Raw genomic sequence first — 48786 nt, 5'->3', positions numbered from 1 at the left:
CGAACGACGACAGCTGCTCCACCATCGTGTTCACCGTGTGGGCAAGGCCGGCGACCTCACCGCGGGCGTCCACGGTGATCTGGCGGGTGAGGTCACCGCGGGCAACCGCGGCCGCGACCTCGGCGATGCTACGAACCTGCGTGGTGAGGTTGCCGGCCATGACGTTCACCGAGTCGGTGAGGTCCCGCCACACCCCGGACACGCCCTTGACCTGGGCCTGCCCGCCCAGTTTGCCCTCGGTACCGACCTCCTTGGCCATCCGGGTGACCTCGTCGGCAAATGCCGAGAGCTGGTCGACCATCGTGTTCACGGTCGACTTCAGCTCGTAGATCTCGCCTCGCGCATCCACGGTGATCTTCTGGGACAGGTCACCCTGCGCCACCGCCGTCGTGACCTGGGCGATGTTGCGAACCTGGCTGGTGAGGTTGCCCGCCATCGAGTTGACCGACTCGGTCAGGTCCCGCCACACCCCGGACACGCCCTTGACCCGCGCCTGGCCGCCCAGATTGCCCTCGGTACCGACCTCCTTGGCCACCCGGGTGACCTCGTCGGCGAACGAGGAGAGCTGGTCCACCATCGTGTTCACGGTCGTGCCGATCGTGAGGAACTCACCTCGCACCGGCTGCCCGGCGATCTCCAGCGCCATGTGCTGCGAAAGATCGCCCTCCGCGACCGCCGCGATCACACGCGCAACCTCGTGCGTCGGACGCGCAAGGTCGTCGATAAGCGAGTTGACCGCATGGTTCGACAGTGCCCAGCCACCCTCGAAGCCGAGGTCAGCCATCCGCTCGGTCAGCCGGCCGTCCCGCCGGATCACCTTGCTGACCCGTTCCAGCTCGCCGGAGTGCCGCTGCTGCAGGGCGGCCAGCTCGTCGAAACGCTGGGCGATCAGCGCACCGCCACCGGCCCGCTCCCCCAGACGCACGGAGAAGTCACCTGTGCACAACGTCGTCAGCGCCCCGAGCAAATCCTCGATGAAGTGGTCGTCCACGGGCGCGGATTCCGACACCATCGTCATGGTGGAGCCCTCCAAACCCGCGTATGCGGGAATCTCTCGCGTCTGGCAGACCATCGGAACGGACCAGCGTCCGTTCATCAAGCATCCAGCAGTGCTCGGCGACAGTATCCGTCAGGGCTTGCTGTACGGATATAGCGGACCCATCCGCCCGCAAGCGGCATGCGCAGGCACGGACGGATCCGGGAAGCACCGCGGAAGATCCGCCGGCCACGCCCCATGACGCGGCCAATCCCTCACGGCTGGACAACACAGGAGACACTGACCGGCATGCTTCACGTGCTCGGAGAAGAGGGGCTCCGCCGCACCCTCACACTTCCGCCGGTCACCGATTCACCGCGGTCGGCCCGCCGGTTCGTTATCGACACGCTGCACGGCCGTCTCCACCCCGATGTCGTCGATACCGCTCTGCTGCTGGTAACCGAGCTTGTGACCAACGTCATCGTGCACGCCGGTACCGACGCGACGGTCGACATCCGGCACAACGCCGGACGCCTCGTCGTCGTAGTCAGTGACCGGCACCCCGTACCGTTGGGCGGAGTGCCGACCACCGGTACGCCCAGACGGCCCGGACGCGCACCGGGCACATCCGGCGATCCCCGCCGGGCGGCCGTTGACGGCCCGGAGAGCCTGCCGGCGCCTACGGATCCGGGCGCGATCTGGCGGGCGCCCGGCACCGTCGACGGCGGTGGCGTCAGGGACGGCGGCATCGAGAACCTGCGCGAGGACGGCCGCGGCCTGTCGCTGGTGGATGCCCTCAGCACGGCATGGGGTACCGAACACGACCGAGCGGGCAAGCGGGTGTGGTTCCGACTCGACGCCCCCAACAGCCGTCACTCCGATGCCATGGACGCCGGCGGCACGGATGCCTGCAGCGCAGATGCCGGCAGCACGGATGTCGACGCCGCCCGCGCCGGCATCCGGACAGCGTCCCCCGACCTGCCGCCCACCGGGCTGCCGGCCCACGAGAGCGGGTCCGGCTCCGGGGCCCTGCCGGTAGGGGCGGCAGGCCTGCGCCGGCCGGCGCGGCTGCTCTCACCCGCCCTCACCCACCTCCTGTCGGCCGAGGAGGAGGTCGGCGAGCTGCTGGCACAGCTCGTCGACGCGCTGCCGTCATCCGGCGCGGGTCTCGTGCGGCGGCCGGGACGCAGCCGGGAAGGAGCACCGGAGGTGGTGGCGGCGTTCGGCCCGACCGGTTCGAACCGCAGCGCCCGCCGCATCCCACTGGACTCCCGTGACGGGATCGTCGGGGAACTGCTGCTGTGGTCACCGGGCCTGCCGGTGACCACCGGTGCGGCGTCGATCGGCGTGACATCCGCCGATGCGGCGTCCACCGACATCGAGGAACGGATCCAGCTGGTCGCCCGCTGGATGGCGCTGGCCCTCGGCGGCGCCCACCTGCGACGCGTCGAGGAACGCCGGATCGGCATGTTGTCGTTCCTGGCCGAGGCGTCCGACCTGCTCGCGGGCAGTCTCGACACCGACCGGAGCCTGGCCCTGCTCGCGCGCCTGCCGCTGCCGCGGCTGGCGCGCTGGTGCACGGTCCACCTGCTGCGGGAGGATGGCGCGATGAAACTCGCCGCCGTCGGCCATGTCAACGAGGCCGAAGCCGGCGAGCTGTCGGACTGGGCGGACGACCCGGCCGGGTCGCTGGCCGCCCATGTGCAGGCGGCACTCACCGAGACCGTGCACGTGGCCACCGTCAACGGCTCGCCCACCGTCATCGCCGCGATGCGCGCCCGCCGCCGGGTACTGGGCGTGGTGGCCCTCGGTCGTGATGCCGGGGACAACTTCGAGGCCGACGAGATCGAGCTGTTCACCGACCTCGCCCGCCGCGCGGCCTTCGCCGTCGACAACGCCCGGCTGTTCCGCCAGCAGGTGGAGGTGGCCGGTGAGTTGCAGGCTGGGCTGCTGCCACCCGAACTGCCACGCATCGACGGGATCGAGCTCGGCTCGTCCTACCGCGCGGCGCGAGCCGGTCTGGAAGTCGGCGGTGACTTCTTCGACCTCGTCCCGAACCCGGACGGCGGCTGGACGATCATTATCGGGGACGTCTGCGGCAAGGGCGCGGAAGCCGCCAACGTCACCGGGGTCGCACGGGCCGTCCTGCGGCTGCTGGCGGGCCAGCGCCACAATCTGCCCGACATCATGATGGATCTCAACCGTGCGTTGCGGGACACCAACTACCCGAACCCGGCGGGTCAGGGGCGTTTCTGCACGCTCGCAGCGGCCCAGCTGCGTCCACCGGACGAACTGGGCCCACGGAGCAGGCCGGGGCCACCGGGCAGGTCGGATCCACCGGGCAGGCTGGGTCCATCGCAGGAGCGCGGGCCCGCCGGCCCGGGGGGAACGGCCACCCCGTCCGGACGGCAGCCGACCGAACGGATGGTCTCGATCTGCATGGCCGGGCATCCGCTGCCGGTCCTCGTGCGGGCGGACGGGACGGCCGTGTTCGTCGCGCAGCCGGGAACGCTGCTGGGGGTCCTCGACGACGAGGACGCGACCTTTCCCGAGGTGCGGGTGTCGCTCGGGGCCGGGGATGCGCTCATCCTGTACACCGACGGAGTGGTCGAGGCGCGCCACGGCAGGGAGCTGTTCGGCGAGGAACGGCTGCTGGAGACCTTGCGCGGCTGCGCCGGAATGTCCGCCCAGGGAATCGCGGAACGGCTGCGGGCGGCTGCCGAGCGGTTTGCCGGCGGCCGGCTGCGCGACGATGTCGCCGTACTCGCGGCCCGCATACCGACATGACACTCCGCGATCCATCGGAAACTTTCAGCCGATGATCGTGACGGATGCAAGCGATACAGTTACCGTACGTCATAAAGAGCTACCCGGCATTCACCCGTTGACCGCGAAAGACCGGAAGCGCTTCGAATAGCCGGCCTGTGGGTAGACGTACAGGGATGTCATCACTGAAACTCGGTGATCAATGAACACACAAACAGGGTGGAAACGGACATGATGACCCACGCGTCGTCGTTGCGCCCCTCGGCCACGCACCTGCTGGTCGAGCTGCCCTACGTGCCCAGCGCCGTTCCACAGGCACGCCGCGCTCTCAGAGAGCAACTCGCCGCCACGAACCTGCCCGAGGAAGCCGTCGGGACGGCGGAGCTCCTGGTCAGTGAGTTGGTCACGAATGCGGTCAAGTACGGCAAGCCACCCGTGTGGCTGCTACTTGAACTACGGCCCGGGCTCGTACACGCCTCCGTCTCGGACACTTCTGTCGTGCTACCGCACAGACAACAGGTGGATCTCGGCAGTGAGGGCGGTCGCGGGCTGCTCGTCCTGGACGCTCTCGCCGGCAGCTGGGGCGCGGTGGCGGTGGATTCGGGCAAGTACCTCTGGTTCGACCTACCCGTCCAGCCGTGAGCTGAACGCGCGTGCAGCTGCCACCGTCCGCCGACCCGCTGCACGCCCTGCCCACCGACCGTTTACCTACGGCAACGCTGCTGTGGCTTCACGACACGCTCGGGACACGCGGCGACGCCCACAGCCGGTCCGCGTTCCCCCCGGCGTCTGCCTCCGCGGTGCGGTCTCCCTCCGCGGTGCGCTCCGATCCGGTCAGCGCGTACGTCTATGACCTTGACGTCGCGGCCGGTAACGCCGCCCGCCTGAAGGCCGCGTTACCGTCGTGGGCCGCGGTGTTCTACGCGGTGAAAGCAAACGGCTACCCTCCGGTCCTGGACGCCCTGGCAGCCGGCCACACCATCGGCGCTGGTCACGCCGTCGGAACTGGTCACGCCGTCGCCACCGGCCAGGGGGTGGACGGTTTCGAGGTCGCCTCCGTCCACGAGATCACGCTCGCCCTGGACACCGCCCGGCGTGCCGGTCGGCGTGCGCGCATCGTCGCCTCCGGCCCGGGGAAGTCGACCCCGGTGCTGGCGGCGCTCGTCGAGACCGCCGGGACTGCCGGCAGCGAGGTGACCGTCAACGTCGAAAGCCCCGGCGAGCTGCGACGTCTGAACCATGTGGCGGGCCGGGCGAGACGCCGGATTCCGGTCACCCTGCGGGTCAACCCGTCACGGGTGGCACTCGCCGGCTCGGTGCGCATGGGTGGGGTGGCTAGCGCCTTCGGGATACCCGAGGCGGACGTCCCCGACGTCCTGGACATCGCGCGGTCGCTGCTCTGGGTCGACGTGGTCGGCTTCCACGTCCATGCCGTGTCCGGAAACCTCGACACCACCGCGCACCTGGACTACGTGCGCTGGTGTCTGGGGTACTCGGTCTCCACGGCCGCCATGCACGGCGTCGACCTGCGGATCGTCAACGTCGGCGGTGGGCTGGGGGTGGCGTTCGAGCCGGACCGGCGCGGCGAACGTCCCTTCGACCTGGACGCCTTCGCCGCCGGGCTGCGGGCGACACCGGTCCCGGCCGGGGTGCAGGTGCTGTTCGAACCGGGACGCTGGCTGGTCGCCGACTGCGGCGCGTACGCGGCCGAGGTCACCGACGTCAAACACTCCCACGGCACCGACTTCGTGGTGCTGCGGGGCGGCATCCACCACTTCCAGCTGCCGACGTCCTGGGAGATCGTGCACAACTTCGGGGTCGTCGGGGTGGACGCCTGGCCGTACGACTTTCCGCGTCCCGGTGTCGTCGGACGGCCGGTGACCGTGGTCGGCGAACTGTGCACGCCCGAGGACACCCTCGCCCGTGACATCACCGTGGACGCGATACGCGCGGGCGACATGGTGGTCTTCCCGATGGCCGGCGCCTACGGATACGAGTTCGCCATGCAGGGGTTCCTGGGACATCCACCGCCGGCAAGGGTCGCGATATCGCAGGGCCCCGGCGGCGGGTTCACCCACGTCCACACCAGCTCGACACACACCAGCTCGACGCACACGAGTTCGACGCACACGAGTTCGACGCACACCGGCTCGACACACACGAGCTCGACACACACCGGGAGCTCCCACACCACCTCGACCCGCTCGACGCAGTGACAGACGCACCGGCAGTCCGTGTGTGTGGCGCCCCGCGGCTTCCGGTTCGGATACGTCCGGACCGGGCGCGGCAGTCCGCGCGTGGCAGCCCATGCGCGCATGACAGCCTGCGCGCGACAGCGTCCCGACGTCGATCACGACCCCTGCGATCTCCGCGACCTGTGCGATCTCCGCGACACGGTGCGCGGCTTGGCCTGCGGCAGGCGCTTTGCCTGCGTAGGCTGTGACCTCGGCGGCGAAGGTGAGGGCGGCGCATGCGTGTCTACGAGAACCTGGCCGCGGTGGTCGGCGGCACCCCGCTGGTCAGGCTGAACACGGTCACCGCGGGCATCACCGCGCCGGTGTTCGCCAAGCTGGAGTACCTCAATCCGGGCGGGTCGGTGAAGGACCGGATCGCCCTGGCGATGGTGAGCGCCGCGGAGGAATCCGGGCAGCTGCGGCCGGGCGGGACGATCGTCGAACCGACCAGCGGCAACACCGGGGTGGGGCTTGCGATCGTGGCCGCGACCCACGGCTACCGCTGCGTGTTCACCATGCCCGACAAGATCAGCGAAGAGAAACAGGCGGTGCTACGGGCCTACGGCGCCGAAGTACTGGTCTGCCCGACCGCGGTCGCCCCGGACGACCCCCGCTCCTACTATTCGGTCGCCCGCCGTGTCGTCGCCGAGACGCCCAATGCGTGGAGCCCGGACCAGTACTCCAACCCGCACAACCCCGCCGCGCACCACGCCACCACCGGCCCGGAGATCTGGGCGGACACCGACGGGCGCATCACCCACTTCGTCGCCGGTATCGGCACCGGTGGGACGATCAGCGGCACCGGCCGCTACCTCAAGGAAGTCAGCGACAGCCGGGTACAGGTCGTGGGTGCGGACCCGGAGGGGTCGGTGTACTCCGGCGGCAGCGGGCGGCCATACCTCGTGGAGGGAGTCGGCGAGGACATCTGGCCGACGACCTACGACAAGACGGTGGTCGATCGGGTGGAGGCGGTCAGCGACCGTGACTCGTTCCTGATGACCCGGGAGCTGGCCCGCCGCGAGGGCATGCTGGTTGGCGGCTCCTGCGGGCTCGCGGTGGTCGCGGCGCTGCGGGTCGCCCGGGAGCTGGACGCCGACGGCTGCGTCGTGGTGCTGCTCCCGGACTCCGGCCGCGGCTACCTGTCAAAGATCTTCAACGACGAGTGGATGTACGACTACGGTTTTCTCGACCGTCCGTCGGACGAGCCGACGGTCGCCGAAGTGCTGGCCCGCAAGTCCTCCGACGCGACCAGCCCACCCGACCTGGTACACGTGCATCCTGACGAAACCGTCGGCGCGGCCATCTCCTATCTGCGCGAGTACAACGTGTCCCAGATGCCGGTGGTCAGACAGGAACCACCGCTGCGTTCGGCCGAGGTGGCTGGCGCCGTCATCGAGCTGGAACTGCTCGCAGCCGTGTTCGCCGACCGGACCGCCGTCGACGCCACGGTGGCCGCGCACATGTCACCCCCACTGCCCACGGTCGGCGCCGGCGAGCCGCTGTCGGTGCTGGTCAGCGTCCTCGGCGCCGCGCCGGCCGTGCTCGTGCTGGAGGACGGGAACCCCGTCGGCATCCTCACGCGGTCCGATCTGCTCAGCTTCCTGGCCACCCCGTGACCCGCGCCGACGACCCCGTGACCAGCGTGGACGACTCCGTGGCCCGCGCCGACGACCCGCAGCACCCAGCGGCCACGGCTGCGTGGGCCGGCGACGGGTTCGAGACGCTGGCGATCCACGCTGGGCAGGAGCCCGACGCCGTCACCGGTGCGGTGGTCGTCCCCATCCACCCGTCGTCGACGTTCGTGCAGGACGCCGTCGGGGTTCCGCGCGGGGCGTACGAGTACGCCCGGTCGGCCAACCCGACCCGCACCGCGCTGGAGACCTGTCTGGCCGCGCTGGAAGCGGGCACCGTGGGACTCGCGTTCGCCTCCGGCCTTGCCGCCGTGGACGCGGTGCTGCGCACGGCGTGCCGGCCGGGTGATCACGCAGTGATCCCGTCGGACGCCTACGGCGGCACCTACCGGCTGTTCGCGCGGGTGTTCGCCGAGTGGGGCGTGGAGTACACCCCGGTGCCCCTGGACGATCTCGAGGCGGTGCGGGCGGCGGTACGCCCGGGGCATACCCGGCTGCTGTGGTGCGAGACGCCGACGAACCCACTGCTGAGCATCTCCGACATCGCCGCACTCGCCGATCTCGTCCACTCCGTCGGCGGGCTGCTCGCCGTCGACAACACCTTTGCCACCCCATACCTGCAGCAGCCGCTGACACTCGGCGCCGACGTGTCGGTCCACTCGACCACGAAGTACCTCGGCGGGCACAGCGACGTCATCGGCGGTGCCGTGGTCGTGTCCGATCCGGGGCTGGGGGAACGGCTGCGGTTCATCCAGAACGCCACCGGAGCGGTTCCCGGCCCGTTCGACGCCTGGCTGGTGCTGCGGGGGGCGAAGACCCTGGCGGTCCGGATGGACCGGCACTGCGCGAACGCCCGCCACATCGCGGATCTGCTGGTGAGGCATCCCGCGGTGGCAGTCGTGCACTACCCGGGCCTGCCGGGCAACCCGGGCCACCCGGTGGCGGCGAAGCAGATGCGTGACTTCGGTGGGATGGTGTCGTTCACCCTGCGTGGGGGTCAGGACGCGGCGGTCGAGGTGTGCCGGCGGACCCGGGTGTTCACCCTCGCCGAGTCCCTGGGCGGGGTCGAGTCGCTGATCGAGCACCCGGGGCGGATGACGCACGCCTCGGTCGCCGGTTCACCGCTGGAAGTGCCCGCGGACCTCGTCCGGCTGTCGGTCGGCATCGAATCGATCGACGACCTGGTCGACGATCTCACCAAAGCCCTCGACGACCACCAGGATCTGTAGGTAGCTTCAGTCATCCTGACAGCTCTTTCCACCTACGCCTCCTTCCGCTGTAGATCGTTTCTGCAGGGTGGATGGCGGTTTTCACCTACGGCTGCGGGTAGCCAGCTGCGGCTGGCGAGTGAGAGCTTTGTCCGGATGGATGCGGGGCTGACGGTTCGCCATCGGTCCGCGCCCACCGAGAGGATGATTACACTCGCGGTTCGGACCCTCCCTGCCGGTAGCAGCTTAGGTTAGGCTTCCCTGAACCCAATAAAAGGTCAAAGGTGGCATGATCGGGCGGGTACACCTTCTACGCCCGCCCGGGCTTCCTCGCCGGATCGGCTTCGCCGACCGGAGAAGTCCGGGAGGCCCGAGTCCCTGGGCCACCGGGTCACGCACCCAAGTCCCCGGGTCGCTCAAGGAGCCCAGGCCACCGGACGGGAGTCGCTTTCTTGACGATATCCGCCGTCACCCCCGGATCCACCGTCACCCCCGGCCCCGCGGCCGGGCAGAGCGCACACGACGCCGACGGCCGGGTACGCGCCGACGGGATCCTCGCCCGGCAACGCCGGCGGGAATCGTCCGCGCGAACATACGCACGGAATCTGCCGATCGTCCCCGTCCATGCCGAGGGCATGACGGTCGTCGGCGCGGACGGCCGCCGCTACCTGGACTGCCTGTCCGGCGCCGGCACCCTCGCGCTCGGCCACAACCATCCCGTCGTCCACGAGGCGCTCTCCGGACTGCTCCGCTCCGGCGCTCCGCTGCACGTGCTCGACCTGGCCACCCCCGAGAAGGACGCGTTCACCGCCGAACTGCTCTCCTGCCTTCCGGACGGCTTCGCGGCTTCGGTGAAGCTGCACTTCTGCGGCCCCACCGGCGCGGACGCGGTCGAGGCCGCACTCAAGCTGACCCAGACCGTCACCGGGCACGAGACGCTGCTGGCGTTCACCGGCGGCTACCACGGCATGACAGCCGGAGCACTCGCCGTCACCGGGAACGTCACGGTCAAGGAGCGCCTCCGGTCGGCGGGCGCCGTCGTCCGGCTGCCCTACCCGTACCCCTACCGCTGCCCGTTCGGCGTCGGCGCCACCGGCGGGGACCGTCCGGACTGCGCGCAGCTGTCCGTCCGGTACATCGAACGGCTCCTGGACGACCCGTGCGGCGGTGTGGTGCGGCCCGCCGCAATGATCGTCGAAGCCGTGCAGGGAGAGGGTGGGGTGGTACCCGCGCCGGACAACTGGCTGCGGGCCATACGCCGGATCACTGCTGAACGGGGCATCCCCTTGATCCTCGACGAGGTCCAGACCGGCGTGGGACGTACGGGCACGTTCTGGGCCGGCGAGCACAGCGGCATCACACCGGACGTCATGGTCATGTCGAAGGCGATCGGCGGCGGCCTGCCACTGGCCGTCATCGCCTACCGGGAGGATCTGGACGGCTGGGCCCCCGGTGCACACACCGGCACGTTCCGCGGCAACCAGCTCGCGATGGTCGCCGGCACTGCCACGTTGCGTTTCGTCCGCTCCGAGGCCCTGGAGCTGCGCGCCGCCGAGGTCGGCGCCCGGATGCTGGCCGGTCTGCGGACGATCGCCGCGAGCCATCCCTGCGTAGGTGACGTCCGTGGGCGCGGGCTCATGCTCGGCCTGGAACTGGTCGATCCCGACGCCGACCCGGACGTCGTCGGCGCCCGACCGGCAAACCCCCACCTGGCCGCCCTCGTCCGGACCGAGTGCCTGGGCCGGGGCCTGATCGTCGAACTGGGCGGGCGCCACGACTCGGTGGTGCGGCTGCTCCCGCCGCTGATCATCACCGACGCCGAGGCCGATCGGGTACTGGCCATCCTCGCCGATGCCTTCGAGGCAGCGGCCTCCCCGTCCCGGTGAAACCCATCCCCGCATCGTCACCGGGCGGCACGCCCCCATGGACACCGGGCGGGCAAGCGGCGGGCCCGGCGGGTTCAGCCGCGGCAACGGCCGCGGACACGCGGGTCACCGAAACGCTGCTGCGCTGCTGGGTCCGGGAGAACGGGATCACCATGGGCCACCACGGCAGCTTGCTGCGGATCGACCTGCCCGCCTCCGGCCTGGTCCTGGACACGCCCGTCCGCTACCGCTCGGCCTGTGGCTGGCACCGCTTCGGACCTCTGACAACGGGAGGTCTGACCGTGGACGCCGGGCTGCTGGCAGCCCTGCTCGTCCGTGAGGTCACCAACCAGCGGGGACTGCCGCCGTCGGCGGGCACGGACTGTCTCGGCCGCATCATCGACTCGCTGCGGCACACCGCCGTGTACGTCGAAACCCGCGCCGCCACCCCCCGGACGCCGGCCACTCCGTCCGAACCAGCCACACCGTCCGGACCAGCCACACCGTCCGGACCAGCCGCACCGTCCGGACCAGCCGCACCGACAACGCCGTCCGAAGCAGCCACACCGGTCGGACCGGACGATGCCGCGTGCCTACCGCCGTTCCTCGCCGCCGAACAGGCGCTGATAACCGGGCATCCTTTCCATCCGGCGGCTAAGAGCCGCGAGGGCGCCTCGGCAGCAGAACTGGCTACCTACTCTCCGGAGCTACGCGGTTCCTTTCCGCTGCACTGGTTTGCCGCCCACCCATCGGTGGCAGCCTCGGGCGGAACGATCGGTGGGCACAGCCCGGTGGAGCTCCTGCGCTCCCTGCTGCCCAGTCGTGACCTGCCCGAGGCTTACGCCTCCTACCTGCCCCTGCCGGCGCACCCCTGGCAGGCCCACGACCTGCGTGCCCGGACAGACGTCACCGCCATGATCGCCGATGGCCTGCTCGTGGATCTCGGCCCGGTCGGGCCACCCTGGTATCCGACGGCGTCGCTGCGCACCGTGTGGCGGCCGGACGCGCCGGTCATGCTTAAGCTCTCCCTGGGTATGCGGATCACCAACTCCCGCCGGGTCAACCTGCGCGGCGAGCTGGAACTGGGCACCCAGATCAGCGTGCTGCTCGACGCGGGCCTGCGGGACTGGCTGGTAGCCGCCCATCCTGGCTTCCACCTGCTCGAGGATCCGGCGTGGGTCGGCCTCGACGCACCGGACACCGCCGGATCCGCCCGTGGGAGCACCCCCGAAGGCCGGGCAGGCACAGCCGGCCCAGGCCTGGAGAGCGCGATCCGGGTGAACCCGTTCGGCGTGGGTGATCGGGTGGTGTGCGTGGCCGGACTGGTCGCCGACCGTCCGGACCGGACCATGCGCACCGATCCCACCTCCCCCGGACCGTCCATGCTCGCCGAGATCGTCGACAAGCTCGCGGGACGGGTCGGGGAGCCCCCTGCCGAGGTCGCCGCCGACTGGTTCGCCCGTTACCTACGGGTCGTCGCCGTACCAGCCCTCGACCTGTACGCCCGCCACGGGGTCGGTCTGGAGGCCCACCAGCAGAACTGCCTGGTCACGTTGGACGACCACGGCCGGCCCGCTGCCGGCTGGTACCGCGACAGCCAGGGCTACTATGTCGCCGCGTCCCACGCGGACGCCGCCCGCCGTGCCGTGCCCGGATTCGGCGACGGACTCGCCGCGATCTTCGACAACGTCCTCGTGGACGAACGGGTGCTCTACTACCTTATGATCAACAATGTGTTCGGGGTGATCGGTGCCTTGGGCGCCGCCGGGAAGGCGGACGAGGCCCGGCTGCTGGCCGGTGTGCGCGCATTGCTTATGCGCATGCGTGCCGACCTCACCGCCGACGGTGTGACCGTGCCGGGCCTGTTCGGCCTGCTGCTGGACTCCGCCGTCCTGCGATGCAAGGCGAACCTCGCGACGGCGGTCGACGGGCGCGACGAACTGGCCGGCCCGGTCGCAACCCAGTCACTGTACGTCGACATCCCCAACCCGCTCGTCACGGAGCTCGGATCGTGAACACCCGGCCGGACGATCGGGATCGGCAGGATGAACAGCCCAGGCGGGACGAGCAGGACGAGCGCGGTGAGCAGAGCAAACGGGACGGCTGGGGTGAACAGGGCGAACCGTTCGACCTGGTGGGCGTCGGGCTCGGGCCGTTCAACCTGTCGCTGGCCGCACTCGCCGACGGGCTGCCCGGACTGCGCACCCGGTTCTTCGAGGCCAGGCCCGGATTCTCCTGGCATCCCGGCCTGCTGCTACCGGGCACACGGCTGCAGGTGCCGTTCCTCGCCGATCTGGTCACCCTGGCCGACCCGACCAGCCGCTGGTCGTTCCTGTCCTATCTGCACGCGCACGACCGGTTGTTCCGGTTCTACTTCCACGAACGTTTCCACGTGCTGCGGCAGGAGTACGACGACTACTGCCGCTGGGTGGCCTGCGGCCTGGACTCCACGTGTTTCGGTACCCGGGTGGACGCGCTGCGCTGGCATCCGGACACCGGGCTGTTCGGGGTCGAGGTGAGCGTCCATGCCAATGGTTCGACGCGGACCCGGACGGTGCCGGCCCGCAACATCGTCCTGGGGGTGGGGACCGAACCGTCGGTGCCGGCGGTGCTTGCCGGACTGCTCGGACCGGAGGTGTTCCATTCCGCCGAGTACCGGATGCGGCGAGCCACGCTTGCCGGCGCCGCACACGTGACCGTCGTCGGCTCGGGCCAGTCCGGCGCGGAGGTCTTCACCGACCTGCTGCGCGCCCAGCCGGAAACCGGCCAGGCCCTGCACTGGATCACGCGGACGCCGGCCTTCGCCCCGATGGAGTACTCCAAGCTGGGCCTGGAGCAGTTCACCCCCGACTACGTCCGGTACTTCCACACTCTGGACCAGCCGACCAAGGACGCGCTCCTGCCCACCCAGTGGCAGCTGTACAAGGGCATCGACGCCGAGACGATCGCGGAGATCTACGATCTGCTGTACGAGCGGACCGTCGCCGGCGCATCCGTGAACGCGGCCCTGCTGCCCCATGTCACGATCGAATCGGGGATCCGGGCGGCGAACGGGCGGATCAGGCTGATCTGCCGGCACGTGCCGCAGGACCGTACGTTCACGGTCGAGACCGACCGGGTCGTGCTCGCGACCGGATACGCGGCCCGCCGGCCCGCCCTGCTCGATCCGGTCGCGGACCTGCTCGACCTTGACGACACCGGCCGGTACCAGGTGGACGCGGCCTACCAGCTCGCGACCGCACCGCAGGTCAGTGGACGGATCTACGTCCAGAACGCCGAACTGCACACCCACGGGGTCGGCACGCCAGACCTCGGCCTGGGCGCCTGGCGGGCCGCGGTGATCCTCGACGACCTGACCGGGGGATCGGCCTACCGCGTCCCAGAAAGATCGGCTTTCACGACCTTCGGGGTGCCTCCCGGTGTGCCGATGTCCAGCTCCGGTGAGCGTCCACCAGCTGCCGATTCGGCTGCCGATTCAGCTGCTGGCTCGGCAGCCGAATCGGCTGTGCGCCCGCGGCGCGGTAACGTGCCCACGCCGGCTGGCAGAGGTGTGCAGTGGACGGACGAGGGTGGATCATGAGCCGGCTGCGTGCAGTCGTGTCCACGACCGTTGCGATCGTTGCCGCGACGGCTGGACCGGGAACGTTCAGGCAGGGGGTGCCCGAACCACCGGACCCCCCGACCGATCCGGGGTCCTGGCCACAGCCGCGCCTGTGGCGGGCGGCCGGACGAGCTCTGCTGGCAAAGCTGATCGCGGAGTTCTCCTACGAGGAGCTCCTGCGTCCGGAACCCGCCGCGGACACCACGAACCCCGCGGACACCGCAAACTCCGCGGACCTGCCTTCGGTCGCGCCCACGGTGGCGCGCGTCGGGCGCGGCGAACCGTCCAACTACCGGCTGACCTGCGGTGAGGTCGCCTACACGTTCACCGCCAGGCGCGGCACGTTCGGCACCTGGTGGCTGGACGCATCCTCGCTGCGTCGCGAGGGTGAGCCGAGCCGGACAGGCGACCGCCCGGCACCCGCGGATGATCCGGTGCGCTTCGTCCTGGACGCCGCGGACCTGCTCGGCTGGCCGGACGACGTCACCGCGGATGTCGTCCGCGAGCTGACCGCGACCCACGCCGCGGACGTACGCCTGCTCGCCGGCGCCCGGTCGGCCACCAGCCTCGCGGATGCGGCCTACACCGAGCTGGAGGGCTTCGCCACCGGGCATCCGTGCATGGTCGCGAACAAGGGACGGCTGGGCTTCGGCCTCGCCGACGTGGACCGCTACGCCCCGGAGGCACGTAACCCGCTGAGGCTACTGTGGGTAGCAGTACATCCGGATCTGGCTACGTTCACGGCCGCCGGCTTCACGACCGCCGGACCATCCGGGCCCTCCGGTGGTTCGGCTGCCGGGCCGTCCGGTGGGCGTGACCCGGACACGCCCGGCGACGGCGTCCTGACCTCGCAGCGGCTGCTGGCAGCCGAACTCGACACGTTCACCCAGGTGGCGTTCGCGGCGACGCTGGCAACCCGGCTCGCCTTCACGGACGCCGACGCCGCCGACATCTACCCGGGCACAGGCAGTGACACAGGCACCGGCATGGACCACAACAGTGACGGCGATCAGGTAGGCGGGCCGAACACCGCTTCGACCCAACCATCCCTGCCCGCCAGGGACTACGTCTGGCTGCCGGTGCATCCCTGGCAGTGGGAGCACGTGATCGCGCCGCTGTTCGCCGCCGAGATCGCGACCGGCCGGCTGATACTGCTCGGCGAGGCACCCGACCGCTACCTTCCGCTGCAGTCCGTGCGCACCCTGGTGAACATCGACCGCCCGTCACAGCTCAACGTCAAGCTCGCCCTGATGATCCGCAACACGCTGGTGTGGCGGGGGATGTCAGCGGACGACGCCCACGCCGGCCCGGACACCTCCGCGTGGCTGGTCGGCATCCGGGACGCCGACGCGTTCCTGCGGGACGTCACACGGGTGCTTCCGCTGCCGGAAGTCGCCGGGGTCACCGTCACCCACGGTGCGTACGAGTCGCTGGCACGCGCGCCGTACCGCCTCCACGAACTGCTGGGCGCGCTGTGGCGGCAGCCGGTCGAGGCTCTGATCTCCCCCGGCGAGCGGGCCCGGACGTTCGCCTCGTTGCTGCTCGTCGGCTCCGAGGGCCGGGCACTGGTCAGCGAGCTGGTAGCCCGCTCGGGCCAGACGCCGCGGGAATGGCTGCGGGCGCTGTTGTCCTGCCTGCTGCCACCGCTGCTGCACTACCTGTACGTCTACGGTGTCGCCTTCACCCCACACGGCGAGAACGTCATCGTCGTTTTCGACGGCGGCGACGTCCCAACCCGGATCGCGCTCAAGGACTTCGGAGCCGACGTAGAGCTGGTCGACGTCGCCCACAGCGACACCGCCCGTACCGGCGCCGAACCCCCCGATGCCGAATCCGCCGACGCGGAATCCGCCGGTATCGACCGGCCCGGCCGGCCCGAACACGCGGATCCGCCGGAGGCCGTCGGGCGGTACCTGCGGCGCTGGCCCGCCTCCGACCTCGCCCATTCGATCCTGTCAGCGCTGTGCACGGGACACTTCCGGTTTTTCTCGGTTCTCGTCGAGGACCATCTCGGCGTCCGCGAGAAGGAATTCTGGACGCTGGTCCGTGCCGAGATCGAAAATTATCACCGCGGTTTTCCCGAATACGCCGACCGGTTCGTCCTGTTCAACCTGCTGGCTCCCACCTTCGACCGGGTCTGCCTCAACCGGGAGCAGCTCGCCGGAACCGGCTTTCACGACCGGCCCGACCGTGACGGCGGGTTCGACATCATGTACGGCCAGGTCGCCAATCCCCTGCACCTGGTGACAACTGACACCGAGACCCCCGACACCGCGACTCTGGAGGCCGAGACCATGGAGACCGAGACCATGGACATGAACCTCAGCGCCGAGACAGCGGACACCCAGGCGACGGGCGCGGGAGCACCCGCCCAGGCGCACGAAACCACCCTTCCGGCTTGAGCCTGCCAGCGCAGCGGCATCCGGGCGTCATCGGCATCGACGAACTGCGACGGCTCGCGGCGTCCCCGCAGTCTCCGGACGGCATCGACGAGGTGCTCGTGGGCCTTCCCGACCTGCAGGGACGCCTGCAGGGCAGCGGGACGTCGGTGGAGTACTTCACCGAGGACGTCCTCGCACGCGGCCTGCACACCTGTGCCTATCTGCTTGCCGTGGACGTCGAGATGGACACCGACTCCGGCTACGCCTTCGCGCCCTGGGACAGCGGCTTCGGGGACTTCCGGCTCGTACCGGATCTCGCGACCCTGCGCCGCGCTCCATGGAACTCCCGGTCGGCCGTTGTGCTCGCGGACGCCTGGTGGCCGGACGGCACCATGGTCCGCCTCGCCCCCCGGGCCATCCTGCGCGCGCAGCTCGATCGGCTTTCCGCCCGGGGACTGGCCGCGCTTGCCGGTACCGAGCTGGAGTTCCTGATGTTCACCGAGTCCTACCAGGAGGCGGCCGGGCGCTCGTACGGCGGTCTGACCCCGGCGTCCCGTTACAACGTCGACTACTCCCTGATCGGGACGTCCGGGATGGACGGACTGGCCCAAACGATCAGGCGGGCCATGGCGGGCGCGGGCGTGCGGGTCGAGTCGGCCCGGGCGGAGGTCCATCCGGGCCAGTACGAGATCGTGTTCCGCTACGACGACGCGATACGCACCTGCGACAACCACGTCCTCTACAAGACAACAGCGAAAAATCTTGCGGCGCAGGCAGGGCAGGCCGTGACCTTTATGGCGAAATACGATCAAGGAGAGGGAAACTCCTGCCATGTTCACCTGTCGCTGCGGGGGCGGGACGGCACGACAGTGTTCGCCTCCGGCCCGGCAGCCGGCGAGCGGGCACCGGGCGACCAAGCGCCAGGTGAACGGACGCCGGCCGGGAGGGCGGATCTCGCCGGCATGTCGGAACTGATGCGGTCGTTCGTGGCCGGGCAGCTCGCCTGCATGGCCGAGTTCACCCTGCTGTTCGCACCGACCGTCAACTCCTACAAGCGGCTCGCCCCGGGCTCGTTCGCGCCGACCGGTATCGCCTGGGGACGGGACAACCGCACCTGCCCGGTGCGGGTCATCGGCTCCGGCCAGTCGCTGCGGATCGAACACCGGGTGCCCGGCGGTGACGCCAACCCATACCTGGCGGTCGCCGGGATCGTCGCGGCCGGCCTGTACGGGATCGACAACGACCTTGCCCTGCCCGTGGCAACGGCCGGGAACGCGTTCACGGCGTCCGGGGTGCCGCGCCTGCCGACGACGTTACGGCAGGCGCAACAGCTGTGGCGTTCCAGCGACATCGCGCGGGCGGCGTTCGGCGACGATGTCGTCGACCATCTCGCGCACGCCGCCGAGGTCGAGCTCGCCTCCTACGAGACGACCGTCACCGACTGGGAACGCCGCCGAGCCTTCGAGCGCCTGTGAACCGCTCAGGTCTCCGGGTCGCTTCGTGGGGGCGGCCGATCCGTCCACGGCCGCCCCCACGAGCCGCGCGGCAGCATCGTCCAACCACTTCTGCCGCAAGATTCAGTTGGGTACCAGCCTCACCGCCGCACCCGGCGCCCCTGTATCAGCGGGTCGTCACCAACGAGCGCGGGCAACCGTATCTGCGGGAGAGCTGCTCACGATCGTCGCCAATCGTGTGTCCGGTTACGGTCCAGCGGGCCTCCGACGGCATTAAGGCTAGGACGTGAAACGAGGTCGTGACAAGGGCCGGCGATGCCCTCTCGATGGTTTTTTTCGCATTGCGACCGGTAACAGAAAACACCATGATGAGTATACCGATTTATTTTTCGGATTGTTTTACCAGTGCATGTCCGGCTGGTTCCCATATTCTCGGCAAGTGCACTATACGTAGCTTTCCGGCCGGGTCATCCGTCCACCAGGCCGATCCGGGCGTGCAGGGCCCGCAACGGCCGCGGCGCCCACCAGTTGGCGTTACCGGCCAACCGCATGAACGCCGGCACCAGCACCCCGCGGATCAGCGTGGCGTCCAGGACGATCGCCAGGGCCGTACCGATGCCGAACATCTGTATGAACGTGACCGACGACGTCCCGAAGGCCACGAAGGTCACCGCAAGCAGTGCCGCGGCGGTGGTCACGATCCGCCCGGTGCGGGCGAGGCCGGTGGCAACAGCCTCGGCGTTCGGGACGCCACGGTCATGCTCCTCCTTGATCCGGGAAAGCAGGAACACCTCGTAGTCCATGGACAGGCCGAACGCGATGCAGAACAGCAGCACCGGCATGGAGGTGTCCAACGGCCCCGGCAGGAAGCCCAGCGCCCCGGACAGGTGACCGTCCTGGAAGATCCAGACTGCGGCACCGAGCACGGCGGTCAGGGACAGCACGTTGAGCACCAGAGCTTTCAGCGGCATGACGACACTGCCCGTGAACAGGAAGAGCAGCACGAACGTGGTCAGTGCGATCAGCCCGGCGGCCAGTGGTAACCGCTGGGAGATGGTCTCCTTGCCGTCGACCAGCACCGCGGACGGGCCGCCGACGACCACGGACGTCCCGGCCGGAACGGGCCGCTCACGGACGGCCCTGGCGAGATCCTGCCCGGCCTGCGATGCCGGGTCGACCGAGGGGATCACCTCGAGATAGGTCGAGGTGGCGGCGGAGAACCGGGCGTCCGCGGCTGCGGCGGGCGCCGTCTGGCGACCCGCGGCATAGGTGCCGGCAGCGCTGTTCACCCGGGCCACGTTCGCCAGCGAGGACAGGTCGCGCGCGTATGCGTCCAGTGCGGGCCCGACCGAGCCGGCCGCACCCCCAGCGCCTGCGGCCACACCCCCGCTGCCTCCGCCGGAAGCACCGGTCAGCCCCTCCACGACGACGGTCGTGGCGGCAGCGGTGTCCGCGGAGAAGTCCGCCCGGATGGCGTCGCCGACCCGCCGGCTGGAGGCGCTGTCGTGCAGCACCCGGTCGTCCGGGGTGCCGAAGGAGACGTGCAGGAAGGGGATGCCCAGCGCCAGCAGCAGGGCGATGGCGGGTACACCGACGAGCACCGGCCGGCGCATGACACCGGATGCGACAGCACGCCAGGCGGGTGATTCGGACGTCTCCTGGGGGCCGGTCGCCCCGCCGACGGCCCGCCGGCGGCGGATCAGCCCGATTATCCCGCTAGCCCTGAGCGCGTTGACCCGCGGACCGAGAAGCATGAGCACGGCGGGCAGGGCCACGGCAGCGGTGAGGACCGCGAAGATCGTCACGGCGATACCGGCGTAGGCCATCGACTTCAGGAAGAACGGCGGGAAGACCAGCATCACAGCAAGTGCCGCCACGACGGTTGCGCCGCTGAAAACGATCGTCCGACCGGCGGTCCGCAAGGTGGCCGCGACCGCGTCGGCGCGCTCCCGCCCCGCGGCGAGCTCCTCACGGAACCGGCTCACCATCAGCAGGGAGTAGTCGATACCCAAGCCCAGGCCCAGGGCCGTGGTGAGATTGACCGCGAAGATCGAGACGTCCGTGAGGCTGCCGAGGACGGACAGGATCGCAAGCCCGCCGAAGATACCGACCACACCGACGACAAGCGGCAGTAATGCGGCGACCACACCGCCGAAGGCCACCACGAGCAGCACCATCGTGATCGGGATGGCCAGCGACTCGGCTACGGCGAGGTCGGAGGTGACCTGGTCGTTGATGTTCTCGCCGATGGTGGCGAAACCCCCGGGAGTCACCGTCACCGGTCCGGGCGCATCGGCGGCCCGCTCGTACCGGCTGACGAGTTTCGCGGCCACGTCGTCGTCGTCCACGGAGGCGAGCACGAGGGCGTGTTTACCGCTCTCGGAGCGAAGGGGCGGGCCTCCGACGTCCCAGTACGAGACCACCCTGCCCACACCCGGCTCGGCCGCGAGCGTGCGGGCGACCTCCTTCCCGGCGGCCGTGACGTCGGGGGCGTCCACTGCCCCGGCGCGGGCCGTGACGAGGAGGACCAGGTTTGGCTGGCCGCCGAAACGTTCCTCCACCGCATGGTCGGCACGGGTGGAGTCCGACCGGGGATCATCGAATCCCCCGGTCTGCAGCTTGCCGAACGCGCCGACGCCGACCACGGCTGCCGCACCCACAAGCAGCAGGGTTACCAGTAGGACGAGCCTGGGACGGCGTGTGACCAGGCGCGCGAGGCTTGCGAACACCCGAACCTCCGGAGAGTTGTCATCGTTCTAGAGAACAGTGTTCGCATACACTAGACGCAGTCAAGACACCACATCGAAAAAGTTGACAGTGTTCACCTGACGAATCAGCATGGCCCACGTGACCCAGCCGGCCTCCAGACGCGAGCGCCTCCGCCTCGCCACCATCGACGAGATCAAACAGATCGCCCGTGGCCAGCTTGATGAGCACGGCGCGGCCGGGGTCTCGTTGCGGGCAGTCGCTCGGGCGATGGGGCTCACCCCGTCCGCCCTCTATCGCTACTTCACCAGCCGCGACGAACTGATCGCCGCGCTGATAGCCGACGGGCTCGACTCACTGGCCGACGCGTTGGAGGACGCCTTCGAGCTCGCGCCCACAGACGATCATGCCAGGCGGTGGCTTGACGTCACCCGCACCTACCGCCGGTGGTCACACGAACACGTGACCGAGTACATACTCATCTTCGGGACACTGGGGCTCGACTACACCCCGCCGGGGGATCAGCCGTGTGACGGTTGTGACGGCACGGAACGCTCGGTCACAGTGCTGTTCCGGTGCATGGCCGACGCGATCGACGCCGGGCTGATCGATCTGTCCCGGTTCGTTCGCGAACTCACGCCCGCACTGCGCGCCCAGCTTGAGGCATGGCGAGCCGATACCCACAACACGATCCCGCCGGCAGGGCTCGCCGCCTGCCTGATCGTCTGGACGCAGCTGCACGGGTTCCTGTCCCTGGAGCTGTTCGGCCATCTCCCATCCGCGATCAGTGACGCGAGCACACTGTTCGACCAGCAGATGCTCGACGTCCTGCTCCGGTGCGGCTACCAGGGCCCGGTCGACTTCACGACCGGGTAAGCAGGACCGCGATCAGCGAGATTGACATCCTCTCCGCTCTGAAGAGCGGAGATTCCCGCCTGCTACGCCGCTGTGGGCGTGGGCTTCGGGTGGGTTCCCGCTTCGCCGCGCGGCGCCGGCACGGGTGCCGGTCTTACCTGCGCTCCACGGACAGACACCGCCAGTCCGGCGGCCAGCGCGACGTTGACCGCCGCGTTCACATCCCGATCGTGCACCGTCCCGCAGACCGCGCACGTCCACTCCCGAACCGCGAGCGGTTTCGGCCCGTCCTTCACCCCGCAGGCCGAACACACCTGCGAGGTGGGTTCGAACCGGCCGATCCGGACGAACGTCCGGCCGTACCGGACCGCCTTGTACTCCAACATGGCGACGAACGCCGACCAGCCGGCGTCGTGGACCGACTTCGCCAGCCGGGTGCGGGCGAGTCCTTTGACCGCCAGGTCTTCCACGGCGACCGCTTGGTTCTCGCGGATCAGCCGTGTGGAGAGCTGGTGGTGAAACTCGCGCCGCGCGTCGGCCACCCGCGCATGCGCGCGTGCGACCTTGACCCGCGCTTTCGCCCGGTTCGCTGAGCCCTTCTTCTTGCGAGACAGATCCCGCTGCGCCTTCTTGAGCCGCTTCTCGGCCCGGCGAAGAAACCGAGGAGAACCGATCTTCGTGCCGTCCGACAGCACCGCGAAATGCGTCAGCCCAAGGTCGATGCCGATCTCGGCGGGCGTCTCCGGAAACGGGCTCTCCTCGCCGGTCTCGACGATGAAGCTCGCGAAGTACCGCCCCGCGCTGTCCCGGACCACTGTCACCGTGGATGGTGCCGAGGGCAGCCTGCGGGACCAGCGCACCTCGACGTCCCCGATCTTCGGTAATCGAAGCTTCCCGCCCGGGGTGAGCGACCAGCGGGCGTTCGCGGTGAACCTGACAGCCTGCCGGGTGTCCCGCTTCGACTTGTATCGGGGCGCGCCCATCCGGGGCCGCTTTCCCTTCAGCCCATCGAAGAAGTTTCGGTAGGCCGTGTCGAGGTCGCGCAGCGACTGCTGCACCACCACCGCCGACACGTCGGCAAGCCACGCCCGTTCCGGGGTCTTCTTCGCCTCGGTGATCAACAGCTTGGACAGGTCCCCGGTCTTCGGGAACGGCAGCCCCTGCGCCCGCGCGGTCTCCCGCATCCAAAGCGCGTCGTTGTAGACGACCCGAGCGCACCCGAACGCCCGCGCCAACGCTGTCCGCTGACCAGCACTCGGGTACAGGCGGAAGCCGTACCGAAGCTGCACGATCACAGCCTACCATTGGCTTATGGCTACCGATCCGGGCATCCGTACTGGCAGACACTGTGTTTTCGCGCTGCACGCCCACTTGGTTTTCGTCACCAAGTACCGGCACCGTGTGTTCGACGACCGGCACCTGACCCGCCTGGAAGAGATCATGCGGGCGGTCTGCGCCGACTTCGAGGCCGAGATGATGGAGTTCAACGGCGAACGCGACCACGTCCACCTTCTGATCAACTTCCCGCCCAAGGTCGCCCTGTCCCGACTGGTCAACAGCCTCAAGGGCGTCTCGTCCCGGCGGATGCGCCAGGAGTTCCCCGACCTGGCCCGCCACTACTGGCGGGCGAACCGGCTGTGGTCGGGTTCCTACTTCGCCGGGTCTGTTGGCGGCGCGCCGCTGGACGTGCTCCGCCGGTACATCGCCGAGCAGACCCGTCCGGTTTAGAGCACGCTCGGGCCTGGGGGCCCTCCCGCGCGGGCCTTCACCCCCGGCCTGAAGGCCGGAGCACCGGCCCGCAACCCGGTAGCAGCCAGGAGCCACGCGGGGTGACGGCCAGGAGTCGACCGGCCCCGGACGGCCGTCCGGGGCCGGTCGACCCTCACGCGGACGCCCGCATCCGGCGTTCGAGCGTCTTCAGCGCCGCGTGGCGTGCAGCTTTGATCTCGGGAATGCGCGCCTGGTAGGCCCGTGAGTTCGCCAGCGGCTGGTAGAAGCCGAGCCGGGGAACGAACGCCGTGTCGTCGTAACCGGTCGGACGGTGCAGCGCGTACGTACGCCCGGGGTAAAGCAGGTCGTAATTCTCGGCGATCTCCCAGACCGCCACCTGCGAGTCGATCCGGCGGCGGGCGAAGTAGGCCTCCAGCACGTCGACGGTAAAGCTTATCTCGTGGAACTGCTTGACAAGGTCGCGGTAGTCCTGCCCAACCTGGTATTTAACCGGCAACGCGACCTGAACGCATTCCAAACCGCCCAGGAAGTCCAGTGCGAGCACCTTCAGGGAGGTCTCCACCCCGTACCCGCGCGAAAAGGCCAGCGAGCTGAAGAGATCCGCGTCGATCACGAACTCGCCGATGAGCGGCTGCTGGGTGGCCGTGACGGCGGGGACGTAATGGGCCAACTGCTTGGAGAGCAGGGAGCGCAGCATCTCGGTGGTACGCCCCCCGGGCCGGCCGTCACCAGTCACCCGCTGAGAGCTGCCATTAACGAAGAGTGGCACGTCGCCGGTCGTCGCAGCCGCCGCAAGTAGGCCCACGGTATGCGGGTCGTAGTACTCCAGATCGGCGTCATGAAATACAAGCCGATCACCGAACGCCAGATAGGCGAGACTGCGCATTGCACCGGCTTTGCCGCCGTAGGAGGGCGATTCACGTTTCGCGTGACGTTCGATGACCGACCGCCCCCGGACGACCCAGCTTGCCCCCGCTTCCGTCGCTATACGCACCAAGTCGTGTTCGTCACCATCGGACGACGGATCGACGACGACACCGATTTCGTCCAGAACCCGACGTTCCCGCATCCAGTGCTGACGATTCAGGGCAACAATGTTACCCAGCGTCCGGGCCGCTTCCGGGCCACGTGCGGGGATGAGCAGGCTCAGGGTAATGCCTTTGCTGAGTTTACCGGCCTCGATGGCGTCGAGGTCGAAGGTGGTGGGGTCGAGCGTACGCACGGACGCCCCTCTCTCGTGAGCTTTCCATGAGAACTCCCCCCTTTACCCAATAGGCCGGAGACGACGCGATCATCGGTTCGGCACGCTGCCGGAGGCCCCAAGGAAGCCACACCGCCCCCACCGCAGCCGGGCCCGCCTTCCCCCGTCGCGCTATCCGTCCGGCCGGCACGGACAGCAGGTCATGACCTGCATTGACTTAAGACCTCTTCCGCGCCCCCTTGCCTCCGAACCGTGGATTCCGGCCAGGTGGCACATCCCGGCTCGCGTATTCCGCCAGCAGCCTTCAACATGGACGTAACAACGAGTTAGGGTAGTACCCTAACGTACGTTTACCAAGGCCTGTCAGGAAAAATCGTGACTATGGATACTATATGTGTGCGTAGTAGTACCTAACGTACCGCAGCGTCACGGAAGGCGACGATGGTGATTGCCTCCCACGAGGATGAGGGCACACGCGGCATCTCTGCCGGTGTGCGGCCGACCGGGTCCATCTGCCGGAGAGCTCCGTCTTGCGGACAGGAGCGAGCACATACGTCATCCTGACAACGTGTCGAGACAGCGGTGGTGGTGACAGGCTCAGGTAAAGACTGCCACGCCGCGGCACGCGCTCCTGGCAGGCACCGCCCCGACACGCACGACCGGGACACACAGCCGAGACGCACCGCGCGTCGCTCCCGGTACTCCTCGCAGCGCTCCTCGTCCTGGCCGGCGGTGCCTGCGGTGCCGGCTACGCCTCAAGCGACGGCTTCGTCTCGGCACCAACCCGCGCGACACCCCCGGGACGGCTTCACCCGGCCGTACGGCCGCGACCGGCACGTTGCCGAACTGGTCCGGCAACGGTCTGCAGTATGCCCAGGACACCGCGCAGGCAGCCGGCTTCACGAACCTGACCTCCCACGACGCGCTCGGGCGTGGCCGCAACCAGATCCTCGACTGATCGGAGATCCTGTCAGGGTGAGCGATGCACCGCGTCCTCGGCCGACAGCAAGGTTGCGGCCGACCAGCACGAATCGCCGCCGTGATTTCAGCGAAACACGCACGGGACGCCGTGAGGATCCTTACGCTGTGAGTGAACTGTTGGACAGGTTGACCATGCCGACGGATTGACCATGCAGGTGGGTGAGGACAGTGAGTGACGAAACTCCAGCAGGCACAGTGCCGGATGCCGGCGGGACGGCCCGGCAACACCTGGTGACCTTCTGCGGAAAGTGCAGTTGTGGATGTCCGCAGCTGTTCGTCGACCACGACGCCCCGGCCGAACGCCGGATCGTACTCGTGGACGACTTCGGCCAGCAGGTGCAGATGAGCGTCGATCAGCTGCATGCGATAATTGATCAGGCACAATCCGGAGAGTTGGAACGTATCCTCGATTCTGCCCTGACTGTGGCACCCGGTATCTAGCACCGGTATCAGATACCGGTATCAGATACCGGTAGCTGACCAGGACGCGTCCAACAGCCCCCGCGCGGGGGTTTTCCCGCGTGAACGTGAACCTCGGCATGACCAGGCGGCGCCGCATGCACCATTTACCGGGGGTCGCGGGATCAGTCAACACGGCCGCCGGCTCTCTTCGACTCGTCGCGTCGCTGGTGTTCACCGCCCTCGTGGGATTCCACGCCTGGATGTCGGCGCGGACAGCACGAACCGACGGAAGCCGGATTGCCGTACTGACCGAGACCGGCCACCTTCTCGTGGCAGCCGGCATGGCGTACATGTTCAGCCCGCCGGACTGGCAGGCCCACACCGCCCGGGTCATTGCCGGGTCCACGTTGGCCTGGGGTTATCTGGCCCTTTCGTCGGTGTTCCTGACCGCTAACGCGATCTGGGGAGGTGATCCGGGGCGCCCACGGCACCCGGCCACGCCCGAACACCACGACGCCGGTTCGGCCGGAGCCTGCTGCTGCGCGTTGCTCGCGATCGAGGGCCTGGCGATGGCGTACATGAACGCGCTGCAATGGTGGTCGGCGGACGACCTCACCATCGGCTTCTTCCTGCTTTTCGTGGCGGTGACCGTCCTCACGACGGCCACCCTGGTACTGCGCCTGGTGGCAGGGTCGTTCCCCGCCGGTGGGCCGGCCACCCGGATGGCCGGCCCAATCATGGTCAGCGCGCGTGGCGCATCCGTCCGCATCCACGGGTGCCGTCTGATCATGAGCGTCGGCATGGTCGCCATGTTCGCGACGGTCCTGACCTCCTGAGGCCTCGTGCTGATCCCTCATTAACCGCGCACGTCAGTTAGCCGCGCGCGTCAGCCGATACCGCCAGGATGTCGGGGTCGGCCGTTGCGTCGCCGGCAGGGACGACATCGTGGTCCGCGTACATCCCCACGGGCGGGCAGGTGCAGACCGGGTTGCGGTCACCGTAGGCGCCGTCGATCCGGCGTACCGGTGACCAGTACTTCGACTCCCGCAGGGAGGCGACCGGATAAGCCGCCACCGTGCGGGCGTACGGGTGCGCCCACTCGTCCGCCACCAGCATGGACGCCGTGTGCGGGGCGTTACGCAGGGGGTTGTCATGCACCGGCCAGGTGCCCGCGCCGACCAGGTCGGCTTCCCGCCGGATCGAGATCATCGCCCGGCAGAACCGGTCGATCTCGGTGAGGTCCTCGCTCTCGGTCGGCTCGACCATCAACGTCCCGGGTACGGGGAACGACATCGTCGGTGCATGAAAACCGTAGTCGATAAGCCGCTTGGCCACGTCGTCCACGGTCACCCCGGTCAGCTTCGTCAACGGACGCAGATCGAGGATGCACTCGTGCGCGACCAGGCCATCACGTCCGGTGTAGAGAACCGGGTAGTAGGATGACAGCCGCCAGGCGATGTAGTTGGCGTTGAGGACCGCCACCGAGGTGGCCCGGCGCAGTCCCCGCGCACCCATCAGCCGGATGTACGCCCAGGGGATCATCAGGATGCCCGCCGACCCCCACGGCGCCCCGGATATCGGTCCGACGCCGGTGGACGGCCCCGCCTCGGGCTGTAGCGGATGGTTGGGCAGGTAGGGCGCGAGCCGTTCGACCACCGCGACCGGGCCGACGCCCGGCCCGCCACCGCCATGCGGGATACAGAACGTCTTGTGCAGGTTCAGGTGACTCACATCCGCCCCGAATGCTCCCGGTTTGGCCAGCCCCACCAGGGCGTTCAGGTTCGCGCCGTCCACGTAGACCAGGCCGCCGCAGGAGTGCACCAGATCGCACGCCCGCCCGATGCCCTCCTCGTAGACACCATGCGTCGACGGGTAGGTCACCATGAGCGCGGCAAGCCGGTCGGAGTACGCGGACGCCTTCGCCGCCAGATCCTCCAGATCCACGTTGCCGTCGCTGTCGCAGGCGACCACCACGACCCGCATACCGGCCATGACCGCGCTCGCCGCGTTCGTCCCGTGCGCCGACGACGGGATCAGGCAGACGTCCCGGACCGGCCTGCCCTCCGAGGCATGATCGTGATGGTAGGCACGGATGGCCAGGAGCCCGGCCAGCTCCCCCTGACTGCCCGCGTTCGGCTGCAGCGACACCGCCGCGTATCCGGTGATCGCCGCCAGCCATCTTTCGAGATCGCGGATCAGCTCCAGGTAACCGGCGGCCTGATCCAGCGGTGCGAACGGGTGGATGTCGGCAAAGTCCGGCCAGGTCACCGCGGCCATCTCGGTCGTGGCGTTCAGCTTCATCGTGCAGGAGCCCAGCGGAATCATGCCGCGATCGAGGGCCAGGTCCTTGTCCGCGAGGCGGCGCAGGTAACGCAGCATCGCCGTCTCGGACCGGTGCAGGTGGAACACCGGATGATCCAGATAACGACTCGTCCGGGCCAGCTCCGCGGGGATCGCCCTGCCGCCACTGGTACCGACGCCGGTACCAGTGGCTTGGGTGGCCGCCATGGCCCGGCCGGAGCCACCGATACCGGAGCCGGAGCCCGGCGGCGTCGCGTTCCTCGTCCCGTTCCTCGCCGGACCTGCCGGCAGCGCAACCACCGGCAGCGGCAGCGGCGGGACCCCGAAGGCCGCCCACACCGCGTGCAGGTCGGCGTCCAGTGTCGTCTCGTTGCAGGAGACGCCGACGTGGTCGGCGTCGACCAGGCGAAGGTTCAGCCCGCCCGCGAGCGCCGCGGCGACCACCCGGGCCGCCTGGGACGGCACATGCGCAAGCACCGTGTCGAAGAAGCGGTCGTGGACGACCCGCACACCGCCGGCGCGAAGCCCCTCGGCGAGACGTACCGCATGGTCGTGCACCCGCTCGGCGATCCCCGCCAGACCCTGCGGACCGTGGTAGACGGCATACATCGAGGCCAGCACGGCCGGCAGCACCTGCGCCGTGCAGATGTTGCTGGTGGCCTTCTCCCTGCGGATGTGCTGCTCACGGGTCTGCAAGGCCAGCCGGTAGGCACGCTCGCCGTCGGCGTCCACCGACACGCCGACCAGCCGGCCCGGCAGCGACCGCTCAAGGCCTGCCCGCACCGCGATGAAACCCGCATGCGGACCGCCGAAACTCAGGCCCAGCCCGAACCGCTGCGTGCTGCCGACCGCGATATCCGCCCCAAGCTCACCCGGCGAGGTCAGCAACGTGAGCGCCAACGGATCGACCGCCACCGTCACGACGATCCCATGACCGTGGGCCCGCTCGATCATGTTGCGCGGGTCCCGCAGTGCGCCGTCGGCACCCGGGTATGCCAGCAGGACGCCGAACGCCGATTCGGCCAGGTGCTCCGGAAGGCCGGTCGACAGGTTCACGACCACCACGTCGACCCCCAGGGCCTCGGCGCGCGTGCGGACCACCGCGATCGTCTGCGGCAGCGTCCCGGCGTCCACGACAAACCTTGTCTGGGGCTTCTTGGCGGCCCGCCGGGCAAGCTGCATGGCCTCGGCCGCGGCGGTCGACTCGTCCAGCAGCGAAGCCCCGGCCGTCGCCAGACCGGTCAGATCCGCAATCATGGTCTGGAAGTTGAGCAGCGCCTCGAGACGTCCCTGGGAGATCTCCGGCTGGTACGGGGTGTATGCGGTGTACCAGGCCGGGTTCTCCAGGACGTTGCGCTGGATCACACCGGGCATCACCGCCGGGTGGTAGCCAAGACCGATCATCGAAGGCACCGGGCGGTTACGGCTGCCCAGCCGCCGGAGCTCGGCCAGCACCTCCGGCTCGCTCACCGCGGATGGCAGGTCAAGAGCATCGTCGCGGATCACTTCCGGCACCGCGGCTGCGACGAGCGCATCGAGGTTGGTATAACCGAGCCCGTCAAGCATCTTCCGGCGCTCACCCGCGTTCGGCCCGACATGCCGATCGACGAAGGTCACCGTCTCGACGATCACCGGCTCGCCGGCCACCGGCCCGGTTCTGCGCACCGCCGCCCCGGCCGGAGGCGATCCGGCATCCCCCGCGCGTGACCGGGCCGATGCGGGCTCGGTCTGCCGGGGCTGCGACGACGGCACAGTCACCGACCGGTCGGCCGTGGCGGGCCTCCCACTGCTTCCGTTCGTACGGCTGGTACCACCAAGACCACCTGCATCACCCGATGAGGACATTGCACCAGCAGCGGAGGAAGTGGGTATGTGCACGGTCGATGCGCTCCAGAGATCGGGCGACTCGGCGTGCGCGCCGGCCGCGACTGACCTCCCCCTCTGTACATGTGCCTGAGAGCTTCACCCGTTGCACCGGCCCGCAGGCCCGTTCGCGTGGGCTTTCACCGTCGGCGGGACGCTGCGGGCGTCCGCTTTCCAGAGCTGCCTGACCCGGCGGTTTCTCCAGCCTGAGAGTGTATGGGGAGGTCTTGCTCCTTCGGCGCCACGGGCTGAGGTGCCGTGGACTCTCCCGCGCGGGCGTGAGCGGCATCGATGTTTAGTTGTCCATCTGAACTGAATCCTAGGGTCGGCGGTCGCCAACCGCCAACCCCCGGGCCCGGGCGTGGACCCGTTCCACCGCAACGACGGCCGCCGTGCGCTCTCGGAGAGCATGCTCTGACATCCAGGCAGGTCGGGGCAGGCCGGCGCGGCTACCGAATCAGGCGGCGGTTGAGCTCCGCGACGGTCGGGACGAGGTCGCCGATGGTGGCGAAGTCCACCGCCACGAACGTCGGCATCCGCCCCTGCCTGCGCTGGCACGCTCTGACCTGGTCGAGCACGGATGCCCGGCGGTTCACCACGGCCGCGTCCGCGCGGCTGCTCGCCGTCCGGGTGATCCAGTGGTTGATCAGTACCGGCGCGGGCTGGCCCGGACCACGGCCGAGCCGGCAGTCGAAGCCGTCGGGCGAGGACACGTCCAGGGCCGTGTCAGCCGCGTACCGGAAGAACCTCCGGTAGAAGGTGCCCGGGACGTCGGCGTTCTCCGCGAACACCACCAGTCTGCGGTTCTTCTCGACCATCGAGCCGAGTGACGGCCAGTCACCGCCGGTCTCCTTGGGTGGGGTGAACACGTAACGCCCGAGCCCGGCCCGGCCGAAGGCCCTCATCACCTCGGACGCGGGCGCCGCGTCCTGGACGATCAGGGTCACCACCTCGGTCGGGTTCGCGTCGAGCCAGGCTCGCAACCGGGCCAGCTCGGTCTCCAGGTCGAGCGCGCCGAGCTGGCAGATGTTGTGGCAGAGCCACAGTCCCGGACGGCTGGAACGAGCACCGCGGGTGAACGGCTCGAGGGTGGCGCGCTGGTCCGGCGGCAGACCGCGCAGGAACGCCTCCACGTCCTGCGGCGGCGTCCAGTGATGGACGTCGACGAGCAACGCGCGGATGCCTGCGTTCAGCTGGCCGATCAGGTCCGGATCCTGCGCCGCGCCCAGGAAACGCGCGTCGCTGGAGGCCATCGAGTTATGCGTCGCGGGGTACACGACGTCGGTGTAGTGGCGGTCGCAGAGCAGGTCCGAGCCGTTGCAGTACCTGGCGGCCGGGGTGACCGGCAGGGGCATGACGATCCACAACAAGACGATGATCGTCGTCGAGGTGACCGCCAGCGTCCACCAGCGCTGCCGGCGCGCGTTCACCCGGACCAGCGTCCGCGCCACGGACGCGACCACTGTGGCACCGGCGGCGGCCACCAGCGGCATCGCCGCGAACCCGAGCCAGTGGCTGCGGACCTGGCCGACCATCGCCGAGGATATATCACCGATCATCGCTCGTACGCTTACCGGCAGCGACGAAGACGGGCCGGTAAGCGCCGCGAACGGGTCACCGACCAGTGCTGTGAGCACACCCCCGGCAGCCAGCGCGGACGCTCCGGCCGTGGCAAGCCCCACCACGACCAGGCGCAACCCCGAGCCACCGTTCCTGGTGATGACGACGGATCCGGTCGTGAACGCCACCAGCGTCAGACCGGACAGCACGCCGGCGGCAAGCAGCACACCCGACGAACCGAGGTCGTGGACGGCACGCACCGCGGCGGTACCGGGGGATTCGGGCAGCCCGGCGAGCGCCGGCCCCAGGTCGATGGTCGTACCACCGCCGACCCGCCGCCGCAGGTCGGCGATTGCGGCCTCGTCGCCATCGAAGACCAGCGGACCGGCGACCACCAGCGCCGAGGTGAGATCACCGGCCTGCATGAGCGTGACGAGTTGCTCGTGCACGGCCTGGCGTTCACCCGCGTCCAGCCGGCCCGCCCGGTCGAGGATGACGTCGGCCACCTGGTCGGCCTGCCGGGGGGAGAGGCGGATCGAGGTGATCGACGGCACGGACACCGGCGGGCGTCCCTGGGAGAGCTGGTCGAGCGCGTCGAGCAGACCGATGGTGAACCGGCTCACATCGTCCACCGGGTACGTGCTGGCGCCCGACACCTCGTCGGCCAGGTACGTGCTGGCGAGCTGGGAGATGTTGGCCAGCACCGGGCGCAGGTCGATGCGCAGATAGAGCGTGTCCCCGTTGCCGCGCAGGTAGCCCGCGGTACGGTCCGCCAGGCTTGCGGCCACCCCCTGCAGCGACGACGGGGGGACGACCACCCGCAGGTTCGCGGTCAGCAACGACTGGTCCACGGGGAGACCGGCGAAGAGCTGACCGGAGATTTCGACGATCTGCGGGTCGGTCAGGACCTGGCTGTAGAAGCGCTCGTACACGTCGGCGTCGGCGAGCACCCGCTCGTAGTAGCCCGGCTGCTGCACGGTCGCGTGGACGGTGAGCAGGGCGACGGTGGCCGGCCAGCACAACGCCGCGACCATCACGACCACCACCCGCAGCAGGCGGTCCCACCGGTGACGGTGGCGACGGGAACCGGCGGCCCGACGGAGGCCGCAGCGGCCGGTCACCCGGCCCGGGCCGTCCTGCTGACAGCCGGCCCCGGGGAAGGCGTCCCCCTCGCGGGCGTCCCCCTCGCGGATGTCCTCCTCGCAGGCGTCCTCTCCGGGGCGGGAAACCGGAACCGGCCCATGCCTACCCGCCTGGACGCGCGTGTGGCTCACCGCGCCTCCCGCCTGCCTCGCCGTCCCGTTTACCGGACCTGACCACCTCGCTGTGCACCGGCTCGCAACCGGCGCTTGTTCTCATGGTGCGTGATCGAAGTGTCTGCGATGGGCGGAAGGTGGTGATCGAGTGAGCTGTGCAACAGCCGGATCACTCCGCCGGGGAACATTTACCCGAAATGCACCTCGGCATCACCTTGTCGAGCACAGGCGCGTCCCGCGCGGGACCGCGGCCCGCGGGCATGCCCGTCCGCCCGATACCGGTCGCCATCGCAACCACCCGGTGCACATCCGGTGGATGGCCATGCAACGATCAAGTAATCGCCCGCCCGCCGGTTAGTCTGCGCTGGTCATGGTTGTGGGTCGCACCGGTGCCGGCGGCACCGACACCGGCATGCAGGCGCGCCATGCCCGGCCCGGCTACGGTCGCAGGCGACGACTCGCTGTGATCGGAAGGCTGCTGCGGGGACGGTTGCGTCTCGCCGGCATCGTGCTACGCGACATGAAGCCGACGCCGCGGCGGCTCCTGCGCGTCGCCCGATCAGTCGTGGCAAGCGGGCTTGCGCTCGGCCTCTCGCTGGAGTTCCTGCCCGGTATCGAGGTCAACGGCTTCGACGCGCTGATGCGCCTGGTGGCCATTCTCGCCTTGGTGGGCGCGGTGCTACGGCCCGTGCTCGTTGCCCTGGCGGTCGCCCTCGGTGGAATCGCCGTGCTGTTGATCGGCCTGTTCGCGCAGACCCTGGTGATCTACGTGGCTCTGCGCATCGAACCGGACGTGATCTCCAGTAGCTTCGGCGCGGCCGTCGGGGTCGCCTGGGGCACCGCGGTGATCTCAGCGGTCGTCGGCTGGCTGGCCGACGCCGGCAGCGACGAAACGTTCATCGGCGAGGTCATGCGGCAGGTCGCCCGCTACGGTGGCGGCGACGGCAGCCCGTTCGACGGTCCAGGCGTCGTCATCGTGCAGATCGACGGGCTGTCCGCGCCATTGCTGCGGTGGGCGGTCACGGCCGGGAACCTGCCCACGTTGAGCCGCTGGGTCCGCTCCGGCTCGCACCGCTTCGTCGAGTGGCACACCGGCATGCCGTCGACGACCCCGACCAGCCAGGCCGGCATCCTGCATGGCGCGTCCAGCCATGTCCCCGCCTTCCGCTGGTACGACAAGGCCGCGGGCCGTCTCGTGGTCACCAACCGCCCGCGGGACGCCGCCGAGATCGAGCGGGGGTTCAGCAACGGCCGTGGCCTGCTCGCCGACGGCGGGGTCAGCATCAGCAACGTCTTCTCCGGCGACGCACCGCACAGCCTGCTCACCGTCAGTCAGGCCGGCCTGCCCGGGCGCCGGGCCCACGGCTACGCCTCGTTCGCGGCCAGCCCGCAGGGACTCGCCCGCTCGCTGGTGCTCACCATCGGCGAGATGATCAAGGAGGTGCACCAGGCCCGCAAGCAGCGCCGCGACAACATCTTTCCCCGCGTCCGCCGCGGTGGCTCGTACGTCGCGCTGCGCGGGCTGACCAACGTCCTGCTGCGCGACCTCAACGTCACGTTCATCGCCGAACAGATGGCCCGCGGTGTACCCGTGGTGTTCTGCGACTTCGTGGACTACGACGAGGTGGCCCACCACGCCGGGCCCAACCGGCGGGAGTCGTTGCAGACGCTGGAGGGCGTCGATCGGGTGCTGGCGATGCTCGAGCGGGTCGCCGCCGGTGTCGAACGCGCGTACGAGATCGTCGTCCTGTCCGACCACGGGCAGAGCCAGGGAGCGACATTCCGCCAGCGCTACGGACAGTCCTTCGAAGACACCGTCCGCGACCTACTGACACCGGGAGCGGCCGCAGCCGCCGCGACCGGGACCGCCGAGGACTGGGGCCCGGTGAACACCCTGCTCACCGAGGTCACCGGCGGCAGGGACGGTACCGGGGCGGGCCGGCTCATGCTGCGACGCCGCACCGACGACGGGCAGGTCACCTTCGGCCCGTCCCGCCTCGAGGTCACCCTCAACCCCCAGCAACCGGATCTCGTCGTGGTCGCGTCCGGGAACCTGGCCATGGTCTACCTGCCGCAGGTGGCCGGCCGCGCCGACCTCGAACAGATGGAGTTCCTGCACCCGGCGCTCGTGCGTGGGCTGATCGACCACCCGGGTATCGGATTCGTCGTGGTGCACTGCCCGGGGCACGGACCGGTCGCCTTCGGCGCCCGGGGCCGGATGTTCCTGGAAACCGGGGTGGTCGAGGGCACCAACCCGCTGCTCGGGTACGGCTCGCGGGCTGCCGCGGACCTGCTGCGCCACCAGCGGATGCACAACGTCGGTGACATCGTCGTCATGAGCCGGATCGACCCCGGCACCCGCGAGGTCGCCGCGTTCGAGGAGCTCGTCGGCTGCCACGGCGGGATCGGCGGGGACCAGACCCGGGCCGTGCTGCTGTACCCGGCGAGCTGGCCTGCCGCGGCCAACTCGATCGAGGGTCCGGACGCCGTCCATCACCAGCTCGTCCGCTGGCTGGAACGACTGGGGCTGCGACGCGACCCGCTGCCCACGGCCCGTCCCCCCGCCGGTCCCGACGCCGGTCCCGAGACCCCGCCGGCACGTCAAGATTCCGAGAACCCGGCAATCACGGAAATCACAGAAACCGCGGAAAATACGAAAATATAATCGACCGATCGGCGGAACCAATTGAGGAACGGTCAGTACACACTTCTTCAAAAGGCGTCATCTGACGGTTCCCGCGACGTTCACCGGCCGGCAAGAAACCGATGTTCATATGCGACAGAAGCGGCGGCCGGTGCCGCCTGCCGTACGGTCGAGCATCGGGAGAGGCGGAGCAGATGGACGGTACGACGGTCGCCGGTCTGGTATTCGACATGTTCAGCCCGGCCCGCCGCGCCGACCCCTATCCCTGCTACCACGCCGCTCGCGAGGTCGGGGCGCTGGTACCCAGCCCGCTCGGCGCGTACCTGGTCACCGGCTATCGTGACTGCACGACCGTGCTGCAGGACCCCGCCTGGGGCCACGGATATTCCGACGGAATCAGCCCCTTCCGGCCGGGGGTGGCCGCCGACGACATTCCCGGCTCCTTCATCCGGATGGACCCTCCCGACCACACCCGGCTGCGCGGCCTGGTCGGTCGGGCGTTCACCCCGCGCGAAATCGGAGGACTGCGGCCCAGAATCGAACGGATCGCGGCCGAACTGTTCGACGCGGTGGTGGACGCCGGCGAGATCGAAATCGTCGACGCACTCGCCTCCCGAATACCACTGACAATCATCTGCGACCTCCTGGGCGTACCCGCAGAGGGCTATTCGCGGTTCGACGGCTGGGCGCGCGCGCTCGCGCGGGGCCTGGATCCCGACGTCCTGCTGTCGCCGGAGGAACTGCGGCAACGCGACGACGCCGCCGACGCGTTCAACGAGTACTTCCGGGACGTCGTGGCGCAGCGGCGCGCCCGTCCCGGCGACGATCTGATCAGCCGGCTTGCTGCCCTGGAACAGGATGGTGACCGCCTGACCGGGACCGAGCTGCTCGACATCTGCGTCCTGCTCCTCTTCGGCGGCTACGAGACCACGGTGCACATGACCGGGAACTGTGTGCTGGCGCTGGGTCGCCATCCCGAGCAGCTCGCGCTCCTACGCACGCGGCCGGACCTCGCCCCGGCCGCGGTCGACGAACTGCTCCGGTTCGACCCGCCGGTGCAGTTCACCAACCGCGTCGCGCTCCAGGAACGGCAGCTGGCCGGACGGACCTTCGCCCGGGGCGAGGGGGTGGTGATACTGATCGCCGGCGCCAACCGCGACCCGCGGATCTTCCCCGCCCCCGACCGTCTCGACCTCACCCGCTTCGCCGGAGGTGGCCTGGGCCCACGTCACCTGGCCTTCGGCCTGGGCGTGCACTTCTGCCTCGGCGCCCAGCTCGCCCGGATGGAACTCGAGATCATCCTGGCCATGCTGGTCCGGCGCGTGACCGCGATCGACATCCTCGACAGCTCACCCAACTACCACGACACCCTCACCATCCGCGGCCTGCGCAACCTGCGGGTCCGTCTCCGGTCGGGCTGACCGGCTGGCGCACCTCAGGCCGGCGGTTCACCTCAGGCCGGCGGCACATCCCGGGGCAGCGGCACATCCCAGGGCAGCGACATATCCCGGGGCGGCACGGTCTCGGTTGCCAGCCTGGACGCCCGACCCGGTGACGCCGGTCCGACGGCGAAAGGGCCTGCCACGGGAACGGCCATGGACTCGCCGTGGGCGAGCACGCGCACCTGCGCGGACAGGTCGGCGGCGCCGGCCAGGCGGGCGAACTCGCGTCCGGGTTCGTGAAAGCGATCGGGACGCACGCGGTCGAAACCGATCGGCCAGAAGGTGCCGTAGTGGATGGGTACGGCCACCGCCGGCGGCCCGGCAACCGGCGCCGGCCCCGTCGACCGCCCGGTCTGGACCGGCGCCGGCCGAGCGGAGACCAGCGGTGGGGGGACCGGCCGCGGACGGAGCGTCCGCCGTACCGCCTCGACCGCGCCGGCCGGGTCGAGGTGCCCGGGACCGAGGTTGGGTCCCCAGCCGCCGACCGGGACAAGGGCGAGGTCGAGGCCGAGCGGGACGAGATCGGCCATGGCATCGTGCAAGGCTGTGTCCCCGGCGAACCACACCGTCCGTGTGCCGGTCACCACGAATCCCAGCGCCGGGCCGCGGTGGCGCGACCATGGCCCACGCGAACCGTCATGCTCGGCGGGCACCGCCAGCACGTCCAGGCCCGCGGCGGCGTCCACGCCGCCATCGTGGTCGCCGCCATCGTGGTCGCCGCGGTCGAGGCCACCGCGGTCACCGTCACCGCCGCCGGTCGCGCCGATCCGACCTGCTCCGCCGTCACGGGAGGTCACTCGGACACGGTCCCCGGGCACCATCTCCACGCAGCGTTCGGCGAGCGCCGGGTGCCGGCGGGCCAGCAGGGCGGCGCCGCCGCGCGGCAGGATGATCGGCGCCGTCGGCGGGAGCAGCTTCAGCGACGGGATGTCGAGATGGTCGGCGTGCAGGTGCGAGACAACCGCGGCGTCTACCTGCGTGGCCTCGGTCGCCGGGCGTGCACCGGCGCGCCTACGCAGGTGGGCGATCCGCGTCCCGAACACGGGATCGGTCACCAACCGCGTGCCCGCATCGGAGATCACAACCGTGCTGTGCCCCCACCACGTGACGTCCACATCACCAGTGTGCCCGCAGACTGCGATCTCTTCGTCCGATCCCGCTCTCCGTCCGGTCCTGACCGCTGGTGGCAGTCTTGACCATCGGCGATGATCACAGCTACCAACAGTAATCCCCGCTGCCGGTGGCGGTCATCCCGGTGACGCGGGCGCGGCGGGGAACTGGGGACCCGCGACATAGAAGACGCCCTGGCCGACCGCCTTCACCATCGAACCCAACAGATCCGGACTCGCCGCCACCAGCTCCTTGCCGAACCCCTCAGCGTCGGTCACAGTCGGACGCACGACCATCGCGTTTCCTCCTCCTCCTCCTCCTCCTCCTCCTCCTCGAGTTCTTGCCTGTTCTCGAAAAGGATCACGCGGTGGTCGCTTCACGTCACGGACCGCCACTCCGGCGAGTCGCTAGACGATCACGCCCCGTACACCACGTCCGTGGACTCCACTCATTCGGCCACCCGGGTTCGCCTCATCAGGAAGCATCGCACCTGCTCACTCACTCGTGATCAATACCGACACGAACCGTCACGGCCCGGACTGGCACCGGTGGATTCATGCCGCACCTTTTATTATCACGTTCGGTGACACGTCGATGCGCCATCGGCCGTGCTCCCGTGTTCCTGCGTGGTGACGGGGTAGATGATCCCATCGATAGGTCACCATGAGATGCGATGCATGGTTTTACGACAACGACTTCCCGCCGCCGGCCCGCGGAGCGCTGTACCCGCCCGCGGCGTTGCCCACGGGGGTCCACCGGTGGTCATGCCGACACGACAGCGGGGGGATCCGCGAGCATGGGCCGATGACAGCGGTGCGGGTGCCGCCGTGGCTGCGCCGGGGTGCCGCGATCGTGGTGCTGCTGCTGATCATCGAGTACGCGGTGTTACCGCAACTCGCCGGTGCGCGCAAGGCCCTGGAGACGTTCTCCGGCGTGGAACCACGCTATCTGGTGGTCGGCCTGTTGTTGGAGGCGGCATCCCTGCTCGCCTACGCGATGCTGACCCGCAGCGTGCTCGCCCGCGAGGACCGGCCGTCCCTGTGGACGCTGATACGGATCGACCTGACGACCCTCGGCGTCAGCCACATGCTCCCAGGTGGTGCCGCCACCGCGAGCGCGTTGCGCTACCGTCTGCAGCGCAGCGCCGGGATCAACGCCTCCGAGGCGGTGTCCGCCGCGGCGATCCAGGGTGCCGGCTCGGCGGTCGTCCTGAACGTGATCCTGTGGATCGGCCTGTTGATCTCCATTCCGAGCCGGGGCGGCAATCCGATCTACGGCACAGCCGCGGCGGTGGGGACGTTGCTGATCGCAGCCGTCTTCATCGGAGTGGTACTGCTCACCCGCGGCAGTGAACGCACCGTCCGCATCGTCCGTTCCATCGCCCACCGCGTCCCGGGGCTGTCGCCGGACGGTGCCGAACAGCTCGTCCGTACCTTTGCCGATCGTCTCCGGGTTCTGGGCGCGGACAAGCCCCTGCTCATCAGGGCGACGCTGTGGGCGGCTGCGAACTGGCTGCTCGACGCCGCGTCCCTGTGGGTGTTCCTGTACGCCTACGGCCACGCCACACCCCTGGACGGCCTGCTGGTCGCCTACGGGCTCGCCAACGTGCTGGCCGCCATCCCGATCGCGCCCGGCGGGATTGGGATCATCGAAGGGGTGCTCGTCCCCACGCTCGTCGGTTTCAGCGCGACCCGGGCCGTAGCGCTGCTGGGGGTCGTGACCTGGCGCCTGGCGAACTTCTGGCTTCCCATCCCGACCGCGGCCCTCGCCTACCTGTCGCTGCGGACGGGGTCGCTGCGTCACCGTCGACTACCGCAGCAACGACCGTGGAACGATCCGGACACGATCAAAGAAGAGATCACGACATGACACGAGCTGCCACCCCCGGCCAGATCCACGACTGACAGACGCCAGACCATCACTCATAGTGTTTCGAGGTGGCCATCACCGGTCACCGCAGGAACCAACCGCTGAGGAGGCTGACCATGTCGTCTTTGACCTGGCCCCTGCAAAAGAACGGCAGCAGTCGCGAACCAGTACAGACCGTGCAGTACCTGTTGCGCGCGCACGGATACTCCGTGGCCATCGACGGTCTCTTCGGGGCGTCGACCGAGGCCGCGGTGCGCGCCTTCCAGTCGTCCGCCGGGCTTGGGGCCGACGGTGCCGTCGGCGACCAGACCTGGCCGGCACTCGTCATCGTCATCCGTGAGGGTGACAGGAGCGAAAAGGGCGACGCAGTACGCGCCGTCCAGGACCAGGCGAACGCCCGGATCGGCGACCCCGCGAACTTCCTCCCCGTGGACGGTGTCTTCGGTCGGCGGACGGACGCCTGGGTGCGGGACTTCCAGCGCAACGCCGGGATCACCGCCGACGGGATCGTCGGACCCGTCACCTGGAACCATCTCGTCAAGGACGAACCGAACATCTGACCAGCCGGAACCAGGCACGCGTCGGTGGGCACCGATGGGCGCCGTCCCGGCCCCGGTGCCGATCGGCGATCAGACTCGGGCGGCCAGCCGGTTTGCGGGTCGGGGCAGGCCGTAGTGGTCACGCAGGGTGCGTCCGGTGTACTCGGTGCGGAACAGGCCGCGGCGCTGCAGGATCGGCACCACCAGGTCGACGAAGTCCGCCAGCCCGCCGGGCAGGAACGGCGGCATGATGTTGAAGCCGTCGGCCGCGTCCTGCGTGAACCACTCCTCGAGCTGGTCGGCGATCTGTTCGGGCGCGCCTGCGAAGACGCGGTGGCCGCGACCGCCACCCAACCGGGCGATCAGCTGCCGGAGGTTCAGCCCGTCGCGCCGAGCAAGCTCGGCGACCAGGGTGAACCGGCTCTTGTTACCGTTGATGGCCCGCTCGTCGGGAAGGTCGGGCAGCGGCCCGTCCAACGGGAGGCCCGTGAGGTCGACGCCGACCATGTTGGACAGCTGCGCCAGGCCGTACTCGGGAATCTGTAGCGCCGTGAGCTCCTCCTCCAGCTCCCGGGCCCGGGCTTCGGTGTCACCGATGATCGGACAGATGCCGGGGAGGATCTTCACGTCCTCGGGTGCGCGCCCGTAACGGGCCAGGCGTGACTTCAGGTCCTTGTAGAAGGTCTGGCCGTCGGCGAGGGTCTGCTGGGCGGTGAAGACCGCTTCGGCATACTGCGCCGCGAACTCCTTGCCGTCCTCGGAGGAGCCTGCCTGCACCAGCAGCGGATATCCCTGCGGGGAACGCTGGACGTTGAGCGGTCCCTGAACACGGAAGAACTCGCCGACATGTCCGAGCTGGTGAATCCTGCCGGTGTCGGCGTAGATCCCGCTCGCCCGGTCGATGACCGGGGCCTCATCCTCCCAGCTGTCCCACAGCTTGGTGGCGACGTCGACGAACTCCCGCGCCCGGGAGTACCGCAGACTGTGCTCAAGGTGTTCGTCCAGGCCGAAGTTTCGGGCCTCGTCGAGGCTGCTGGAAGTGACGATGTTCCAGCCGGCCCGCCCGCCGCTGATGTGGTCGAGGGAGGCGAACTTGCGGGCGACGTGGAAGGGCTCGTTGAAGGTCGTCGAGGCGGTGGCGATCAGGCCGATGCGCTCGGTGACCGCGGCCAGCGCGGAGAGCAGGGTGATCGGCTCGAAACCGCCCAGCACGTTGTGCCGGACCTTGCCCCACAGCGCGAGTCCGTCGGCCAGAAACAGGGAGTCGAGCTTGCCTCGCTCGGCCGTGCGCGCGAGCTCCTGAAAGTACTTCAGGTCGGTGGCGCGTTCGGGCTGGGTCCGGGGGTGACGCCAGGCGGCGTCATGGTGTCCGGCGTTCATCAGGAACGCGTTGAGGTGAAACTTCCGGTTGCCGGCGGCAGGCATGACGTCCCTCTTTCCACGGGCGGCTTCACTATGGACGGGTGAACAGGTGTTCCAGCGTTTCCCAGCCCCTGCGGGCAGACACAATAAAGCCTTGCTCGCGCACCCGTCGGCCGGCTCGGGGCCGGGAAGAGCTAAGCCGGGAAGAATGAGGAACAGCTAGGCATTCGGGGCCACCCGCCACCTGGTGAAGCGCCGTTCCAGGGCGAGCAGTCCCTGGTTGATGATGAGGCCGATAGCCGAGATCGTGATGATTCCCGCGTACATCTCAGGGATCGCGAAGTTCGACTGGGCATAGTTGATCAGGTAGCCGAGTCCAGCTTTGGCACCGACCAGTTCGGCCGCGACGAGCACCAGGATGGCATAGGCTCCCGCCAGCCGGATACCCGTGAAGATCGTGGGCACAGCGGCGGGAAGAATGACTTTCTGGAACAGCCGCAGCGACGACAGCCCCATCGACCGCGCGGATTTGACGAGCAGAGGGTCCACGCCCCTGACACCGCTGATCGTGTTCAGCAGCAGCGGCCAGACGCAGGCATAGACAATGATAGCGATCTTCGAAGTCTCCCCCAGTCCGAAGATCAGTACAAATACCGGGAGCAAGGCCAGCGGAGCGGTGTTACGGAAGACCTCCAGCACTGGGTTGAGGAACTGGTCCACCAGCCGGAACCAACCGATGAGCAGCCCCAACGGAAGCGCGATCAGGATGGCGAGGGCAAAGCCGCTGGCTGCCCGGGTGAGGCTCGCGGAGGTGTGCTCCCACAGGTCGCCACCGCGAAGCAGCACCACCCATTCGTCGGCGACCTCGGAGAAGGGCGGCAGGAACACCCGATCGACCGCACCGACCCGCGGGAGCACCTCCCAGGCCGCCAGCAGGACCAGAATGCCCACAACCCGACGGGAGATCCCGGCGCTGATCCTGCGTGCCGCGAGCAGCCGCCCGCGGCGAGGGATGGCGGCCGGTGATCGGGGGGTGACGGCAAGCCGGGTTTCGGCCCCGGTACGGGCTTCGTCAACGATGGCCAACGCTGGTCACTTCCTTCTCTCCATGCCCCACGACATCCGTGAGCGCCGCGTCGCCGGAGGTCGCGCCGGGGCTGCTGGACGCCCGCTCACGCGAGGACTGCTCGTCACGCTCGGCCTGCTGAGCCCTGGCCACCTCCTCGTGCAACAGCTCCCAGACCTGATGCCGGTAGCGAACGAAATCGGGGTCGGAGCGCAGGTCCTTCCCGTCCGTACGGGCGGTGATGGGGATGTCGACGATCTGCTTGATCCGGCCGGGACGGGACGTCATCACCGCGACCCGCTGACCGAGGTACACCGCTTCGTCGATACCGTGCGTGACGAAAAGAATCGTCTTGCCGGTCTTACCCCAGATCCGCAGGAGTTCGTCCTGCATGGTCTCGCGCGTCTGGGCGTCCAACGCGGCAAAAGGCTCGTCGAGCAGCAGCACGGTCGGGTCATAGGCCAGACTCCGCGCGATCGCCACCCGCTGTTTCATACCGCCCGACAGTTCGTGGGGATATCGATGCTCGAAGCCGCTGAGCCCCACGAGGTCGAGGTAATGCCGGGCCAGGGCTGAACGCTGCGACCGCGCCACCTTCTTGGCCTCGAGGCCGAATTCGACATTGCCGAGGGCGGTCCGCCACGGGAACAGTGCATATTGCTGGAAGACGATCCCCCGGTCAAGCCCGGGACCTGAGATCGGCGTGTTGTCGACGAGTACCTGACCACCGCTCACGCCGGTCAGTCCACCGAGGATATCAAGCAGGGTGGATTTCCCGCAGCCGCTGGGACCGACCAGAGCCAGGAACTCACCGCTGCGGATGTGCAGATCCACGCCGTCGACCGCGGTGAACTCGCTGACGGTGCTGCGCAGGCCGCCGTGGCTGCGGACGGCGAACCTCTTCGTGACGTTCCTGAATTCTATTGTGCTCATTGCCGATCATCTCTCGGTGTCGGTGAGGGATGATTCCCGGCGCCGCGGGCGGCGGCGTCGGGAATCCCGCGTCCGGGAGGGAGGAGCCGCGGTCGTGCCGTTCCAGTGGCCACGGAGAGCCCTCCGTGGCTTTCCCGAGAACGGGTCCCGTCAGGAACCCGCTCGGAAGGGGTTGAATGCGTTGGTGAAGAGTTCGGCCGGGGCGACGTCCTTCTTCAGCTGACCGTTCGCTTTCAACCAGTCGGTCCACCGGGTGAAGTCCGCATCCTCGATGAGCCCGCCCTTGCCGGCGACCCCGTATCCCTTGAAGTACTGGATCGCGGTCGTGTCCTCCTTGCGGTCACGCTTGGCGATGATGTCCTTGAAGCGGGCGATGACCTGGTCGCGGGGAGTTGTTCTGGACCATTCGATGGCCTTGCCCACGCCTTCGACGAACTGCCTGGTCGTCGTCGGGTTCTTTTTGATGAAGTCCTCTCTGAGCACATAGCTGCCCGCCGTGAACGGGCCGAAGAGATCGTAGTCGCTGAAGATCTGGTGAATCCCGCCCCTGGTCAGCGCCTTGTCCCGCAGAATTCCGCTGAGCACCGCGACGTCAATCTGCTTCTCGCGCAGCGACTGCTCGGTGTTGACCGGTGGGACAACCGTCGGTATCACTTTCTTGATCTCATCCTGGCTGAGACCGCCTTGTTTGAGATACTCGTCCAGGATCGCCTCGTAGTGCGCTCCCAGCGTGTTCATCCCGATTTTCTTTCCGAACAGGTCGCGAGGCGACGTGATCGGGCTTCCGTCGAGAACGTAGAACCCACCGAAGATGTCTTTGTCGATCCCGTAGCTACCAACCACCGACTTGATCGGCGAACCCGCGGCGATCAGCTTGATGATCGCCCCGTTGAAAGCCTGGCCGAAGTCGACGTCCCCGGTGGCGGTCGATTGGATGTCCTGCGGGCCGCTGATCGTGTTACCGATCCACTTGAGCGTGATCGGGCCGAGGTAACCGAGGTCGGCCGCAAGCTCCACCGGTGTGACCGCGCCGACGGATCCCTGATAGCGCAGTTCGGTCTGTTCGGCCCCGGCGGCACCGCCGCCGTCATCCTGCCCGCAGGCCGCCAGAATCAGCGTCGCGACCAGGGCGACGGCTACTGGAAGAACCCTCGGTCGGCGCCGAACAGCACGTCGAACACTGTGGTGCATGGTAAGGTCGTAATTCCTCTCGGGTTTGTCTGCGGACCGGTCAGCCGGCCTGCACGGCCCCGGGCGGCGGTAAAGTGGCATCGATCGACCACACCATTGAAAATCGACCTGATATCACGGCGATACGCAGCACGAAAATGACAGCCACGGGAAATCAAGGTGGCACCGTTGACGCAACGCCATTCCCGCTGGAATGGTCGGCGAGAAAAAGACGAACCTGACGCAGGATGTGTGCTACGGCCGTTGCGGCCGGCAGAAGAGAACCAGGTCAGACGGAACACATGGCGCTGGCGACACGGAGGAAGTCCACCGCGCGCCGAACCGACAGTCTGATATCCCTTGGCATGTTATGCACTATGTCAGTCGACAAGCGGAGCTGTCAACAAGTTGGCCCGGAATTCTGTGGAGTGCGGACGCGCCGACAAGAACGTAACCGTCCAGCTACCTTGAGAATCTGATTATTTTCGGGCAATGCTTAATTCTGGTTTGCGCCGGATGGCGCTATTCGGAGGATGGTTCCGGATAGCGCCCACGGGAACTGGCCGCACAGACCTCCCCGGCCCTGTCACAAGATCGTGAAATCCACCCGGATCCGGTGCCGCCGTCGCCGGAGGAGGAGGCTCCCGCCACCTTGCCCAACGGTGCATCGCGATATATCGTGAGCGAACGCGATACAACGATTGGAGAGTCATCGTGCACGCACAGGAATTTCCCGGATCATGGCCCTGGAGCCGCGGTAGGCACGACGGCCCCGGGTTCGACCGCATCCAGACGGCAGCCGCCGAAGATCGCGGCAGGTGGCACCACAGCAGGCACGGTGGATACGGCAGGCACGGTGCGCCCGGTGCCGTCCCGTTCGGCCCCGACTTCCCCGGCCCGCTGCCCGGACCGGGCTTTCCCAGCCCTGGCTTCGGGCCGGGCGCTCGGGGTTTCTTCCCCGGAGGCCGCGGCCGCGGCGCGAAGGTCAGGCGCGGCGACGTCCGCACAGCGCTTCTCGCCCTGCTCGCCGAGGCCCCGATGCACGGCTATCAAATGATCAACGAGCTTGCCGAACGCAGCCACGGTGCGTGGCGGCCTAGTCCCGGTTCGGTCTACCCCGTCCTCCAGCTGCTCACCGACGAGGAACTCGTCCGAGCCGAGGAAAGTGACGGCAAGCGGGTGTTCCACCTGACCGACGCGGGACGCGCCTACACCGATGCCCGCGCGGACGAGCCCAAACCATGGGACACGGCCGCGGCTGCCGCCGACCACGGCCTGACCGATCTGCGGTCACTGGCGTTCGGAGTGGGCGCGGCGGTCGTGCAGGTCGCTCAGGCCGGCAGCGACGCCCAGGTCCAAGCCGCGCAGAAGATCCTCGTGGATGCCCGCCGTGCGCTTTACCGCATCCTCGCCGAGGACGCCCCCGGCGAACCGGACGACAGCCAGGAGGACTGACCCCAGCTGGCTCCCCGGACTGGCCTCGGCTGGCCCCCGATGTCCGCCGGGCCCGATCCTGCGATCGACAACGGGCCCGGTCCCGGCGGGGACGGATGGTCGGCCAAGCCCGCGGAATCGTTCCGGCCGGCTGTGCCAGTTCGGGGCGGATACGCCACCCCCTGCCGTTCTCAGCCGCTCTTACCCGACTTACCCAGTGTCACGTGGAGTGTCGGTTTCGCCCTCAAGGACCTGAAGATGATGGGATGGGCATGGTTTCTCCGGGGGGAAGGGGGCTCCTGCCATGCAGAAGCTGGGCTCTGGCTACGTCCTGCACGAACCGATCGGCCGAGGCGCGTTCGGTCAGGTCTGGCGAGGATCCACCGTCGACGGCGACCGTCCGGTCGCGGTGAAGGTGCTGCGTGGAGAGCTCGCCGACGACCCCGAGGTGGTCGCCAGATTCGTCCAGGAACGGTCTGTGCTGCTCGGCTTCAGTGATCCGCACCTTGTCACCGTCCAGGACCTCGTCGTCGAGGGAGACACGCTCGCGATCGTCATGGATCTCGTCAACGGCGTCGATCTGCGCGTCTATCTGCGTGAACGCGGAAAGCTGGAGCTGACCGCGGCGGTCGCCCTGACCTGCCAGGTACTGCGTGCGCTGAAAACCGTGCACGCGGCCGGCATCGTCCACCGTGACCTCAAACCCGCCAACGTGCTCGTCGACGTCACCGATCCCGACGATCCACAGGCCCGCCTGACCGACTTCGGCGTTGCCCGGCTGGCACACGGGCCGTCCCTGACCCGCCTCACCGGAATGATCGGGACGCCGATGTACATGGCGCCGGAACTGGCACACCGTGAGCACGCACAACCTCCGGCCGACATCTACAGCGCGGGAATCATGCTGTACGAACTCCTCGCCGGCAACCCACCGTTCTCGGCGCCACACCCGGTCGCGCTCCTGCGTGCCCACATGGAGGATGCGCCGAAACCCATACCGGGTCTGCCACCGGCGCTGTGGGACATGATCGCCCGGATGCTCGCCAAGGCGCAGGCCGACCGTCCCACGGCGGACGCGGCCGAGCGTGCGCTGGCAGAGCTGACAACATCCGGATTTCAGCCTGTGGTCGTGCCCACCGTCCCCGGACCGGACGGTGTCGGGCTGGACGGCCCTGAACTCGCCGGCGCCGGCACGGACAGGGACGCGACCGCGGTGCTGCCCGGGGATGCGACGATCGTGGCCCCGCGCCGAGCGAGCGTCGTCGCCACGCCCGGGGCCGTGCCGCCGGTCGACCGCTCCTGGAGCACCCCGGCGCACGCGGCCCCGGACGTCAGCCAGGCCCCCACCGCACTTGCCCACGTAAAATCGCTCACCGGCACGACGTCCGCACAGGCAGGGGCATCCTCCCCACCTCCGCCGCCGTTCGAGATGCAACCGATCGCCCAGCGACCGGACGATGCCTACGGCGGGCCGGCACGACCGGACGGACACCGGCGGGTTCCCATAGCTGTCATTGTCGCGGTCGCCGCGGTCACGTTGCTGGCCGTGGGTGCCGGCATCCTGCTGCTGACCGGCAACGACGACAACGAGGCAACCGTCAGTGCGCGCCCGGCGTCGACGTCGAACAGCGCCGCGACAACGCAGGCGCCCAGTCCCACCGCAATCCCGACGACGCAGAGCCCGACGCCGGCGCCGGCATCCACCCCGCCATCTGACAAGATCCCCGCGGCACAGGCAACCGCCGCCGACACCGGTTCAGGCAGCACCGGCGGTTCGGGAGATGCAACTGGCACCGAGGGGCGGGCACCGGCCGCCAGGCGGTCCACAGCGGCGGCACCAGCAGCCGCACCAGCACCGAAGAGCTACGACATGCCATCCGGGTTCCTGGGCTCATGGTCCGGGACGGTCAGTCAACCCGACTCGACGTCATACACAGTGAAGCTCACACTCACCAACGGTGACATCGGACAGAATGTGGGACGGGCGTCCTACCCGGAACTCGGCTGCATAGCCGATCTCTATCTGACCGACGTGGCGGGTTCGACGATCCGGGTGCAGGGCCGGCTGGTGGTGAATTCGTACAACAACTGCGTGGCGGCAACACTTGATCTCGGTCTGCGGTCGAGTTCGTCGATGAACTACCTTGCGCAGTCGCCGGGATTCTCAGGGGGTGCCAGCGCGGTCCTCTACCGCTGAACGATCGCACCGCCTTCGGCCACGATCCCTCTTCACAGGGCCTGAAGG

At 69.0% G+C, this 48786-nt stretch carries 32 protein-coding genes and 2 riboswitches; of the genes, 20 read left to right on the top strand and 12 right to left on the bottom strand.

Annotated features, from left to right (window positions below):
- A partial coding sequence (locus CV1CTNOD_RS03510) for a HAMP domain-containing protein (protein ID WP_131784716.1) occupies positions 1 to 1018 on the bottom strand: 1018 nt, incomplete at its 3' end.
- A gap of 267 nt (positions 1019 to 1285) precedes the next feature.
- On the opposite strand from CV1CTNOD_RS03510, the gene CV1CTNOD_RS03505 reads away from it, so the two are divergent.
- The 10 genes from CV1CTNOD_RS03505 to CV1CTNOD_RS03460 all read left to right on the top strand — a co-directional run bounded on the left by CV1CTNOD_RS03505 (position 1286) and on the right by CV1CTNOD_RS03460 (position 18137).
- The gene (locus CV1CTNOD_RS03505; protein ID WP_131784715.1) at positions 1286 to 3763 is read left to right on the top strand and encodes a SpoIIE family protein phosphatase; all 2478 of its coding nucleotides are present in this window, start codon (positions 1286 to 1288) and stop codon (positions 3761 to 3763) included.
- Positions 3764 to 3973: 210 nt separating this feature from the next.
- The gene (locus CV1CTNOD_RS03500) at positions 3974 to 4384 is read left to right on the top strand and encodes an ATP-binding protein (RefSeq protein ID WP_131784714.1); all 411 of its coding nucleotides are present in this window, start codon (positions 3974 to 3976) and stop codon (positions 4382 to 4384) included.
- 11 nt (positions 4385 to 4395) lie between these two features.
- Positions 4396 to 5958 carry a type III PLP-dependent enzyme gene (locus tag CV1CTNOD_RS03495; protein WP_131784713.1) on the top strand — a complete coding sequence of 521 codons (1563 nt, stop codon included), beginning with the start codon at positions 4396 to 4398 and terminating at the stop codon, positions 5956 to 5958.
- 254 nt (positions 5959 to 6212) lie between these two features.
- Positions 6213 to 7592, top strand: a complete 1380-nt coding sequence (locus CV1CTNOD_RS03490; RefSeq protein WP_131784712.1) for a cystathionine beta-synthase — start codon at positions 6213 to 6215, stop codon at positions 7590 to 7592.
- Between the two features lie 38 nt (positions 7593 to 7630).
- A complete protein-coding gene (locus tag CV1CTNOD_RS03485) occupies positions 7631 to 8836 on the top strand; it encodes a cystathionine gamma-synthase (RefSeq protein ID WP_131784727.1) in 1206 nt (401 codons plus the stop codon).
- Positions 8837 to 9267: 431 nt separating this feature from the next.
- Positions 9268 to 10701: a diaminobutyrate--2-oxoglutarate transaminase family protein gene (locus CV1CTNOD_RS03480; RefSeq protein WP_131784711.1), complete on the top strand. Its 1434-nt coding sequence runs from the start codon at positions 9268 to 9270 to the stop codon at positions 10699 to 10701.
- The gene (locus tag CV1CTNOD_RS03475) at positions 10698 to 12695 is read left to right on the top strand and encodes an IucA/IucC family protein (protein WP_242606330.1); all 1998 of its coding nucleotides are present in this window, start codon (positions 10698 to 10700) and stop codon (positions 12693 to 12695) included. The genes CV1CTNOD_RS03480 and CV1CTNOD_RS03475 overlap by 4 nt, the downstream gene beginning before the upstream one ends.
- A gap of 116 nt (positions 12696 to 12811) precedes the next feature.
- Positions 12812 to 14260, top strand: a complete 1449-nt coding sequence (locus tag CV1CTNOD_RS03470) for a lysine N(6)-hydroxylase/L-ornithine N(5)-oxygenase family protein (RefSeq protein ID WP_431607062.1) — start codon at positions 12812 to 12814, stop codon at positions 14258 to 14260.
- The gene (locus tag CV1CTNOD_RS03465; RefSeq protein ID WP_131784709.1) at positions 14257 to 16683 is read left to right on the top strand and encodes an IucA/IucC family protein; all 2427 of its coding nucleotides are present in this window, start codon (positions 14257 to 14259) and stop codon (positions 16681 to 16683) included. The genes CV1CTNOD_RS03470 and CV1CTNOD_RS03465 overlap by 4 nt, the downstream gene beginning before the upstream one ends.
- A complete protein-coding gene (locus tag CV1CTNOD_RS03460) occupies positions 16680 to 18137 on the top strand; it encodes a glutamine synthetase family protein (RefSeq protein WP_131784708.1) in 1458 nt (485 codons plus the stop codon). Before CV1CTNOD_RS03465 ends, CV1CTNOD_RS03460 begins: the two co-directional genes overlap by 4 nt.
- A gap of 446 nt (positions 18138 to 18583) precedes the next feature.
- Here CV1CTNOD_RS03460 and CV1CTNOD_RS03455 read toward each other — a convergent pair whose 3' ends face one another.
- Positions 18584 to 20845 (bottom strand): MMPL family transporter, encoded by a 2262-nt coding sequence (locus CV1CTNOD_RS03455; RefSeq protein ID WP_131784707.1) that lies wholly within the window; start codon positions 20843 to 20845, stop codon positions 18584 to 18586.
- A gap of 109 nt (positions 20846 to 20954) precedes the next feature.
- Here CV1CTNOD_RS03455 and CV1CTNOD_RS03450 point away from each other — a divergent pair, with 109 nt between their 5' ends.
- Positions 20955 to 21698, top strand: a complete 744-nt coding sequence (locus tag CV1CTNOD_RS03450) for a TetR/AcrR family transcriptional regulator (RefSeq protein WP_131784706.1) — start codon at positions 20955 to 20957, stop codon at positions 21696 to 21698.
- A 62-nt stretch (positions 21699 to 21760) separates the two neighbouring features.
- Here CV1CTNOD_RS03450 and CV1CTNOD_RS03445 read toward each other — a convergent pair whose 3' ends face one another.
- Entirely contained in the window at positions 21761 to 22966 is a 1206-nt protein-coding gene (locus CV1CTNOD_RS03445) for an RNA-guided endonuclease InsQ/TnpB family protein (RefSeq protein ID WP_131784725.1), read from the bottom strand.
- Positions 22967 to 22988: 22 nt separating this feature from the next.
- On the opposite strand from CV1CTNOD_RS03445, the gene tnpA reads away from it, so the two are divergent.
- Positions 22989 to 23405 carry an IS200/IS605 family transposase gene (gene tnpA / locus CV1CTNOD_RS03440; RefSeq protein ID WP_131767768.1) on the top strand — a complete coding sequence of 139 codons (417 nt, stop codon included), beginning with the start codon at positions 22989 to 22991 and terminating at the stop codon, positions 23403 to 23405.
- Positions 23406 to 23559: 154 nt separating this feature from the next.
- Here tnpA and CV1CTNOD_RS03435 read toward each other — a convergent pair whose 3' ends face one another.
- Positions 23560 to 24630 (bottom strand): hypothetical protein, encoded by a 1071-nt coding sequence (locus CV1CTNOD_RS03435; protein ID WP_131784705.1) that lies wholly within the window; start codon positions 24628 to 24630, stop codon positions 23560 to 23562.
- A 1128-nt stretch (positions 24631 to 25758) separates the two neighbouring features.
- Here CV1CTNOD_RS03435 and CV1CTNOD_RS03430 point away from each other — a divergent pair.
- Positions 25759 to 26031 carry a hypothetical protein gene (locus CV1CTNOD_RS03430; protein ID WP_242606329.1) on the top strand — a complete coding sequence of 91 codons (273 nt, stop codon included), beginning with the start codon at positions 25759 to 25761 and terminating at the stop codon, positions 26029 to 26031.
- Positions 26032 to 26111: 80 nt separating this feature from the next.
- Entirely contained in the window at positions 26112 to 26828 is a 717-nt protein-coding gene (locus tag CV1CTNOD_RS03425; RefSeq protein WP_131784704.1) for a DUF5134 domain-containing protein, read from the top strand.
- Positions 26829 to 26865: 37 nt separating this feature from the next.
- Here CV1CTNOD_RS03425 and gcvPB read toward each other — a convergent pair whose 3' ends face one another.
- Together gcvPB and CV1CTNOD_RS03415 are read right to left on the bottom strand one after the other, a co-directional pair.
- Positions 26866 to 30138, bottom strand: coding sequence for an aminomethyl-transferring glycine dehydrogenase subunit GcvPB (gene gcvPB, locus CV1CTNOD_RS03420; protein ID WP_242606328.1), 3273 nt, complete (start codon positions 30136 to 30138; stop codon positions 26866 to 26868).
- A gap of 94 nt (positions 30139 to 30232) precedes the next feature.
- Positions 30233 to 30336: riboswitch (glycine riboswitch) on the bottom strand.
- Positions 30337 to 30339: 3 nt separating this feature from the next.
- A riboswitch (glycine riboswitch) is annotated at positions 30340 to 30438 on the bottom strand.
- A 167-nt stretch (positions 30439 to 30605) separates the two neighbouring features.
- Entirely contained in the window at positions 30606 to 32990 is a 2385-nt protein-coding gene (locus tag CV1CTNOD_RS03415; protein WP_131784703.1) for a hypothetical protein, read from the bottom strand.
- Positions 32991 to 33342: 352 nt separating this feature from the next.
- On the opposite strand from CV1CTNOD_RS03415, the gene CV1CTNOD_RS03410 reads away from it, so the two are divergent.
- Together CV1CTNOD_RS03410 and CV1CTNOD_RS03405 are read left to right on the top strand one after the other, a co-directional pair.
- On the top strand, positions 33343 to 35637 hold the full coding sequence (locus CV1CTNOD_RS03410) for a phage holin family protein (protein WP_242606327.1): 2295 nt from the start codon (positions 33343 to 33345) through the stop codon (positions 35635 to 35637).
- Positions 35638 to 35810: 173 nt separating this feature from the next.
- Positions 35811 to 37037: a cytochrome P450 gene (locus tag CV1CTNOD_RS03405; RefSeq protein ID WP_131784702.1), complete on the top strand. Its 1227-nt coding sequence runs from the start codon at positions 35811 to 35813 to the stop codon at positions 37035 to 37037.
- A 32-nt stretch (positions 37038 to 37069) separates the two neighbouring features.
- Here CV1CTNOD_RS03405 and CV1CTNOD_RS03400 read toward each other — a convergent pair whose 3' ends face one another.
- Together CV1CTNOD_RS03400 and CV1CTNOD_RS24370 are read right to left on the bottom strand one after the other, a co-directional pair.
- Positions 37070 to 38173, bottom strand: coding sequence for an MBL fold metallo-hydrolase (locus CV1CTNOD_RS03400; RefSeq protein WP_131784701.1), 1104 nt, complete (start codon positions 38171 to 38173; stop codon positions 37070 to 37072).
- A 132-nt stretch (positions 38174 to 38305) separates the two neighbouring features.
- Positions 38306 to 38464 carry a hypothetical protein gene (locus CV1CTNOD_RS24370; protein WP_165485293.1) on the bottom strand — a complete coding sequence of 53 codons (159 nt, stop codon included), beginning with the start codon at positions 38462 to 38464 and terminating at the stop codon, positions 38306 to 38308.
- 508 nt (positions 38465 to 38972) lie between these two features.
- Between CV1CTNOD_RS24370 and CV1CTNOD_RS03395 the strand changes: the two genes are divergently transcribed.
- Complete coding sequence (locus CV1CTNOD_RS03395) at positions 38973 to 40037, top strand: lysylphosphatidylglycerol synthase transmembrane domain-containing protein (protein ID WP_165485294.1); 1065 nt, start codon at positions 38973 to 38975, stop codon at positions 40035 to 40037.
- 116 nt (positions 40038 to 40153) lie between these two features.
- Positions 40154 to 40597 (top strand): peptidoglycan-binding domain-containing protein, encoded by a 444-nt coding sequence (locus CV1CTNOD_RS03390; protein WP_131784699.1) that lies wholly within the window; start codon positions 40154 to 40156, stop codon positions 40595 to 40597.
- A 69-nt stretch (positions 40598 to 40666) separates the two neighbouring features.
- Here CV1CTNOD_RS03390 and CV1CTNOD_RS03385 read toward each other — a convergent pair whose 3' ends face one another.
- The 4 genes from CV1CTNOD_RS03385 to CV1CTNOD_RS03370 all read right to left on the bottom strand — a co-directional run bounded on the left by CV1CTNOD_RS03385 (position 40667) and on the right by CV1CTNOD_RS03370 (position 45128).
- Positions 40667 to 42001, bottom strand: coding sequence for an LLM class flavin-dependent oxidoreductase (locus tag CV1CTNOD_RS03385; RefSeq protein WP_131784698.1), 1335 nt, complete (start codon positions 41999 to 42001; stop codon positions 40667 to 40669).
- 156 nt (positions 42002 to 42157) lie between these two features.
- Positions 42158 to 43024 (bottom strand): ABC transporter permease, encoded by an 867-nt coding sequence (locus CV1CTNOD_RS03380; RefSeq protein ID WP_131784697.1) that lies wholly within the window; start codon positions 43022 to 43024, stop codon positions 42158 to 42160.
- A complete protein-coding gene (locus CV1CTNOD_RS03375) occupies positions 43011 to 43937 on the bottom strand; it encodes an ABC transporter ATP-binding protein (protein ID WP_242606326.1) in 927 nt (308 codons plus the stop codon). Before CV1CTNOD_RS03375 ends, CV1CTNOD_RS03380 begins: the two co-directional genes overlap by 14 nt.
- A 150-nt stretch (positions 43938 to 44087) precedes the next feature.
- Positions 44088 to 45128, bottom strand: a complete 1041-nt coding sequence (locus CV1CTNOD_RS03370) for an ABC transporter substrate-binding protein (RefSeq protein ID WP_131784696.1) — start codon at positions 45126 to 45128, stop codon at positions 44088 to 44090.
- A gap of 693 nt (positions 45129 to 45821) precedes the next feature.
- On the opposite strand from CV1CTNOD_RS03370, the gene CV1CTNOD_RS03365 reads away from it, so the two are divergent.
- Together CV1CTNOD_RS03365 and CV1CTNOD_RS03360 are read left to right on the top strand one after the other, a co-directional pair.
- Positions 45822 to 46562, top strand: a complete 741-nt coding sequence (locus CV1CTNOD_RS03365; RefSeq protein WP_131769446.1) for a PadR family transcriptional regulator — start codon at positions 45822 to 45824, stop codon at positions 46560 to 46562.
- A 283-nt stretch (positions 46563 to 46845) separates the two neighbouring features.
- Positions 46846 to 48738 (top strand): serine/threonine-protein kinase, encoded by a 1893-nt coding sequence (locus CV1CTNOD_RS03360; protein WP_131784695.1) that lies wholly within the window; start codon positions 46846 to 46848, stop codon positions 48736 to 48738.
- Positions 48739 to 48786 lie beyond the last annotated feature (48 nt).

This window comes from Protofrankia symbiont of Coriaria ruscifolia (genome assembly GCF_900634745.1).
Lineage (GTDB): Bacteria > Actinomycetota > Actinomycetes > Frankiales > Frankiaceae > Protofrankia > Protofrankia californiensis.
The sequence above is the reverse complement of the archived record's forward strand: the minus strand, read 5'-3'. Positions and strand labels throughout refer to the sequence as shown.

Excerpts from the sequence above, each read along its gene's own strand:
- CV1CTNOD_RS03505 (WP_131784715.1), top strand. The coding sequence starts at position 1,286 with ATGCTTCACGTGCTCGGAGAAGAGGGGCTCCGCCGCACCCTCACACTT.
- CV1CTNOD_RS03500 (WP_131784714.1), top strand. The coding sequence starts at position 3,974 with ATGATGACCCACGCGTCGTCGTTGCGCCCCTCGGCCACGCACCTGCTG.
- CV1CTNOD_RS03490 (WP_131784712.1), top strand. The coding sequence starts at position 6,213 with ATGCGTGTCTACGAGAACCTGGCCGCGGTGGTCGGCGGCACCCCGCTG.
- CV1CTNOD_RS03465 (WP_131784709.1), top strand. The coding sequence starts at position 14,257 with ATGAGCCGGCTGCGTGCAGTCGTGTCCACGACCGTTGCGATCGTTGCC.
- CV1CTNOD_RS03450 (WP_131784706.1), top strand. The coding sequence starts at position 20,955 with ATGGCCCACGTGACCCAGCCGGCCTCCAGACGCGAGCGCCTCCGCCTC.
- tnpA (WP_131767768.1), top strand. The coding sequence starts at position 22,989 with ATGGCTACCGATCCGGGCATCCGTACTGGCAGACACTGTGTTTTCGCG.
- gcvPB (WP_242606328.1), bottom strand. The coding sequence starts at position 30,138 with ATGTCCTCATCGGGTGATGCAGGTGGTCTTGGTGGTACCAGCCGTACG.
- CV1CTNOD_RS03410 (WP_242606327.1), top strand. The coding sequence starts at position 33,343 with ATGGTTGTGGGTCGCACCGGTGCCGGCGGCACCGACACCGGCATGCAG.
- CV1CTNOD_RS03405 (WP_131784702.1), top strand. The coding sequence starts at position 35,811 with ATGGACGGTACGACGGTCGCCGGTCTGGTATTCGACATGTTCAGCCCG.
- CV1CTNOD_RS24370 (WP_165485293.1), bottom strand. The coding sequence starts at position 38,464 with ATGGTCGTGCGTCCGACTGTGACCGACGCTGAGGGGTTCGGCAAGGAG.
- CV1CTNOD_RS03395 (WP_165485294.1), top strand. The coding sequence starts at position 38,973 with ATGACAGCGGTGCGGGTGCCGCCGTGGCTGCGCCGGGGTGCCGCGATC.
- CV1CTNOD_RS03390 (WP_131784699.1), top strand. The coding sequence starts at position 40,154 with ATGTCGTCTTTGACCTGGCCCCTGCAAAAGAACGGCAGCAGTCGCGAA.
- CV1CTNOD_RS03385 (WP_131784698.1), bottom strand. The coding sequence starts at position 42,001 with ATGCCTGCCGCCGGCAACCGGAAGTTTCACCTCAACGCGTTCCTGATG.
- CV1CTNOD_RS03375 (WP_242606326.1), bottom strand. The coding sequence starts at position 43,937 with ATGAGCACAATAGAATTCAGGAACGTCACGAAGAGGTTCGCCGTCCGC.
- CV1CTNOD_RS03370 (WP_131784696.1), bottom strand. The coding sequence starts at position 45,128 with ATGCACCACAGTGTTCGACGTGCTGTTCGGCGCCGACCGAGGGTTCTT.
- CV1CTNOD_RS03360 (WP_131784695.1), top strand. The coding sequence starts at position 46,846 with ATGCAGAAGCTGGGCTCTGGCTACGTCCTGCACGAACCGATCGGCCGA.